Source organism: Nibrella saemangeumensis (assembly GCF_039541915.1).
Taxonomy (GTDB): Bacteria; Bacteroidota; Bacteroidia; order Cytophagales; family Spirosomataceae; genus Nibrella; species Nibrella saemangeumensis.
The window spans coordinates 1-45,582 of the sequence record NZ_BAABHD010000026.1; the positions used below are offsets into that span (position 1 = coordinate 1).

The 45,582-nt window shown below is 52.4% G+C and carries 24 protein-coding genes; 14 read left to right on the forward strand and 10 right to left on the reverse strand.

What is annotated here, in order from left to right; genetic code table 11:
* The 4 genes from ABD949_RS11650 to ABD949_RS11665 form a co-directional block, all read right to left on the reverse strand.
* Positions 1-804: Ig-like domain-containing protein (locus ABD949_RS11650; protein ID WP_425576745.1), on the reverse strand; the 804-nt coding region annotated here is incomplete at its 3' end.
* 26 nt (positions 805-830) lie between these two features.
* Positions 831-16,370 (reverse strand): Ig-like domain-containing protein, encoded by a 15,540-nt coding sequence (locus tag ABD949_RS11655; RefSeq protein ID WP_345243629.1) that lies wholly within the window; start codon positions 16,368-16,370, stop codon positions 831-833.
* A 988-nt stretch (positions 16,371-17,358) separates the two neighbouring features.
* Positions 17,359-18,225 (reverse strand): glycerophosphodiester phosphodiesterase family protein, encoded by an 867-nt coding sequence (locus ABD949_RS11660; RefSeq protein WP_345243631.1) that lies wholly within the window; start codon positions 18,223-18,225, stop codon positions 17,359-17,361.
* 37 nt (positions 18,226-18,262) lie between these two features.
* Positions 18,263-21,115, reverse strand: a complete 2,853-nt coding sequence (locus ABD949_RS11665; protein WP_345243633.1) for a leucine--tRNA ligase — start codon at positions 21,113-21,115, stop codon at positions 18,263-18,265.
* 170 nt (positions 21,116-21,285) lie between these two features.
* On the opposite strand from ABD949_RS11665, the gene ABD949_RS11670 reads away from it, so the two are divergent.
* A complete protein-coding gene (locus ABD949_RS11670) occupies positions 21,286-22,458 on the forward strand; it encodes a S8 family peptidase (RefSeq protein ID WP_345243635.1) in 1,173 nt (390 codons plus the stop codon).
* Positions 22,459-22,538: 80 nt separating this feature from the next.
* Here ABD949_RS11670 and ABD949_RS11675 read toward each other — a convergent pair whose 3' ends face one another.
* Positions 22,539-24,254, reverse strand: coding sequence for a sodium:solute symporter family protein (locus ABD949_RS11675; RefSeq protein ID WP_345243637.1), 1,716 nt, complete (start codon positions 24,252-24,254; stop codon positions 22,539-22,541).
* A 309-nt stretch (positions 24,255-24,563) separates the two neighbouring features.
* On the opposite strand from ABD949_RS11675, the gene ABD949_RS11680 reads away from it, so the two are divergent.
* Positions 24,564-25,352: an SDR family NAD(P)-dependent oxidoreductase gene (locus tag ABD949_RS11680; protein WP_345243639.1), complete on the forward strand. Its 789-nt coding sequence runs from the start codon at positions 24,564-24,566 to the stop codon at positions 25,350-25,352.
* 59 nt (positions 25,353-25,411) lie between these two features.
* On the opposite strand, the gene ABD949_RS11685 is transcribed toward ABD949_RS11680, so the two are convergent.
* Positions 25,412-27,703 (reverse strand): OmpA family protein, encoded by a 2,292-nt coding sequence (locus ABD949_RS11685; RefSeq protein ID WP_345243641.1) that lies wholly within the window; start codon positions 27,701-27,703, stop codon positions 25,412-25,414.
* A 143-nt stretch (positions 27,704-27,846) separates the two neighbouring features.
* Complete coding sequence (gene tilS, locus ABD949_RS11690; protein WP_345243643.1) at positions 27,847-29,217, reverse strand: tRNA lysidine(34) synthetase TilS; 1,371 nt, start codon at positions 29,215-29,217, stop codon at positions 27,847-27,849.
* Between the two features lie 116 nt (positions 29,218-29,333).
* On the opposite strand from tilS, the gene ABD949_RS11695 reads away from it, so the two are divergent.
* The 10 genes from ABD949_RS11695 to ABD949_RS11740 all read left to right on the forward strand — a co-directional run bounded on the left by ABD949_RS11695 (position 29,334) and on the right by ABD949_RS11740 (position 38,782).
* Positions 29,334-31,019, forward strand: a complete 1,686-nt coding sequence (locus ABD949_RS11695) for an OstA-like protein (RefSeq protein ID WP_345243645.1) — start codon at positions 29,334-29,336, stop codon at positions 31,017-31,019.
* Between the two features lie 95 nt (positions 31,020-31,114).
* Positions 31,115-31,783: a T9SS type A sorting domain-containing protein gene (locus tag ABD949_RS11700; protein WP_345243647.1), complete on the forward strand. Its 669-nt coding sequence runs from the start codon at positions 31,115-31,117 to the stop codon at positions 31,781-31,783.
* A gap of 166 nt (positions 31,784-31,949) precedes the next feature.
* Positions 31,950-32,840 (forward strand): outer membrane protein assembly factor BamD, encoded by an 891-nt coding sequence (locus ABD949_RS11705; protein ID WP_345243649.1) that lies wholly within the window; start codon positions 31,950-31,952, stop codon positions 32,838-32,840.
* A gap of 67 nt (positions 32,841-32,907) precedes the next feature.
* Positions 32,908-33,225: a DNA-directed RNA polymerase subunit omega gene (locus tag ABD949_RS11710; protein WP_345243651.1), complete on the forward strand. Its 318-nt coding sequence runs from the start codon at positions 32,908-32,910 to the stop codon at positions 33,223-33,225.
* An 86-nt stretch (positions 33,226-33,311) separates the two neighbouring features.
* On the forward strand, positions 33,312-34,535 hold the full coding sequence (gene coaBC / locus ABD949_RS11715) for a bifunctional phosphopantothenoylcysteine decarboxylase/phosphopantothenate--cysteine ligase CoaBC (protein ID WP_345243653.1): 1,224 nt from the start codon (positions 33,312-33,314) through the stop codon (positions 34,533-34,535).
* Positions 34,532-35,434 (forward strand): type IX secretion system protein PorD, encoded by a 903-nt coding sequence (porD, locus tag ABD949_RS11720; protein ID WP_345243655.1) that lies wholly within the window; start codon positions 34,532-34,534, stop codon positions 35,432-35,434. The genes coaBC and porD overlap by 4 nt, the downstream gene beginning before the upstream one ends.
* A gap of 132 nt (positions 35,435-35,566) precedes the next feature.
* Entirely contained in the window at positions 35,567-37,237 is a 1,671-nt protein-coding gene (gene recN, locus ABD949_RS11725; RefSeq protein ID WP_345243657.1) for a DNA repair protein RecN, read from the forward strand.
* A gap of 24 nt (positions 37,238-37,261) precedes the next feature.
* On the forward strand, positions 37,262-37,732 hold the full coding sequence (locus tag ABD949_RS11730) for a viral A-type inclusion protein (RefSeq protein WP_345243660.1): 471 nt from the start codon (positions 37,262-37,264) through the stop codon (positions 37,730-37,732).
* Between the two features lie 10 nt (positions 37,733-37,742).
* Positions 37,743-38,363, forward strand: a complete 621-nt coding sequence (locus ABD949_RS11735) for an SCO family protein (protein ID WP_345243672.1) — start codon at positions 37,743-37,745, stop codon at positions 38,361-38,363.
* Positions 38,360-38,782: a c-type cytochrome gene (locus tag ABD949_RS11740; RefSeq protein WP_345243661.1), complete on the forward strand. Its 423-nt coding sequence runs from the start codon at positions 38,360-38,362 to the stop codon at positions 38,780-38,782. Before ABD949_RS11735 ends, ABD949_RS11740 begins: the two co-directional genes overlap by 4 nt.
* A 55-nt stretch (positions 38,783-38,837) precedes the next feature.
* Here ABD949_RS11740 and lptC read toward each other — a convergent pair whose 3' ends face one another.
* The 3 genes from lptC to ABD949_RS11755 all read right to left on the reverse strand — a co-directional run bounded on the left by lptC (position 38,838) and on the right by ABD949_RS11755 (position 41,545).
* The gene (lptC, locus tag ABD949_RS11745; protein ID WP_345243663.1) at positions 38,838-39,395 is read right to left on the reverse strand and encodes an LPS export ABC transporter periplasmic protein LptC; all 558 of its coding nucleotides are present in this window, start codon (positions 39,393-39,395) and stop codon (positions 38,838-38,840) included.
* Positions 39,396-39,486: 91 nt separating this feature from the next.
* Positions 39,487-40,788 (reverse strand): BamG family beta-barrel-assembly machinery protein, encoded by a 1,302-nt coding sequence (gene bamG / locus ABD949_RS11750; RefSeq protein ID WP_345243664.1) that lies wholly within the window; start codon positions 40,786-40,788, stop codon positions 39,487-39,489.
* A complete protein-coding gene (locus ABD949_RS11755) occupies positions 40,778-41,545 on the reverse strand; it encodes a type III pantothenate kinase (RefSeq protein WP_345243666.1) in 768 nt (255 codons plus the stop codon). Before ABD949_RS11755 ends, bamG begins: the two co-directional genes overlap by 11 nt.
* 102 nt (positions 41,546-41,647) lie before the next feature.
* Here ABD949_RS11755 and ABD949_RS11760 point away from each other — a divergent pair, with 102 nt between their 5' ends.
* Both ABD949_RS11760 and rho read left to right on the forward strand, forming a co-directional pair.
* Entirely contained in the window at positions 41,648-42,775 is a 1,128-nt protein-coding gene (locus ABD949_RS11760) for a mechanosensitive ion channel family protein (protein WP_345243668.1), read from the forward strand.
* Positions 42,776-43,287: 512 nt separating this feature from the next.
* Positions 43,288-45,438, forward strand: coding sequence for a transcription termination factor Rho (rho, locus tag ABD949_RS11765; RefSeq protein ID WP_345243670.1), 2,151 nt, complete (start codon positions 43,288-43,290; stop codon positions 45,436-45,438).
* The last annotated feature ends 144 nt before the right edge of the window (positions 45,439-45,582 follow it).

The following is a 45,582-nucleotide window of genomic DNA, read 5'->3' on the forward strand; positions in this document are numbered from 1 at the left end:
TGATCCGGCAAAGCCTGCAGCTGGCGTAAACGTCAGCGTCCCATCCGGGTTGATCACCGCCGTGCCGTTGGCAGGCTGCGAGAGGATCTGGGGCAGGGTCACCGTGGCCAGACTAGCCGGTACGGTACCGTTGCGGTCGGCATCATTGGCCAGTACATTGACCGTGGTGGGCTGGTTAAAGGTCACCGCCACTACATCCGGATTGGCCACTGGTGCCGCACTGCCTATGTTCACCACCACCAGGGCCGTGTCACACAAAGCCGGGTTGACCACATCACAGATGCGGTAGATGAAGCTATCCTGCCCGGCAAAGCCACTGTTGGGTGTGTAGGTGATAGAGCCATCCGCGTTGAGGGTCAGGCTGCCACTGTCCGGCTGATCCACTATCACCGGTGCGGTGACATTGGTCAGGCTGGCAGGCTGGTTGCCACGGGCCTCATCGTTGAGCAGCACCGGAATCTGAACGGCTGTGTTGAGCGCCGTCACATAGTTGTCGCGGTTAGCCTCCGGCACTACCGTGCCTACGTTGATGACCACCAGGGCCGAATCGCACAACAGCGTGTTGACCCGGTCGCAGATGCGGTAGATCAGCGTATCGCTACCGGCAAAGCCTGCGTTCGGCGTGTAGGTGATGCTGCCGGTGCTGTTAACCACGGCGGTGCCGTTGTCAGGCTGCTGGGTGATCAGCGGAGCGGTCACATTGGTCAGGCTGGCGGGCAGCCCACCCCGGGCCGCATCGTTAACCAATACGGGGATGGTCACCTCCTGCGCAAAAGCCGTGCTAGCATCGTCACGGTTAGCCACCGGCGGTACTGACGGTACCGTGAAAATCACCTGTNCGCAAAACCAGGTGCCGGCGTGAAAGTAATCGTGCCATCAGCGTTCACTACCGCTGTGCCGTTGTTGGGCTGATCCACAATGGTCGGGGCCGTCACATTGGTCAGCGAAGCAGGCTGGCCGTTGCCGCCTAAGTCGTTAGTCAATACACTGACCGTTACTGGCTGGCCAAATACGCCCGTTACCTGATCCGCCACCGGCTGCGGAGCCGGGGCATTACCCACGTTGATTCGCACCAGCGCCGTATCACACAGAGCCGTGTTGACCACATCACAGATGCTATACACAAACTGATCGTTGCCCGTGAAAGTGTCATTGGCGTTGTAGGTAATGCTGCCGTCGGCGTTCACCGTCACCACGCCCCCTATGGGCTGGCTGATGATGGTGGGAACCGTAACGTTCGTTAAAGAAGCCGGGGCCCCATTGCGATCGGCATCATTGGTCAGCACCGTCAGCGTCTGCGTCTGGTTGAAGCCCAACGTATACTGATCCGCATTGGCCAGCGGTGCCTGGCTGCCCACGTTGATGATCACCCGGGCCGTGTCGCACAGGCTGGTGTTGACCACATCACAAAGCTGGTAGACCAGTGTATCTCTACCGGCAAAGCCGGGTGCCGGGGTGTAGCTGATAGAACCATTAGCCGCTACGACTGCCGTGCCGTTGTTAGGCTGATCCAGGATCTGGGGCAGTGTTACCGTGGCCAGCGTAGCGGGTGCACTATTGCGGTTGAGGTCATTACCTAACACGCCTATACTTACCGTTGTGTTGAAAGTGGCTGTCACCAGATCCGGATTGGCGGTCGGAGCCGCGCTGCCTATGTTGACCACCACCAGGGCCGTGTCACACAGACTGGTGTTGACCACATCACAAATGCGGTAGACGAAGCTGTCCTGCCCGGCAAAACCACTGTTGGGCGTGTAGGTGATGGAGCCATCCGCGTTGAGGGTCAGGCTGCCACTGTCAGGCTGATCCACAATCACCGGCGCGGTGACGTTGGTCAGGCTGGCAGGCTGATTGCTTCTAGCCTCATCATTGAGCAGCACCGGGATCTGCACGGCTGTGTTGAGGGCGGTCACATAGTTATCGCGGTTAGCCTCCGGTACCACCGTGCCTACGTTGATGACCACCAGGGCCGAATCGCACAAGAGCGTGTTGACCTGGTCACAGATGCGGTAGATCAGCGTATCGCTACCGGCAAAGCCTGCGTTCGGCGTATAAGTAATCGAACCGGTTGAGTTGACCACCACCGTACCGTTGCTGGGCTGATCCACAATCAGCGGAGCCGTGACATTGGTCAGGCTGGCGGGCAGTCCACCCCGGGCGGCATCGTTGATCAGCACGGGGATGGTCACCGGCTGGGCAAAGGCCGTGTTGGCATCATCGCGGTTAGCCACCGGCGGTGCGGAAGGCACATTGATGATCACCCGAGCGGTGTCACACACATTCGGACTGATCACCGAGCAGATGCGGTAGACCAGCGTGTCACTGCCGGCAAAGCCTGGTGCCGGCGTAAACGTTAGCGTTCCATCGGGGTTGATCACCGCCGTGCCGTTGTTGGGCGCATCGACAATGGTCGGTGCCGTCACATTAGTCAGCGTAGCGGGCTGGCCGTTACCAGCCAGGTCATTGTTCAGCAGACTCACCGTCACGGGCTGGCCCAGCACACCCGTCACAACATCCTGCTGGGCGCTCGGAGCCGGAGCATTACCCACGTTGATTCGCACCAGCGCGGTATCACAGAGAGCCGTGTTGACCACATCACAGATGCTATACACAAACTGATCAGCTCCCGTGAAAGTGTCATTGGCGTTGTAGGTAATGCTGCCGTCGGCGTTCACCGTCACCACGCCCCCTATGGGCTGACTGATAATGGTGGGCAGTGTCACGCTGCTCAGCGAAGCCGGTGCACCCGTGCGATCGGCATCGTTGGCCAATACCGTCAGGGCCAGTGTCTGGTTGAAGCCCAGCGTGTAACTGTCGGGATTGGCCACTGGACGGGCACTGCCTACGTTGATAACTACCCGGGCGGTGTCGCAGAGAGCGGTGTTAACCACATCACACAGCTGATACACCAGCGTGTCTGATCCGGCAAAGCCCATAGTTGGGGTATAGCTGATAGAGCCATCAGCCGCTACCACCGCCGTGCCGTTGTTGGGCTGATCCAGAATCTGGGGCAGTGTTACCGTAGCCAGACTGGCCGGTGCCCCGTTGCGGTTCAGGTCGTTGGCCAGCACCCCAATGCTCAGCGTGGTATTGAACGATGTGCTCGCCAGATCCGGGTTGGCCACTGGTGCGGCACTGCCTACGTTGACTACCACCAGGGCCGTGTCACACAGGGCCGTGTTGACCACATCACAGATGCGGTAGATGAAGCTGTCCTGACCGGCAAAGCCGCTGCTGGGCGTGTAGGTGATGGAGCCATCCGCGTTGAGGGTCAAACTACCGCTGTCAGGCTGATCCACAATCACCGGCGCGGTGACATTGGTCAGGCTGGCGGGCAGACCTCCTCTGGCTTCATCATTGAGCAGGACCGGGATCTGCACGGCCGTGTTGAGCGCGGTCACGTAGTTATCCCGGTTAGCCTCCGGTACCACCGTACCCACGTTGATCACCAGCAGAGCAGAGTCACACAAGCTGGTGTTAACCAGATCACAGATGCGATAGAACAACGTGTCACTGCCGGCGAAGTTGGCATCCGGTGTATACGTGATAGTACCCGTAGAGTTCACTACGGCCGTGCCGTTATCCGGACCCTCCACAATGATGGGCAGCGTCACCGTACTTAAACTGGCTGGTCTGCCGGCCCGGTCGGTGTCGTTACCTAGTACGATAAGAGTCACCGGCTGCCGGAAGGCAGTAGTGGCATCATCGCGATTCGCCACCGGCGGTGCCGACGGTACATTGATGATTACCCTAGCCGTATCACACACACTTGGACTGATAACCGAGCAGATGCGGTAGACTAAGGTATCAGAGCCCGCAAAACCTACGGCTGGTGTAAACGTCAGAGTACCATCTGGATTGATGACTGCCGTACCATTGTCTGGTCCACTCACCAGCACTGGAGCCGTAACGTTGGTGAGGCTAGCGGGCTGTCCGTTGCCAGCCTGATCATTGCCCAGCAGAGCCACAGTCACTGGTTGACCCAGCACACCCGTGACTACATCCTGCTGCGCCAATGGTGCCGGAGCATTGCCCACATTGATCCGGACCACAGCTGTGTCACACAGGCTGGTGTTGACTACATCACAGATGCGGTAGACGAACTGATCAGTTCCGGTGAAGGTGTTGTTGGCGTTGTAGGTAATCGTGCCGTCTGCATTCACTATTACCGTGCCACCTGTTGGCGGGCTGATGATCGTCGGTAGAGTCACATTAGTCAGATCAGCTGGAGCACCATTACGATCTGCATCATTGGCCAGCACATTCAGCGCCAACGTTTGGTTGAAGCCCAGCGTGAAGCTATCCGCATTAGCCACGGCCGGAGCACTGCCTACGTTGATGATTACCCGAGCGGTGTCACACAAGCTGGTGTTGATGCGATCACAGATCTGGTAAACCAATGTGTCAGAGCCGGCAAAGCCCTGATTGGGTGTAAAGCTGATGGTGCCGTTAGCCGCTACCACCGCTGTACCGTTGGTGGGCTGATCCAGGATCTGAGGAGCCGTTACACTGCTTAGGCTAGCCGGTATGTTGCCCGTCCGGTCGGCATCATTTTGAAGCACATTGATGCTCAGGGTGGTGTTGAAGGCAGTGGTAACCACATCCTGATTAGCCCGTGGTGCCTGCGACCCTACGTTTACTACCACCAGAGCCGTATCACACAAGCTGGTGGTGCCTACATCACAGATGCGGTAGATGAACTGGTCGGCACCCGCAAAACCTGTGTTGGGGGTATATGTAATAGTGCCATTCGCATTAATGGTCAGACTACCGCTATTGGGCTGATCCACAATAACGGGTGCCGTTACATTGGTCAGGCTGGCGGGCAGCCCCCCTCTAGCCTGGTCATTCAACAGCACTGGAATCTGAACAGGTGCATTGAAGGTAGTCGTGTAATTATCCCGGTTGGCTACTGGTGCCACACTGCCTACGTTGAAGACCACCAAGGCCGAGTCACACAAGAGGGTGTTGACTACATCGCAAATGCGGTAGAACAGCGTATCATTGCCGGCAAAACCTGCTTTTGGTGTATAAGTAATTGATCCTGTGCTGTTGACCACGGCTGTACCATTATCTGGTCCCTCTACAATAATGGGTAGGGTTACCGTCGACAGACTTGCTGGTCTTCCGGCGCGGTCGGTGTCGTTGTTCAAAATAGGCACCGTCACCGACTGCTGGAAGGCTGTAGTGGCGTTGTCACGATTAGCCGTTGGTGGTGCCGATGGTACGTTGATGATCACCCTGGCCGTGTCACACACGCTCGGGCTAATAACCGAGCAGATGCGGTAGACTAAGGTGTCAGAGCCCGCAAAACCTACGGCCGGTGTAAACGTAAGGGTACCATCCGGGTTGATGACAGCTGTACCGTTATCTGGTCCACTCACCAGCACTGGAGCTGTCACGTTGGTCAGGCTGGCGGGCTGGCCGTTACCAGCCAGGTCATTATTCAGTACTGCTACTGTGACGGGCTGGCCCAGCACACCCGTCACAACATCCTGCTGGGCGCTCGGGGCCGGGGCATTGCCCACGTTGATTCGCACCAGAGCCGTATCACAAAGAGCCGTATTGACCACATCACAGATGCTATATACAAACTGGTCAGTGCCCGTGAAAGTGTTGTTAGCATTGTAGGTGATGGTGCCGTCAGCGTTCACCGTCAGCACGCCCCCTGTGGGCTGACTAATGATAGTGTGCAGGGTCACACTCGTCAGTGAAGCGGGTGCACCCGTACGATCCGTGTCGTTGGTCAGCACCGTCAGGGCCAGCGTCTGGTTGAAGCCCAGCGTGTAGCTGTCAGGATTGGCTACCGGCGGGGCACTGCCTACGTTGAAGGTCACTCTGGCCGTATCACACAGACTGGTGTTGATGCGGTCACAGATCTGATACACCAGCGTGGTGGTACCGGCAAAACCAGCAGTCGGCGTGAAGGTGATGCTTCCATTAGCATTCACCACGGCTGTGCCGTTGTCAGGCTGATCCAGAATCAGCGGGGCAGTCACGCTGGTCAGTGAGGCCGGTATGTTGCCCGTGCGGTCGGCATCATTGGCTAGCACATTGACCGTGGTGGGCTGGTTGAACACTACCGTTGCAACATCGGCATTGGCCCGGGGAGCCTGTGAGCCTACATTGACTACCACCAGGGCCGTGTCACACAGGGCCGTGTTGGCTACATCACAGATGCGGTAGATAAAGCTGTCAGCACCGGCAAAGCCTGTATTCGGTGTGTAGGTGATGCTGCCATCAGCATTTACTACTACACTACCGTTGGTAGGTTGTGTGCTCATAACCGGGACTGTCACATTAGTTGTGTTAGCCGGTTGACCTGCCCGGTTGACGTCGTTTAGCAGCACCGGGATCTGAACCGCCATGTTGAAGGCGGTCGTATAATTATCACGGTTAGCTGTCGGAGCCACCGAGCCTACATTAAATACAACCAGTGCTGTATCACATAGGCTGGTATTGACCACATCGCAGATGCGGTAAATCAAACTGTCACTACCGGCAAAGCCTGCATTGGGTGTGTAGGTGATACTACCGGTGCTGTTCACTACGGCCGTACCATTGCTGGGCTGACTGCTGATAAATGGAGCTGTCACATTAGTCAGGCTGGCTGGTTGGTTAGCCTTATCCCTATCGTTCGTCAGCACCGGTACGGTTACCGGCTGGTTAAACGCCGTTGTAACATTATCCCGGTTGGCTACGGGCGGTGCCGATTGTACATTAAATACGACAATGGCCGTATCACAGAAAGTCGGATCAGTTACATCACAGATTCGGTAGGTTAACGTATCGCTACCGGCAAAGGTATCGTTCGGATTGTAGGTTACTGACCCATCTGGGTTAATAACGGCAGTTCCGTTTCTTGGCTGGCTGACAATGACCGGTGCAGAAACATTGGTTAGATTAGCTTGCTGTCCTGACCGGTTCAGGTCATTGCTTAGCACCTGTACTGTTACGTTCTGATTAAACGGTGTAGATGCCTGATCGGCAGTTGCTATCGGAGCCGACGAAGTTACCGATATTATTACCCGTGCTGTATCGCAAAGTGCCTGATTGGTTATGTCACAGATTCGGTACAATAATGTATCCAAACCCGCAAATCCTGTCTCTGGTATATATAGGATATTACCACTGCTATTTACCGTTGCGGTACCATTAGCCGGTTGCCGAACAATAACGGGCAACGTAACGGTAGCAAGATTAGCTATCTCTCCCCTACGGTTCACGTCGTTATCCAGTACGGAAATAAATAGCTGTTGGTTGAATGGCGTGGTGGCATTGTCGTCTATGGCAGTTGGCGCAATACTTCCAACCGTTATGGTTACGCGAGCTGTATCGCACAGATTAGTGTTAACCACATCGCAAATCCGATAAATCAGTGTATCACCACCGGCAAAACCAGCGTTTGGTGTGTACGTCAGGATCACCAGATCGTTCTGTACCGTTATTGATGCGGTACCATTTTTCGGCTGTTGGGTAATGGTTGGGAACGTAACGTTGGTGGTATTAGCCCCATTCTGACTACGGTCAACGTCATTACTAAAAATGCCTATCTGAACACTCTGATTAAACGCGGTAGTTGCCTGATCCTCCGTAGCCAGAGGAGCCGAAGAACCGACGTTAATATTGATAAAGGCCGTATCACAAACTGTAGGATTGTTGACGTCACATATGCGGTAGCTGAATACGGTTCCTCCCGCAAAACCCGTCGTTGGCGTAAACGTGATTGTTCCATTCGGATTGAGCACTACGGTACCAGCTCCATCTGACGGCTGACCAATCAGCGATATTAACACGGTAGAGGTTGTGGCTGGTTGACTACCGCAATTATCAATATCATTTGCCAGAATATTTACGGTGGTGGCGGTGTTGAAGTTGGTAGACGACACATCTGCTGACGCAATCAATGAATTAGACAGAACTGTAATCGTAAACGTCTGCTCTGGGCCAGCACATCCTCCACTACCGGTTGCGGTTACCGTAACGGTAGTTGTCAGTGGCAAACTTGTGGCATTCGTAGCTCTGAAGGACGGAATACCTCCAGTTCCAATTTCAGTAAAGCCAATGTTTGTTGAACTAGTATAACTGAATGTTGCTCCGGCAACGGGGCTGGCAAAAGCAATTGGTGCACTATTTTGCCCGTTGCAGATCGTCAGGTTGCTGACCGGATTAACCGTAGGTGTTGGATTAACAGTGATAGTCGATACCTCGACCGGACCAGGACAGCCATTGGCCGTGGCCTGCACGGCTAATGTTATGGTAATTGGTGCGGTTGTGGTATTCGATGCGACAAATGTTGGTATCGCACCGGTTCCAGTTGTGGCAAAACCCACATTCCCAGATGCCGTGTAGCTGAACGTTGCGCCAACGGTAGCACTATTAAATGGAATAGCCGGTACTGTTTGCCCATTACAGACTACAAAATTTTCCAGAGGATTAACTGTCGGTTGCGGATTAACCGTTATCGTAAACGTTTGCGCCGGGCCTTGGCAACCGTTGGTCGTGGCCTGCACAGTTATCGTAGCTGTCAAAGGAGAAGTTCCTTCGTTGCTGGCGATAAAGCCGGGAATATTACCGGTACCACTGGTTCCAAATCCAACATCAACCGAGCTGGTATAATTAATAACCGCGCCGGGCGTCGAGCTGGTGAACGGAATACTCAGCGCGACCGCATTCTCGCAGTACGTCAGGCTGGTAACAGGAGCAATAGTCGGACTGGGATTAATCGTTATTGTAGAGGTTTGCGCTGGACCAGGGCAGCCATTGGCCGTTGCTTCAACCGTAAGCGTTACCGTAATCGGTGCAGAGGTATTATTGACTGCTGTATAAGCACCAATATCACCTGTGCCGCTGGTTCCGAAACCGACGTTACCCGACACTGTATAGCTGAATGTGGCACCGGCCGTCGGGCTGCTGAAGGTAATGGCAGGAGCTGTAGCACCATTACACACCACGAAATTCGGAACCTGTGCAACCTGCGGACTGGGGTTGATAGTGATGACAAACGTCTGCGCCGGTCCATCACATCCACCTGTCGAGGCAACCACAGTTACCGTTGTGGTAACTGGAGCCGATGAATTATTAGTCGCAACAAATGAAGGGATACTACCCGTTCCGACAACGCCAAAGCCAACGTTATTGCTGCTGGTGTACCGGATGGTTGCACCAGCCGTCGGACTGCTAAATGGTATAGCGGGTACTGTAGTCCCGCTACATACCACAATGTCGGCAACATCATTGACCGTTGGGCTCGGCTCTATGGTAAAGGTAAAGGTCTGAGGAGGTCCCTGGCAACCGTTGGCCGTGGCAATGACAGTAACCGTTGTAGTAATCGGTGCCGCCGTGTTGTTGACGGCAACAAACGAAGCCAGATCTCCTGTACCGCTCAGGCCAAAACCCACATTACTGCTGCTGGTAAAAGCAAATGTAGCACCCGGGGTCGGGCTGCTAAAGGCGATCGGCAGCGTAGTAGCGCCGTTGCAGTAGGTGAAGTTATTAACTGCGTTTACAACCGGGCCTGGATTTACGGTAATGCTGAAGGACTGAGCCGATCCCGCACAACCCTGAGACGTGGCGGTTACTGTAATAGTAGCCACCAGCGGGGTAGCACCTGAATTATCAGCGGTGAAGGCTGGAATATTACCAACGCCCGTCGTACCGAAGCCAATGTCAACTGAACTCGTATACTGGTACGTAGCGCCAGCTACCGGGCTGCCAAAAACAATAGTCGATACAGGTGCGCCATTACAAACTATGCTATTGGGTACCGTATTGACCGTCGGGCTGGGTTCCACAGTAATGGTGAACACCTCAGCCGGACCTGGACAACCGTTGGCCGTCGCCGTAACGGTTACCGTCGTTGTTACTGGAGATGTACTGGTATTTACGGCTGTAAAAGATGGGATGCCGGTCGTGCCTGATAAGCCAAATCCTACATTACTGCTGCTTGTGAAGGCAAACGTAGCGCCGGGTGTCAAACTGTTGAAGGCAATAGCCGGGTTCGTCACTCCGTTACACAACGTCAGGCTGTTAATCGGATTAACTACCGGGCTCGGATTAACCGTAATGGTAAACGTCTGCGCCGGTCCCGCACAACCATTGGCAATAGCCACAACGGTTATCGTAGTAGTGACTGGGGTAGTGCCATTATTAACGGCGACAAATGAAGCAATGTCTCCGATGCCTGATGTCCCGAAGCCAACATTGGTAGTGCTGGTGTAGCTAAAGGTAGCACCGGCCGTAGGACTGGTAAAGTTAATACCCGCAGCCGTTGCCCCATTACATACAATCAGGTTACCAACCGGATTCACCGCCGGACTTGGATTCACTGTGATGGTAAACGTTTCGGCCGGTCCCTGGCAGCCATTTACAGTAGCAATCACAGTTACCGTAGTTGTCACCGGTGTTGAACCAGCGTTAAGAGCCGTAAAGGCAGCAATATTACCCGTTCCAGTTGTGCCAAAGCCTACGTTTGTCGAACTGGTATAGCTAAAGGTAGCGCCGGCAACCGGGCTGGTAAAGACGATTGGTGAAGCAGTAGCTCCGGCACAAACCGCTACATCCGTAATTTGATTCACCGTTGCAGTCGGAATAACTGTAACGGTGAACGTTTGTGCGGCCCCCTGGCAGTCGCTGGCCTGAGCCGAGGCCGTAATTGTTGCCGTTATGGGAGCCGTTGTGTTGTTCAGCGCGGTGAAAGCACCTATACTCCCTGTACCGGTCGTGCCAAAGCCTACGTTTGACGAACTGGTATAGTTAATAATTGTACCCGGAGTGGCACTAGTCAGGTTGATACCAGCGACTGGTGCACCATTACAAACGGTAATGTTGCTGACGGGGCTGATGACCGGGCTTGGGTTTACCGTAAGGGTAAAGGTCTGGGCTGGTCCTTGGCAGCCATCAATAGAAGCTATCACCGTAACAGTAGCCGTTATTGGATTAGCTGTATTATTGATAGCTGTAAATGCCCCAATGTTACCAGTACCAGATGTACCAAAGCCGATATTGGCAGTCGACGTATAGTTCAGGGTGGCTCCGGCTGTCGGACTGGTCAGCGGTATAGCCGGTACTGTTTCGCCGTTACATACCGTCTGGCTTACCACGACATTTACGGTCGGTGTCGGATTCACGGTCACGTTGAATGTACGGGTTGGACCAGCACATCCATTGGCTACCGCCTGGACAGTTACTGTTGCCGTTACCGGATCAGTGGTCGTATTCGCTGCGGTATAAGGCGCAATATTGCCGGTGCCGGCCGTGCCGAACCCAACATCAATGGAGCTGGCATAGTTGAAGGTCGTACCACCCGTCGAACTGGTAAAGTTGATAGCGGTAGCCGGTGCTCCATTACAATAGGTATAGCTGCTGATCGGGTTAACCGTTGCATTCTCTACCGCCGGGCTTGGATTCACCGTAATCACAAACGTACGCGCCGGACCAGGGCAACCGTTGGCTGAGCCTGTCACCGTCACTGTTGTGGTGATCGGCGACGATGTGTTATTGGTAGCCGTGAATGCAGGAAGGCCGGTTACGTTGTTGCCGCTGATAGCAAAACCAATGTTATTGCTCGCCGTATAGCTGAACGAAGTTCCGGCGGTTTCGCTGCTGAACGGAATCGCCGATACGGGTGATCCACTACAGACGGTCTGGCTCAGAATCGTATTGACAATTGGTGTAGGGTTTACCGTAATGGTGAACGTCCGTTCCGGACCGAGACAGCCGTTAGCCGATGCTTGTACAGTTACTGTGGCCGTTACCGGATCCGATGTTGTATTGACCGCTGTAAACTGATTGATATTACCAGTACCCGCCGTCCCAAAACCTACGTTGCTGGATACCGTATATATATAGGTAGCGCCGGGTGTCGAACTGCTGAAATTAATCGGTCCAGCCTGGGCTCCGTTACACACGATTACGTTGCTCACGGCATTAACCGTCGGCCCAGGATTTACCGTAATGGTAAAGGTCTGCGCCGGACCCTGACAACCATTGGCAGTGGCTATTACCGTTACTGTCGTTGTAATCGGCGTAGATCCGTTGTTCACCGCCGTGAACGATTCTATACCTCCGATACCCGTCGTGCCAAATCCTACATTATTGGTTGCGGTGTAACTGAAGGTAGTGCCTGCGGTTGGGCTACCAAAGTTGATGGCCGGTACCGTTTGTCCGGCACACACCACTATATTATTAACGGTATTGACAGTTGGGCGGGGATTAACAGTTACCGTGAACGTCAAGGTTGATCCCTGACAACCATTGGCAGTGGCCGCTACAGTAACGGTGGCCGTGATCGGAGCTGATGTATTATTGATCGCCGTAAAGGCACCAATGTTCCCGCTACCCGTTGTGCCAAAGCCTACGTTTGTGCTACTGGTATAACTAAAGGTAGCGCCAGCCGTCGGGCTGCTGAAGTTGATGGCCGCTCCCGTTTCACCAGCGCAGTACACGGCACCACTTACGGCATTAACCGTTGGGCTCGGATTTACTGTGATTACAAACGATTGCGACGGGCCGCTGCATCCGTTGGCGCTGGCGGTTACCGTCACCGTCGTTGTAATAGGTGCCGATGTATTATTGACCGCAATAAACGACCCAATATTACCCACACCAGCGGTGCCAAAACCGATATCGGTGGTGCTGCTGTACGTAAAGGTGGCTCCGGCCGTCGGGCTGCTGAAGTTGATGGCCGATGCTGACTGACCGTTACAAACCGTTATGTTACTGACAGCGTTGACTGTAGGCGAAGGGCTAATCGTTAGTGTAAACGTCTGCGCCGGTCCCTGACAACCATTGGCAGAGGCCCGCACCGTTATGGTTGTGGTAATTGGTGTCGCCGTATTGTTGGTGGCGGTAAAGGCGGGTATACTGCCCGTACCGGTCGTGCCAAAGCCTACATTTATACTGCTGGTATAACTAAAGGTAGCTCCGGTAACCGCGCTGACAAAGTTAATTGCCGGAATGGTGGTCCCATTGCAATAGGTAGCACTCGTAACCGGGTTGATAGTTGGACTAGGGTTTACCGTGATATTGAAGGTCTGCACCGGCCCGGCGCAGCCGTTCGCAATCGCCTGCACCGATACCGTTACTATCAGCGGTGTCGACCCTGTGTTATCGGCGGTAAAAGCGGGAATGTTTCCGGTACCAGCGCTTCCAAAACCAATATCAACCGAACTGGTGTAGCTATAGGTAGCGCCGACAGTCGGGCTGCCGAAGGTGAAGCCCGGAGTTGCCTGTCCGCTACAGTAAGTAACACTGCTGACGGCATTGACTGTGGGAGAAGGATTCACCGTTACCGTAAAGGTAGAGGCTGGCCCCTGACAGCCGTTAGCGGTTGCCCGCACCGTCACCGTGGTGGTTACTGGAGTCGTCCCAGAATTGGTGGCCGTAAAGGCTGGAATACTGGTTACATTGGTGCCGGTAGTGGCAAAGCCGACATTGTTGGTAGCGGTATAGCTGAACACTGCCCCTGGTGTGGCACTGGCAAACGGTATAGCCGGGGCTGATGCACCATTACAATAAGTAACACTGTTGATGTTGCTAACCGTCGGTGTTGGGTTTACCGTAATGGTGAAGGTCTGCACGGGGCCGGGGCAACCGTTGGCCGTAGCCTGCACCGTCACGGTAGATACCAGGGGAGTAGAGCCGGTGTTGGTAGCGGTAAAGGCCGGTATATTGCCCGTACCATTGGTGGTAAAGCCTACATTGACCGAACTAGTATAACTAAAAGTAGCTCCTGCCGTCGGACTCCCGAAGGTGATACCCGTTGCAGATGCTCCATTACAATAGGTAACACTGCTGACCGCATTGACCGTCGGGCTGGGATTGACCGTCAGCACAAAACTGGTAGCCGGCCCCAGACAGCCGTTGGCGGTAGCCCGAACCGTTACCGTAGTACTGACCGGGGTAGTACCCGTATTGGCCGCGGTAAAGGCGGGTATACTAGTTACGCCGGAACCCGTTGTACCAAAGCCGATGTTGGTGGTACTGGTATAACTGAAGGTAGTTCCGGGCGTTGGACTACTAAGGGGAATTCCCGACACGGTCGCACCGGCACAGTAAGTGGTATTGTTTACTGTGCTGACTGTAGGTATAGGGTTGACCGTAACCGTGAAGGTTTGTATGGGTCCCGGACAGCCATTGGCGGTTGCCCGTACAGACACCGTGGCTACGATAGGCGATGAACCGGTGTTGGTTGCCGTAAAGGCAGGAATATTACCCGTACCATTGGTCGCAAATCCCACGTTGACCGAGCTGGTATAACTAAAGGTAGCTCCCGCCGTTGGACTCCCGAAAGTAAATCCGGGTGCTGCGGTGCCGGCACAGTAGGAGACGCTACTTACCGGGTTTACAGTTGGGGCGGGATTTACCGTAATCGTGAAAGTTTGCGCCGGGCCCTGACAACCATTAGCCGTAGCCCGTACCGTCACGGTGGTGGTAATCGGCGCCGTTGTCGAATTAGACGCTACAAATGACGCTATATTGCCTGTACCTGTAGTACCAAAACCAATGTTGGTCGAGCTGGTATAGCTAAAGGTAGCGCCGGCAACCGGACTACTCAAATTTATGGCTCCTACGGTTGCCCCATCACAAACCGTTTGATTATTGATGGAACTGACTGTAGGGCTGGGGAAGACCGTATAGGTAAAGGAGGTAGGCGTCCCGGTACACCCATTAAGTACCGGGGTAACGGTTATGGTCGCCCTCTGAGTAGTCGTTCCGGTATTTAGGGCCGTAAAGGAAGGTATATTCCCCGACCCACTGGCCGCAAGCCCTATTGATGGATTGGAGTTGGTCCAATTATACGTAGTACCAACCTGAGAACCCGTAAAGGTGACAGCTGCCGTAGGTGAACCATTGCACACCGATTGACTGGCAACGGCATTAACCGTTGGTATCGGTATGGAGGTAAGTCTAATTGTATCCGTCGCTAAAACAGTAGCACAACCGGGGTAGATTCGCCCCTGGGTAATATAGGTTCCGGGAGAAGCCACTGTTATCTGGTTACCCTGTGTTCCCGTTATGATCCCACCGTCGGTTGAAAATGTATTATATAGGATGATCTCACTCTCCGCATTTTCTATGGTTTGAGCCGTTAACACGTACGGAAACTGATTGGCGCAAAGAGCCAAAGTTGGCGGGCCAAAGTCTGTACCAACAGCGGGGAAACCGATGAAGTCAGCAGGGCCTACAAAGTCGATGAGTGAGGATGTGAATGAACCGGAAGCCCGGGTCTTTGCAAAAAACTTCCGGAAGGCCGGCGCACAGGGATCAACACCGGCCGCAGTTGAGGTAGCTGGATCAATACCCAAGGCACTCAGGTTGAGAGAAAATTCGAGTAACTGCGTTGGCAGATACTGATCTGTAAATACCGCATTTTGTCCGAAATACCCCCACGGGGCGGCCTCCGTGGCAACCGGGTTTACAGCACCTGAAAAAAAAGCTGTTCCGGAGGTTCTCGGAACAATACTAACATAGCCGAAGGTGGAGTTAACACTTCCACCTTCAACGGGGCCGCTAAAACTAAAGTTAGCGGGTTGAAAACCACTGGCGACAAGCGATCGGGCTACCCAGATCCGAACTTCGAAAGCAAGAATACCTGTGTTATCAAATTCAACAGCGACAATTAAATCACCCGATGAAGCAAGAGTACCGTTTGAGTTAAACGTCCATTGAGTATGCCCCTCCTGAGGGCCTACGTTAGTGAATCTACTTCCAACCCGGGTGATAGCGCTCTGGTACAACTCGAAGTCAAAGTAACGGGAACCTGTCACGTTATCGACAGTAACGCCACCGAGGAGCCACAACGGGGAAGTAACCGTTGACCCATCCCGTCGAGCGTGAACGTACGCATCAATGATGTCATTTTTAGGTGTTACCTGCGAAACCCCAGCCGTCCAGTCGACTGCCGGGTTACTACCATTTTTGTTACTTGTTAAAAAGGCACTGGAGTCTGTTTTGTTATTATCCCGTATATAAAGGCCATCCAGCCAGAGCCGGTTATTAACTACCGTATATATAGGAGTAGACATCCGTTTGGTAAACGTGATGTTCCGGTTGTTGGCTGTGTTCTGATAAAACGCCCGCAAGGCAGCCGTTCCGGTGGTGTCAATAACCCCACGGCCGGTTCCTGGGTAAATGCTCCGATAAAACCAGTCGTCAGTGCCGGCGGCATTAAAGGTACCGTTGATTCGCTGGTTTGCATTTACATCACCCTCCTGACCAAAGTTGGCGATTACGACAGGGTTGTTAACTTGGGCAAAAGCTTTTAAAAGAGATAGAAGTAAAAGTAAGGCGGTAAAAACGCCCCTTCCTACACTCCTATAGGATTTTAGATTAGCCCAAAATTTTTCTGAGACGTATAATTTTTTCATCGGCTCCCGGGATGGTTATACTCCGAGCCTGTTTTCTTGCAAGAAGCATACCAGTGAGGGAGGATATAATCAGTATCTAATTGTGTGGAGCTAAATCTTATTCAATATTTTAGGTCTGTTTTAATACATGCTCAAAGAAAAACCTCTAAGTGGTTGAATTATATAAATTTTACCTCATTTATACACCATTAAGTGACAGGCAGCTATACATGATTAATATCTCATTAAAATGACAGCTTCCAGCCTAAAGGAGCATAGTTTATCTCGTTTACCCGCGCTAAACTCTCTATCATAAAAAATGCCAAACTTCTACTTACCTGCGGAGTTGAGACGGCTTCTATCTGGCGTATAGCTTGTATCGTTAGAGGTAAGAAAAACTGTGATCTCTTTATCAGTCTAATGTTTGTTGTAACCGCGTCTTGCTATCTACCCATTAGAAGGTCAAGCAATTGCTCCTTGTATTAATAATGGCTTAGTATTAGTTTTCCGACACCTTTACTCCTTCTTCCACCTTCACCTTAATGTTAATCTAAATGAAAACACTCCTCCACCGAATAGTCAGTATTACGTTGACTACCCTAGCCGCTTTGTCCTGCACCGCAGAGAAACTCACTCGATGTGCGCAGGGTTGGGTAATCACCGTCAATCCAGTCTCAGGATTTCCCGAAGACCTGACCAATCCATGTCACACCCGATTACTCTTCAGACCTGATGGCACGTATCGACAGGGACCTGCATCCAGCTGTTCTAATCAAAGCTCGGCTTATGAGGGACGTTGGACGTTGGAAGGATGTACTCTCACCGTAACCCGTTCGCTCCTTTCTGTACAAGGTGTAAGTCTAACGTACGAAGTATCCTTTACCGATACAAGTTTAAGTATCTCTCAGGATGTAGGTGCCGGCCGGCGAATCAGTCAAACGTATGGTTGTCTGTAAACTTTTATATCCAAAAGACAAGCCCTGCTCTTGACTTTAGAGCAGGGCTTGTTTTAAAGTTCTACTGCTTTCAGGACTTCCAGCGGCCGGTCGGTTGATAAAATGTCGGCACCGTTCCTGACGAATTCCCTGTATACATAATCGCCTTTCGCCACGGCCTGCTTGTCGAGGTTACCGAGGGTACCCAGAATACAGGCAATGCCTTTGTCATGCAGAAAACGGTATAGTTCAGGATCGGCTTCGCGGGTGCCGATAAAGGCAATCATATTCCGGTCGGAAACACCCAGTTCGCGCAGCCGCTCATAGTCGGCGCGGTTACGAACGTTCACCGAAATCATTAGACTGGGGTCCAGCCGGTAGACTTTGGCTGCATCGATGGCGTTGTAAGTGATCACGGCCGCATAGTCGGCAGCGTTGGTTCGGTGAATCATAGCTACAACCTTATCGAAGGGCACACTCCGCTTTACATCGAGGGTATACAACACCCGGCCTTTCCCCCACCGCAACACCTGTTCCAGTGTTGGTATTTTGTACCGGGTCAGATTACCCTGGTTATCTTCCAGCCGCAGCGTTTTGCAGTAATCCCACGTCACGTCTGAAATTCGGCCGGTGCCGGTAGAGGTACGGTCCAGCTTATCGTCGTGCATCATCATCAGCACACTGTCCCGGGTCAGATTAATATCACACTCGATAATGATCGGTCGTGTCGGCGTACCAATCTTTTCAGCGAGGTAAGCAAAGGACTCGATGCTATTCTCGGGATAGCCCCTATAGTCTCCTCCACCCCGGTGGGCACTGATAAGAGCCTGCCCCGGCTGCGGTTTAAAATAATCCTGAAAGCCGCCATCCGGCACCTTGATTTGCGTCTTTGGTGCACAGGCAGTGGCAGCGAGAAGGAAAAAGAGTAAGAGTTTTTTCATAGGAGAAATAGAACGCGGCCCGGCCGCGTTCCATCAATCATACAACAACATTCACAATCCGCTTCGGCACCACTACCACCTTTTTGGGTGATTTGCCCTCCAGCCACTTCTGCACGGTTTCGTTTGCCAATACCTCCTTCTCAATTTCGGTCGGAGCCCGATCAATGGCAAAGGAGATGGTCGTGCGAACCTTACCGTTAATCTGAATGGGATACTCGAAAGCGTCTTCCACCAGATACTTCTCCTCAAATGTCGGGAAGCTGGTTTGGGTAACCGTACCCGGCTCATTGCCCAGTGCCGCCCACAACTCTTCCGTAATGTGCGGAGCAAACGGCGACAGAAGCACCACCAGATCCTGTAGAATGGCCCGTTTATTACATTTCAGACTCGTCAGTTCATTCACGCAGACCATAAAAGCAGGCACGGTGGTATTGAACGACATAGCTTCAATATCCTCCTGCGTTTTTTTGATGGTCTTGTGCAGACTCTTAAGTTCGGCCGGGGTCGGGGCTTCATCGCTGACAATCCAATTACTTTCGCCGGTACTCGTTTCTTCGTAGAACAGTCGCCAGAACTTCCGAATGAAGCGGTATACACCGTCGATGCCGTTGGTGTTCCAGGGCTTGGCCTGTTCCAGCGGTCCCAGAAACATCTCATACAGGCGCAGCACATCGGCCCCGTAACGCTCCACAATGTCGTCGGGGTTCACCACGTTGTACTTCGACTTCGACATTTTCTCAATCTCCGCTCCGCAGAGGTACTTGCCATCTTCCAGCATAAACTCAGCCGGAATACCATCCGGACTTTCGGTTAAATCAGGTCGTGATTTTCGGAAGGCTTCTATATCCAGAATATCGTTGTTGACGATATTTACGTCGACGTGCAGCGCGGTTACTGCGAGATCAGGCCAGTCGGCGCTCTCCAGCAAACCGGCCGATACAAACACCGGAGCCTTATCCTCGCCCACCGATTCTTTTACCCGGTACACAAAGTTAGACCGTCCCTGAATCATCCCCTGATTCACCAGTTTTTTGAACGGTTCCTCTTCGGGCACATAGCCGCGGTCCTTCAGAAACTTGTTCCAGAACCGACTGTATAGCAGGTGACCCGTTGCGTGTTCGGAGCCGCCAATGTACAAATCCACATCACGCCAGTAATCAACAGCCTCTTTAGAAGCAAATTCATGCTGATTTTGGGGGTCCATGTAGCGGTACCAGTACCAGCTTGAACCGGCCCAGCCGGGCATAGTGCTCAGTTCGTATTCGTACCCGTCTGTATACGTCCAGTTTTCGGCCCGGCCCAGCGGTGGTTCACCGGTTTCGGTCGGCAGGTATTTATCAACCGCCGGTAACTCCAGCGGCAGATCACTTTCGTCGATCAGATAGGGTAACCCTTCTTTGTAATAGACAGGAACTGGCTCACCCCAGTACCGCTGGCGGCTGAAAACGGCATCGCGCAGGCGGTAGTTGGTCTTGGCCTTACCAATTTCTTTTTCTTCCAGAAACTGAATCAGTACCGGAATCGCTTCCTGAAATGTGAGACCGTTAATGATTCCGGAGTTCACATAGCGGCCTTCTTTGGTCGCGTCGGCCTGCGTATCCAAATCTTTCTGCGCATCCAGAATCCGCACGATGGGTAAACCGAAGTACGTGGCAAACGTCCAGTCGCGCTGGTCACCCGACGGGACGGCCATGACGGCCCCGGTACCGTAACCGGCCAGTACGTAATCGGCCAGCCAGATAGGTACCTTCTCGCCGTTAAACGGATTGATAACATAGCTGCCGGTAAAGACACCCGACACCGTTTTTACATCGGCCATCCGGTCCCGCTCCGACCGCAGCTTAGCCGCATTCACGTAGGCTTCCACGGCTTCACGCTGCTCCGGCGTAGTCAGATCCGGTACCAGCTCATGCTCCGGTGCCAGCACCATAAACGTTACGCCGTAAATGGTATCAACGCGGGTGGTGTAGACCTTGATCGTCTCTTTCTTATTTTCAATCTGAAACGTCACCTCCGCTCCTACCGATTTGCCAATCCAGTTGCGCTGCTGCTCTTTCAGCGATTCCGACCAGTCGATCTGGTCCAGCCCCTGCAGCAGCCGGTCGGCATAGGCGGTGATGCGCATCATCCACTGGCGCATTTTCTTCTGCTCTACCGGATAGCCTCCACGCTCCGACACACCATCTTTCACCTCATCGTTGGCCAGGACCGTACCCAGCGCCGGGCACCAGTTCACCACGGCATCGGCCACGTAGGTAAGCCGGTATTTCAGGGTGATCTCGTATTGTTCCCGTTCGCTCATTGCCTTCCACTGCTCAGCGGTAAACATGGGGGTAGCTTCGTCGCAGGGAGCGTTCACCGACTGATTACCGTTCTGCTCAAATTGGGCAATCAGGGTTTCAATAGGTTCGGCTTTCGGTCCGCCGTCACGGTCCGTATCGTTGTTGTACCAGCTCCGGAACAACTCCATAAAGATCCACTGTGTCCACTTGTAGAAGCCGGGGTCCGAGGTGCGAACTTCGCGGCTCCAGTCGTAGCTGAAACCGATGTTCTTCAATTGTTCGATATACCGGGTAATGTTGCGCTCGGTGGTAACAGCCGGATGCTGCCCCGTTTGGATAGCGTACTGCTCGGCCGGCAGGCCAAAGGAATCGAAGCCCATGGGATGCAGCACATTAAAGCCCTTCAGTCGCTTATAGCGCGAGAATATATCGGAGGCAATGTAACCCAGCGGGTGTCCCACGTGCAGCCCCGCGCCCGAAGGGTACGGAAACATATCCAGGACATAATATTTGGGCCGACTGGCGTCAGCCTCCGTTTTGTATGTTTGATTTTTCTCCCAGAAGCGCTGCCAGTCCTGTTCGACTTTGCGGTGGTTGTATTCGGCCATAAGTCTGTTCCTGCGGGCCTTCGGGCACCACAGCAATTTTATAGTTTGTGCAAAAATAGCCGTTCCAAACGACTTTTTGCTGCTTTTCGGTCAACTCCACCTCTTCTCCCGCTCTCCGCACTTTTCCCAGCCACAATTCGTTATTATCCAGCGACTAAAAAGATTAAACATTGCGCTGGAGATCATCATCAGCCACACTCCTGAAGGCAGGACTACTGGCTGGCTTGTTAAGTTGTGAAACTGACCGGGTGGTAGAGCCCGCAAGTGACTGTCTGGTCAAAGCTTCGGACCGGAACGGTCAGGTTATTGCCGGTTCCTATATAGTTACCTACAAACCCGAACAAGCGCTGTCCTCCGCGCCCAATGCCCGCGTTGGCTCCCTGGTAACGCATTTTCTGGCCAAAAACAAGGTAGCGGATACGGAGGCAGACGTGCTTTTTTCGGGCGAACGCACTGCGTTTGTGGCTCACCTGAGCCAGGCCGAAAGTGAACGGCTACGGAACGATCCGTCCGTCGAAATGGTCGAACCCGACCGGGTAGCTTCTATGTGTAGCTGCGTGGATGTGGTAACGCCCACCGCTGTTCCCTGGAACATCCAACTGACCGGATTTGGTCGTGGCGATTACAAGGCACAACTGACCAAAACGGTTTGGGTAATCGACACAGGTATTGATCTGAACCATCCCGACCTGAATGTAGATAAGGAACGCAGCCAGTCGTTTATAACCGGCAAAACCGCCGACGACGAGAATGGTCACGGTACTCACGTAGCCGGCATCATCGGGGCCATCAATAATAACGTTGGCGTCCTGGGTATCGCTTCCGGCGCCAAGCTGGTTTCGCTGCGGGTGCTGGACCAGGTGGGCGAAGGGCGCGTATCGGGCATTATCTCGGCGGTTAGCCATGTCGTGCGCAACGGCAAAGCCGGCGATGTAGTCAATATGAGCTTAGGTGGAGAAGGAACATCGGCTACGCTGGAGCGTCAGATTCAGCAGGCTGCGGATAAAGGTATTTTATTTGCCATTGCCGCCGGTAACGAAGGCGAAGCGATCAAAGCCTCGCCCGCCCGTTTCAACCACCCGAATGTTTTTACCGTGTCGGCAATGGACCGGAATGAGAATTTCGCATCGTTCTCCAACTACGGGCCGGAAGTCGATGTCTGTGCCTTTGGGGTGCGGGTGCAGTCGACCTACAAAGACGGCCGGTACGCCACGCTTTCCGGCACCTCTATGGCAACTCCGCACGTAGCCGGCCTCCTGCTGATTCGCGGCAACAAGATTCCAACGCGGGGTACTGTCAGAAATGACCCCGATGGTCAGCCGGATCCGATAGTCCGGGAGTAAAACCCTCACCGTCTGGTCCTATCTTTTAATCAGCGGAAGCCGATAAAGAATGACTACCTGTGTCCAGACGGTAGCCCGGATCAGGCGGGCTTTTTTGTTGGGATGGACGTTGGTTGGGTTGGCCACACTTTCTGAATCAGCCAGGCAATACCGATCACCAGCACACAGCCGATCAGGTTCAGCCAGAGAAAAGCGGTCAATTCAAGCCAGTAACAATACACCACCAGCACTTCGGACAGAATAGCTGCCCAGAAAGTAGCCCGTGCGCCAATACTTTTGAAGTAAAATGCAACCAGGAATACGCCCAGAATAACGCCGTAGAACAGTGACCCCAAGATATTCACGGCCTCGATCATGCTGCCCAGCCGATTGGCAAACTGCGCCACCAGAATGCAGAAAATACCCCAGATGACCGTTGCAACCCTCGATACCCATAAGTAATGCGCGTCGGCATCTTTCTGGTGAACAATGCGCTTGTAAATATCGACCACCGTGGTTGACGCCAGTGAATTGTAAGCAGCCGCAATGGAGCCCATCGACGCACTGAAGATGACGGCAATGAGGAGCCCAATCAGCCCGTGCGGGAGGTAATCGAGCACAAACCGGAGAAAGACATAGTTCACATCGCTGGTATCGGCCGCTGGGTTATTTTTCTGGATCAGCCCCACTACATCTTTTCTGACGGCACCAATGGCCGCATCGGCTTCCCGCAGCGTTGTCCGGGCCTGCACCAGTTTACCGTCGTTTTCCGTATCCAGGGCGTCTTGAATAGCCACTACGGCTTGCTGGCGCTGGGCGTCCAGATTCCGGTGTTTCATCTCCAGCAGTTGGTATTCACCGGCGTACTGGCTTTGTTTCAGCGCGTCGGTTTCCTGCTTGTTAAAAAATACCGGAGACTCGTGGTACTGATAGAATGAGAAAACCAGGACGCCAACCAGCAGAATAAGGAATTGCATCGGCACCTTTAGCAGGCCGTTCATCAACAGGCCCAACCGGCTCTGGCCGACCGATTGCCCGGTCAGGTAGCGGCCCACCTGCGACTGGTCCGTACCGAAGTATGAAAGTTGTAGAAAAAAGCCACCGATCAGGCCCGACCAGACATTGTACCGACTGTCTGGATCGAACTTCAGATCGATCAGATTGAGCCGACCCGCTTTTCCGGCTACCTGCAGGGCATCGGTAAAGCCTACCTCCTGCGGCATCAGGTGAACCGTCATCCAGCCGGCAATGACCATAGCGATTGTTACAATCATCATCTGCTGAATATGGGTGTAGGAAATAGCCTTGGTCCCACCGGTGACGGTGTAAATCAGCACCAAGCCACCCATGATCAGGTTGGTCCAATAGATATTCCAGCCTAAAATGGTTGACAGGATTATAGCCGGTGCGTAGATGGACAGCCCCGTAGAGAGTCCCCGCTGAATCAGGAACAACAGGGCGGTCAGGATGCGAACGCGGGCATCGAAGCGGGTCTCCAGGTATTCATAGGCGGTGTAGACCTTCAGCCGGTGGAAGATGGGCACAAACGTAATGGAGAGCACAACCATCGCCAGCGGCAGACCGAAATAGAACTGCACAAAGCGCATACCGTCGGTAAAGGCCTGCCCCGGTGCCGACAGAAACGTGATGGCGCTGGCCTGCGTCGCCATCACTGATAATCCCACATGGTACCAGGGCAACGAGTGCCCGGCCAGCAGGTAATCGTCCATGTTACGGGTGCCGCGGCTCCGGTATATACCGTATGCAATAATGCCAAATAGCGTGGCAAAAAGCACCAGCCAATCGATGCCGCTCATGAAAACCAGATCATTAAACCGTAAAATAGAATGATTTCCAGCAGCAGCCCACCAATAACAATAGCGTATAACTGCGACCAGGAGCGGACAAAAGGAGGTAAATCTTGGGTGTCGTGATGCATAAGGGTTAGGTGGATAGGAATCCAGGCCGCTGAGGTTCGCCTGGAATGTCTGTATCTGGCAACGAAAATAGATAAATTTCAGGTATATGCCCGCCTGGGCTGATGAGAGTTCTTAGGCAGATAGTTTGAAATACCTGCCAAAAGCCATAGTTTGCCGACCCAAATGAGTCTGACAAACTAAACCAGCATGGAAACACGACCTACCGATTCACTGGAAAAACAGTTTTTTAATCTGGACGGAAAAGTAGCCATCATTACCGGGGCCAGCAAAGGGATTGGCGAAGACATAGCCAGGGTTTATGCCCAATTCGGGGCTAAGGTCGTGGTTAGCAGCCGCAAGCAGGAACCGCTGGACCAACTGGCCAATGATATCAAGCGGCAGGGCGGAGAAGCAACCGGCATTGCGGCCCATGCCGGAAATATGGATCAACTCCGGCAGTTGGTCGAGAAGACGGCCGACTTGTACGGCGGTATCGATATACTGGTCAATAACGCAGCGACCAATCCGGTCTTTGGCCCCTCCCTCGACTGCGACGAAGGCGCTTTTGACAAGATCATGCAGGTAAACGTAAAGGCTCCGTTTGAACTCAGTAAGATGGTATACCCATACATGAAAGCCCGAGGGGGCGGCAGTGTCATCATGATGAGCAGCATTGCCGGGCACACCCCAGACCCCGGTCTGGGTATCTACAGTGTCAGCAAAATGGCCATGAATATGCTCACCAAAGTGCTGGCGAAAGAATGGGGCGCTGATGGGATACGGGTCAACGCCATTTGTCCGGGCCTGATCAAAACTAAATTCAGCGAAGCCCTGTGGCGGGATGATAAAATTCTGGCTCACTTTACCAGGCGACTGCCCATTGCCCGCATGGGCACCACCGATGAAATCAGCCCGCTTGCTTTATTCCTGGCCTCCGATGCATCCTCTTACTGCACCGGCAGCCTGTTTTACGCCGACGGCGGAGCCGTAATCTGAAAACAGGAAGGCCCTTCCCGAATCCGGAGAGGGCCTTCCTGTAACACTAGCGCTGATGCTTACTGCACCGACACGATCTTAAATTCGGTCCGGCGGTTCTGCTGGTGTTCGGGCTCGCTACACTCCACGCCGTCAGTGCAGCCGTTCACTACTTCGGCCTCACCGTAGCCTTTCGCTAGCAGCCGGCTTGGGTTGACTCCTCTGGCTACCAGATAATCCATAGCCGCCCTGGCCCGGCTCTCCGACAGGCGCAGGTTGTAGGTATCGTTGGAACGGGCATCGGTATGAGCCCGAAGCTCAATTTTCATCTCCGGGTATTCTTTTAAAATAGCCACTACCCGATCCAGTTCCTTAGCCGCATCCGGACGGATAAAGAACTTGTTCAGGTCGTAATAAATGTTTTTCAACTGGAAAACATCACCTTCACCGTATAAGCCCAGCGAGTCGGATACCACTTTCGGACTACGGCCAGGCTTTAGTTTTTCGTACTTAGCCCGCTTGGTTGCGTAGCGGTCTTTTTCGGCGGTAATGGTGTACGGAGCTCCCGGTTTCATGTTGAACTCATAGCCGCCATCGGGACCGGTCACTACAGTCTGCTCCGACTTATCTTTTTCGTTGCGGAAAGTCACCTTTACCCCGGAGGCCGGCGTCTGATCGACCTCAGCTTTTACCACCCCTTTCATCAGCGTGCCTTCAGTGCGCTGGAGGTATATCGACACGGTCATAACCGGTTGTTTGGATTGCGTCAGGGTCGAAAACTTAACACTATTGGTCTGAAAGCCTTCTTTGGCCGCCTTAAATTCATAATCGGCACTGGTTTCCAGACACAGATCGGCCTTACCATCCTGACCCGTTATCTGCAGGACCTGACTAACGTCTCCGCGCATTACCCGGACATCGGCACCTTCGAGCGGAGTGCCGCTTTTGGCATCGTATACCAGAATATTAAGTTGCCGGCATATTTTCCGGAAAGCGAAAATATCATCATCGCTGACTCCCCGCTTCCGGTTGCTGCTCACGTAACCCGACGACCGATTTTTGTCGGTTATGATCCCGAAATCATCTTTTTCTGAGTTAATGGGAGCCCCTGCGTTTTCAACCCCTTTGTAAGCAATCCCATCTTTTAATTCGGCAAAGAACACATCAAGTCCGCCAAGGCCCTCATGGCCGTCAGACGAGAAATACAGGTTTCCGTTTTCATCCACAAACGGAAACATCTCATTGCCTTCTGTATTGATTTCCTTACCCATATTAACGGGGGTAGACCATTGACCATTAGCGTATTCGGCCACGTAGATATCCGTACCGCCGTAGCCGCCCGGCATATCCGAGACAAAATACAATTTTGAATTATCCGGGGAGAACGCCGGGTGTCCTACCGAGTATTCGTTGCTGTTGAAGGGGAGCTCCTGAACATCTGTCCAGGTACCGTTCTTATCGATAGCCGAGTATAACTTCAGCTTCTTTACGCCGTCGGAGCTTTTGCCGGCTTTTCCTTTACTGGTATTATTCCGGGTGAAGAGGACCATCTTCTGGTCTTTAGAGAATGTAACCGGCCCCTCATGGTATTTGGTATTCAGCGTCCGGCTGAACTTCTCAGCTTTGCTTAGATTCTTATCATCAACGGTAGCATCTGATGGCAGATTCACCGCGCTACCGCCCCCGAGTACGGCCGTACTGGTCGGTCGCACCGCCGGGTCATTGTTGATTAATTGCCGGAACTGGGTTGTATCCGGAAAAAAGTAAAGATCCAGAAACGGCGTCTGGTTCCAGCCAAACACCCGCTTGGTTACCCCGGATTCGTCGCGGGCCGATACAAACACCAGACCGTTCTTATAGTACATCGGACTAAAATCGGCCTGACGGGTATTGATGGGTAAAGGCGCCATCTGGTACGAGGATGAATCCTGGTAGAACCGGTTCATATCCATGTATGACATGGTGAACCGGCGGCCCCGCATATCTTCTTTCTGCTTTTCGCCGTACCGGCTGTACATCTTCTGCGAATCCCGGTATTTGCCGTTGGTCGCCAGTGCCTGGGCGTAGTAAAGGTAAACGTCACTGTTCAGGTCGTCATAGTTTTTAACCAGATCGCCGTAAACCCGCTCGGCATTACGGGTATCCTGTAACTTGCGATAACTGTAGGCCAGTTTCAGCATGGCTTCGCGGGTTTCGGCCGGGTTGCTTTTTTTGTCACCCCGGAGAAACTCTTCGTACATGCGTACTGCACTGGCGTAGCTCATGTCGTCAAACTGTTTGTTAGCGGATCGTAACCGCCCACTTTGTGCCAGAAGAATTTGGCTGCTGAACACGAGCGCTAGCAGCAACAGTGCCCGTACAGAGTAATTCATAGCGTTTTATGGAAAGTAAAAGATTAGAAGCTATTGTAATTCAGTGGTAATATGCATAAAGTTGATAATTGCTACAAAAAAGTTACGATCATATTTCAGCTTGTTTATCTTGAGGCCCCTTTATGGAGGACTGTTTTGGCACGTTAAGATAGGACTATTTTTAGAACGCGACGGGTCTCTGCGGTCAGTCTGAATGCATGACCGATACGCCGGCCAACAACCCACATTATACCGTTACCGGCTGCCAGTACAGCCGCTTGCTCCCGCTGAGACAGCGACACTTTCTGGTCATTCAGCAAATCGCTCACCAGTTTACTTCCCTTTAGACCCAACGGCCGGAAACGGTCACCCTGCTGCCAGGGACGAATAATCAGCGGCAGCTTTATCTGGTCGGCATCCAGACAGGCCACCCCTGGATCAGTGGGGATCTGAAAATCGACCGGTTTATCAAAGGTTTCGAAACAGAGACGCCACGACCCAGCAACCACGACGCCCTGAGGCCACTCCTCCAGCTCAACCCTAAAGCCATGCTCCGGTGGCAACGGCATCAGCACCAGGCCCTCCCGCTCGTGAACCAGCCGGTGGGTGGCCGACCAGAACACGCTACCAGGCTCCCGCATAGTTGCTGCCCAGATTTGCCGAACCTGATCCTGAGAAAACCCATAGATTCGCAGCCACTCATACAGGCGAAATTGGGGTTCAGACAGTCTGATCAATGCCTCGATATTGAGGGTAATCCTTCCCTCCTGCTCAACGGCTACCTGTTGCCAGCTCTGGGCCAGTTCTTGGCTCAGCAGTTGTCCGGCCGCTCGTAGTCGCTCAACGGTCTGAGGCAGGGTATCCGTCAGTAATGCAGGGTTAAGTACCTGGAGTATGGGGAGCACCTGATGGCGCAGGCGGTTGCGCACGTATTTGTCAGCTGCATTGGAGCTATCTTCCCGCCAGGACAGATTATGCTCTTGCATATAGGCTACGAGTTGCTCCCGGTTGGTAAACCATAACGGCCGGATTACCCGCCCCTGCCGAACCGGTATGCCCTGCAGCCCCGCCAGACCGGTACCGCGCACCAGGTTGATTAGTATTGTTTCCAGGACATCGTTCTGGTGGTGGGCTGTTGCTACGCTCGCGTACCCATACTGATCGAGAAGCTGTTCAAACCAGGCGTAACGCAATTCACGGGCGGCCATCTGAATAGAAATCCCCCGCTCCTGTGCCACAGTAGCCGTATCAAAACGGGTTTGGTGAAACGGAACCCTGTACCGGTCCGCAATGTTCTGTACAAACAAGGCATCATCGTCGGAATCAGCCCCGCGCAGCCCGTAATTGACATGGGCAATGGCAAACGACTGACCAACCCGGTGAAATGTATGCGCCATGGCCACCGAGTCGATTCCCCCACTGACGGCCAGCAGCACGCGGTCATTAGGCGAAAACAAGGATTCACTACCCGGTCTGGGGGCGTTAACAAACGTTAAAAAGGCCTGTTCTAACGTGGGGTGTCGGTCAGATGCCATAGTTTTGTAGCACAAAAAACGTTAATATAACGACGCTTTCCCTCTGCCCTGGCAGATCGGGCGTCTCACCGGCTCACTTTTCTCCGCAAAAGCAGCCTAACGACATTTTTTCGCCTATGCGTTGCAACCCTTTTCATTTTTATAGGGTCTTTCTGATACTCCTTTTACTGGGCAGCCTGTCGGGCTATGATCGGGCGTGGGGTCAGACCGGCCGGCCCTCATCGGCAGCCTCCGAAAAGGTGGAGTTGCTGCCGCCGGGTGCCGATAGTCTGGTGGTCATTAACCAGCCCAATATGGTAGTCCGTAAGCTGTTCAACAACGTACGCTTCCGGCATAAAGGAGTGCTGATGTACTGTAACCTGGCCATTCAGAACGTGACGACCAACGTGATTGAAGCGTACGGTAATGTCCGGATCATTCAGGGTGACACCATCAGCGTACGCAGTGATACCATGTTTTACTACGGCAACACCCGGATTGCCAACATGCGGGGAAATGTCGTCCTAAAAGACCGAAAAATGACGCTCAGTACTTCACAACTCGACTACGATATGGCAAACGGTCTGGCGGTTTACCCCAACCCAGGCCGTATTGTGGACCGAGAGAACGTACTGACCAGCAAACAGGGGTACTATGATACCCGGACCAAGCAGTTTACATTCCGGCAAAATGTAAAGCTGGTCAATCCGAAATACACCCTGACGGCGGATTCCCTGCTGTATAATTCGCTGACCAAGATTGCCACGTTTCAGGGGCCAACCAAAATCGTGAGCAAAGACGGTACACTACTCGCCAGAGAAGGCCAATACAATACGGTAACGCGGGTCTCTAACTTCCAGCGCCGGGCCACGGTCGAGACGGATAAATATACGTTAACGGGCGACACGCTGGACTTTGATAATGCCACTGAGATTGGGGTTGCCAAGGGGAATGTGGTGATGGTGGCCAAAAGTGATAAAACCATTCTGACGGGCGACCAGGGCCGGTACAACGGCAAAGCGGGGGTTTCGCGATTAACCGGCTATGCGCTGGTCAAAAGTACCATTAACCAGGATACGCTTTTTATGCGGGCCGATACCTTGTTTTCTTTTGATAATAAAGAAAAGAAAACCCGGAAACTGGTTGGCCAAAAGAACGTGATTGTTTACAAATCGGACCTGCAAAGCCGGTGCGATTCACTGGTGTATGACGTAGCTGACTCGACGATCTATTTTTATAAAAAACCAATTGTCTGGAGTGAGAACTACCAGATGGAGGCCGATTCCATTACGGCCAAATTAAAAAATAATCACTTGCATACCATGCTGCTGCGCAGCAAGTCCTTTGTCATTTCGCAGGATACACTACGCAATTTCAACCAGGTAAAAGGCCGGACCATCACCGCCTATTTTCAGCAATTGCCCGACAAAGCCAACCCGAAAGAAAGCAAAACGTCGCTGGACCGCGTCATTGTGGAGGGTAACGGGCAGAGTATCTATTTTGCGATGGATGATAAGAACCGAATGGTGGGTATGAACCACGTGGAGTGCAGCAAAATGAACCTGGAGTTTAAAGAAAGCAAAGTTGACCGGATTCGGTTCTATGGGCGTCCCGATGCGGCTTTTGTTCCACCCCACGAACTAACTGACAGTAAGAAACAACTGGATGGTTTCCGGTGGCGAAAGGACGAAAAACCGACTAAGGCGCAAACGCTTGGGCAGGCTGAAAAACCGGCCGAAGAGCCAAAGCCTAAAAAGCCGGAAAAAATCAATGCTTCCATTAAACCTTCGCCTGCCAAAACGGTTCTAACTGATAAAAAATGAAAATTTTAACAATTTTTTAGACACACGGCCGTTGACTTTGTCTTTTTCATTAAATACGTTTGTGTGGAATACTTGTATCAATTCAATCCTGGAGAATGAAGCAAACTTTACGGATATATGGTTGTTTACTCGGACTGCTGCTGGCAACCGTTTCGCTCCGGGCCCAAACGGATGGCCCGAACCGAAGCCGGCTGGAGCTTGGTCGTAAAACAACTGCCCCTTCGACACCAACCAGTTCGCGGGTTATTCACTCGCGCAACTTTCCATTTCTGAAGCATCCGGCCGCAGCCAGTCTCGACCGCGAGGTAGCCCTGAGCAAGAATTCAGCCATTAACGCATATTACCGTTCGTTGCTGATTGCTCCGACACCACAGAAGTCGGCAGCTAATGCCCGTACGGCACAGGCCGAAAGCACGGCTACAGCGGCTGCACCAACCAGTGAGATCCGGCCGGTTATCAGTGAACAGGCTGCAAAAACCGATGAACTGATGTTTGCCAATGATCACATTACAGTGTCAAACATCTACCCAAATCCGGCCAACGACATTGCAGAAATTGATTACCAGATTTCGTCTGGCGTAAACGAAGCCAAGCTTATCCTGCTAAACGTGCTGGGCGCTCCGGTGGCTGATTACGTACTGGATCGCAATGACCGCAAGATCCGGATCATCACACGTGATATGACTACGGGCGTGTACTTCTACCAACTCTCCGTTGACGGTAAGAAGGTAGCAACCAAAAAGTTACTGGTACGGCATCACTGATACGGAACCGCGCAGGAACCAGGTTAAAATTCCTTAAAATTGCTCCCATTCCAATATCCCTTGCTATTGCAGGGGCACTTTTCCGGCTGTCCGATCGTTTAAGAGGTGTAACTACCTGGGCCATGATCTCCCGTATGGTCCGTTTTTTTATTATCTTTGCGTCCTTATGCAAAATCGTCGATTTATTGGAATTCTGCTGAGCGTATTGGTCGTCCTGTTTTCTTCGTGTAGCGACTTTACCCGTTTGCAGAAAAAAGGAACCGATGACGAGAAGTACAAAGCAGCCGTCAACTACTACAAGAAAGGAGACTGGTACCGATCAGGTATTCTGTTTGAAGAACTGATCCCGGTGCTGAAGGGGAGTACGGAGTCGGAGATGGCGCAATTTTACTACGCCTATACACAGTACCACCAGAAGTTATTCTCGGTAAGTGCGCAGTTGTTCAAGCGCTTTTACGAAACCTTTGCCCGGAGTGACTACGCCCACGAGGCCATGTATATGTACGCCTACTCACTGTACAAAGACACGCCTAACTTCAATCTGGATCAGTCAAATACGGTAATGGCGATGTCGGCATTGCAGGACTTCATCAACGCCTACCCGGAGAGCCCCTTCCGCCAGGAATCGACAGGCATGATTCTGGACCTGCGGAAAAAGCTGGAACGGAAAGCGTATGAGCGGGCAAAATTGTATTACAAAACCAGCGGCTTCAACATCGCTTCTTATAAGTCTTCGGTAGTAGCCATCAATAATTTCCAGAAAGAATTTCCGGATTCGGAGTTCAATGAAGAACTGGCGTACCTGAAGGTAGATGCCCAGTACAGTCTGGCTAAGAACAGTCTGGACACGAAGCAGAAAGAGCGATATCAGGAAGCTGTTCAGGCTTATCAGGCATTGATCGACAAATATCCGAACAGCAAGTTTCTGAAGCCGGCTGAAAAGATGTACGAAACCAGTCTGAAAGAGATTGACCGTATAGCCGCTCAGGAAAAAGAAAAGGAGAAGTTGAAAACCCCTGATCCGAACCGCCCGGCCAAAGTCACATCGATCAACTAAGCAGCGGTCTGCATTATTAGTAGAATAGTTTGACAGTATTGTCCATTATATAGATTACTCAAGCGCAATGGCAACGAATCCATCATTGATTACCCGCGATACCGATAAGATTGCAGCCGCAACCGGCAACCTGTACGAATCTGTATCGGTCATCTCAAAACGCGCGCGTCAGATCTCTTCTAAAATGAAAGAAGAGCTGAGCAATAAATTATCCGAGTTTGTGTCGGCTGTTGATAACCTGGAAGAAGTATTCGAAAACCGCGAGCAGATCGAAATTTCAAAATATTACGAGCGGATGCCGAAACCGACCACCCTCGCTACCGATGAGTTTCTGGAGGGTAAGATTTACTGGCGCAACAACGCCGACGAAGAACAACAGCAATAAGCTTTTTTCTTCCGCCAAAGGCCGCCTGGTTACGGATGCAACTCCGGCCCGGCGGCTTTTTTTGCATTTTCCATCCGCTCTAAGCCATGTCCATGCTTTCAGGCAAGCGCATTTTAGTAGGAGTTACCGGTAGCATCTCGGCGTATAAATCGGCGTTCCTGGTCCGCCTGTTGGTTAAAGCCGGTGCCGAAGTGCAGGTCATGATGACCGAGTCGGCAAAGGATTTTATTACGCCCCTGACCCTGGCTACTCTGTCGAAACGGCCTGCCTTATCGTCGTTCATGGGCGACCCGAACACCGGCACTTGGAACAACCATGTTGAACTCGGTCTCTGGGCCGATTTGCTGGTTATTGCCCCGTCATCGGCGCATACGCTGGCCCGCTGTGCCCACGGCTTCTGCGACGACCTGCTCTCGGCGGTGTACCTGTCGGCCAAGTGCCCAGTGTTTTTCGCACCGGCCATGGACCTAGACATGTACCGCCACCCTACAACGGTTGAGAATCTAAACCGGCTTACCTCCTTTGGCAATCACATCATTCAGGCCGAGCATGGCGAACTGGCCAGCGGTCTGGTTGGCGAAGGCCGGTTGGCCGAGCCGGAGACAATTGTCCAGGTGCTGGAACGGCATGTTGCCGGGCGCCCCGTTCTAAAGGGTAAACATATCCTCATCACCGCCGGCCCAACGCAGGAGCCAATTGACCCGGTGCGGTATATCAGCAACCACTCAACCGGAAAGATGGGCTATGCCATCGCACACGCTTTCAGCCTGGCCGGCGCAAACGTAACGCTGGTAAGTGGTCCTACGGGTCGTTCTCTGCCTGATCGGGCTATCCGGCGCATCGATGTCCGTTCGGCGCAGGAAATGTACGAAGCCACCGCACAGGTTTTTACGGAAGCCGATGTGACAATTCTGAATGCCGCCGTGGCTGATTACACGCCCCTGGCACCCGCCGACCGAAAAATAAAGAAAGCAGAATCGGTATTCTCCCTGGAGCTGACAAAAACTATTGACATTGCCGCTACGCTTGGTACCCGGAAGCAGCCGGGGCAGCTCCTGATGGGCTTTGCCCTTGAAACTGATAATGAACATACCAACGCGGTAAAAAAGTTACACGCTAAGAATCTGGACTGGATTGTTCTAAACTCATTGCGCGACGCTGGTGCCGGCTTTGGACACGATACCAACAAAGTCACCGTTATTGATAAAGATGAGCAGACGGTCGAATTTGCGCTGAAATCAAAGCAGGGCGTAGCCGAAGATTTAGTAACTTTAATTGAGAAAAAATTGCTAGAACGTGGATTAGAATGAAACTAATCAAACTGATACTCTTTTCCCTCCTTATCCTACCTGCCCAGGCACAGGAGCTAAACTGTCAGGTGAACCTGAACTATGACCAGTTATTTGCCCAGCAGAAAACGGATTTCGCGTATTTCAACCAGTTGAAAAGCGTTATTACCGAGTTTATGAATACCCGGCGCTGGACCAACGACCAATATGGTCCTGCAGAACGGATCAACTGTGTGTTGAATATTAACCTGACCAAATCGGTATCACAGGGCGTGTTTGAGGGGAACGCACAGATCGCAGTAACCCGACCTGTGTACGGAACTACCTATGAAACGCCTATTTTCAGCTACGTGGATCGGGCGTTCAACTTTGTCTGGCTACCGACAACACCCGTCTTCTTCCGCGACAATGTTTACTCAGACGAGCTAACGTCGCTGATGGCTTTTTACGCCAATATTATTCTGGCGGCTGATTACGATAGCTTCAGCAAACAGGGAGGAAATGTATTCATTCAGAACGCTTACAATATTGTGAACCTGGCGCAGCAGAGTTCGCCAAACCCCTCCTGGCAGGCCAGTGGTGACCGCCGGAACCGCTATTGGCTCATCGAGAATATGCAGAGCCAGCAGTTGATCCCGTTCCGCGAAGGCTTCTATTCGTATCACCGGCTGGGCCTCGACAACTTCACCAACAATCCAGTTCAGGTGCGCCAGCAGGTACTTGACTTACTGACCGTTATTCGCAACATTACCCAGCAGAAACCCAACGCCGTACTCCTCAACTCCTTTTTCGACGCCAAGTCCGAAGAATTATTTAACATTATGTTTGAAGGGACGCCGGTCGAACGTAAAAAAGCGTTTGATTTGCTGTCGTTTCTGGACCCGGCAAAAACCGAAGCGTACCGGAAGTTGCTTCGCTAAAACTGTTTCAGGTTTCAAGTTCCATGTTCCATGTTAGACTGCCCAAGGAGCAGGCTTAACGTGAAACTTCAAACCTGAAACGTGAAACTTAATCTCTGAACGGCGTTGTTAATGAAGTGAGGAGCCAATCGTATGCTATCGCATCTGATTATAAAGAATTACGCACTGATCGAACAACTCGAGATGGCGCCCGATCACGAGTTGAATATCATAACGGGCGAAACCGGCGCCGGTAAGTCAATTATGCTGGGGGCGATAGGCCTGCTGCTTGGCAACCGGGCCGACACACGAGTACTCTACAACCCCGAGCAGAAATGTGTGATTGAAGGCACGTATGAGGTATCGGGCTACGTCATCGAAACCATTTTTGAGGAAGAGGAACTTGACTACGCATCTACCTGCATCGTCCGGCGGGAAATTAGTCCGAGTGGCAAAACGCGGGCGTTCGTCAATGATACCCCTGTCAATCTGGAAACCCTCCGGCGGGTAACCAGCCAACTCATGGACATTCACTCCCAGCATGACTCCATCCTGCTGGGCTCCAACGAATTTCAGTTGCAGATTGTGGACACCTATGCGCAGGACGACGAATTGCTGCGCCGGTATCGCGTCGACTATCAGGAATACCGGCAGAAGCAATCTGCCTTCGAGCAGCTTCATTCAGAAGCCAATGCCATGCGCCGGGAGTTCGACTACAATAACTTCCTGTATGAAGAACTGGCCAAAGCCCAATTACAGGCCGATGAACAGGAGTCACTGGAGCAGGAGCTGACTATTCTCGAAAATGCGGAGGAGATTAAAGAGCGGTTGCAACTGGCTTACGAATACCTTGATAATGCCGAGCAGTCGGTGGTGTCGTTTCTGAAGAGCACCGTCAGCAATCTCAACCACATCAGTAAGCTGTCTGACCAGTACCAGCAGTTGCAGGAGCGGGCACAGAGTACCCTGATCGAGCTTCGGGATCTGGCCGAGGAAATCAGCACGGAGCAGGATAATGTAGAAATAGACGACAGCCGCGCCGAAACCATCCGCGAGCGCCTGAACCTCATTTACCAACTCCAGACCAAGCACCAGGCCGCCGACATTGCCGAATTGCTAAGCCTACAGGCCGAACTGGAGCAGAAAGTAAGTAAGGTCTTAAACCTCGACGACGAACTGGCCGCGGCTAAGGCCCAGGCCGAAGCCGCCCGGAATAAACTTGACAATAGCGCCGAGAAGCTGTCGAAAGCGCGGCAAAAGGTCCTGAAGCCGATTGAAAAAGAAGTAGGTGCGCTGTTGCACGACCTGGGTATGCCGAATGCCTCGCTTCAAATCCAGTCCGATACCGGCAAACCTACGCCAACCGGTATTGATACGGTAAACTTCCTGTTCAGCGCAAACAAAGGTGTAAAGCCGCAGCAGTTGAAGAACGTAGCCTCGGGTGGTGAATTTTCCCGGCTGATGATGGCAATCAAATATATACTGGCCAGCAAGCGTTCGCTGCCAACCATCGTTTTTGATGAGATTGACACGGGTGTATCGGGCGAGATTGCGATCAAGATGGGGCACATGATGCGGGAAATGGCCAACAGTCACCAGATCATTGCCATCACGCACCTGCACCAGATAGCCGCTCAGGGCTCAGCCCACTATTTTGTGTATAAAGATCACTCGGCGGCTAAGACTGTCAGCCGGGTTAAGAAGCTCAGCCTTGAGGAACGTGTCACCGAAATTGCGCAGATGATTGGCGGTAAAAATCCCTCGCCCAGCGCCATCAACAACGCCCGCGAAATTCTGGCCCAGAACGCGCCGGCAGCCACCTGACAACTGTTTATTACCTGTAAACCTATGCTATCACTCCACCATTTCCTGTCTGTAACACCCATCGGAGCCACCGCTCTTCTTCTGAGCCTTACCGCCTGTTCAAACAATGACGGCGAAAGGGTTCAGGAGACCGAAAAAGAGGTATTAGCCATTCATGATGAAGTTATGCCCCGTCTTGACTCCGTGATGGTCCTCCGCAAACAGATCACCCAGCGGATCGACAGTCTCGACAAAGCCGGTGGCTCTACACAGGCAGCTTCTGCAACACTCCGTACCGATGACGAAAAATCGCAGTTGATGCTGCTGAGCCAGCGCCTGAGAGAGGCCGATAGCCTGATGATGGACTGGATGAGCCGGTACAATGGCGACACGCTTAAGCAACTGGATCAGGCGCAGGCAGTACAGTATCTGGAACAGGAAAAAGAGAAAATCACCAATGTCAAAGATAAAATTAACAGCAGCATTGCTGATGCCCGCCGGTACCTTGACGAGTAGTCTGGTTATAATGGCTGGCCTGCTACTGGCTTTAACTAGCTGTGGCCCATCAACGAATCGCCTGCCGGTTCTGGGCGAAAAACAAGCCGTAAAAAAAACGGTGAACGGCCGGGACGTTGTCGATTCGGTTGACCATACCATCCCAAATTTCCGCTTCGTCAGCCAATATAACGACACGGTAACGGCCAACACACTCGACGATAAGGTTTACGTTGCCGATTTCTTTTTTGTCAACTGCCCCACCATCTGTCCTAAAATGAAAACGCAGATGAAGCGGGTATATGACCGGTTTAAGGATAATCCGGAGGTGATGATGCTCTCCCATACTATCGATCCCGAGCATGACTCGGTAGCAGTATTGAAGGAGTTTGCGGATAATCTGGGTGTTACGGGTCGTCAGTGGCTGTTTGTCACGGGGCTTAAAGAAGATATTTACGAGATCGGTCAGAAAAGCTATATGGTGACGGCGGCCGAAGACAAAACAGCACCGGGCGGTGTGGTCCACAGCGGAGCCTTTATCCTGGTCGATAAGGAAAAACGCGTTCGGGGGGTGTACGATGGCACTACGGAAGAAGGCGTTGACAAACTAATGGGCGATATTGATAAGCTGCTGGCGGAGTATAAGCAATGAGAGAGACAGTTTGGATCAGTTTCGTGTTTGGGTTTGTTCTTCTCTTCATTGGATGCCAGAGTCAGGAAGAAATAAAGCGGCAGAAATACATTACCGAGGGTAAGCAACTGTATAAGACCTATTGCGCCAACTGCCACCAGCCGGATGGCACCGGGTTGGCCAACCTTTACCCGCCCCTCAACGGCTCTGATTACCTGGTGAAAAAAGACAGCGTCATTTGCCTGATCCGGCATGGTCAGCAGGGGCCAATAGTGGTGAATGGTCAGCCTTACAACCGGATTATGCCCGCTAACCCCCAGTTGAGCGAACTGGAAATAGCGGAAATCGTTACGTACATTTACAATAAATGGGGGAACGAAAAAGTTGTCACCGATATAAAAACAGTTCGGAACCAATTGAACAAATGCCCAAAGCCCTAAAACAAAACAGCCCCACTTCAATTGAAGTGGGGCTGTTTTGTTTTAGGGCTTTAAGTTAAAATCCGCCCCCCCCTTCAATATTAAAGATACCTGTCGGTTTGCGGATCGAATACTGGGAGAAATCCTGGTTGGCATCCAGGCCAATACCTTTAAGGGTTTCTCCAGAACTTTTACTGATAACGGTAACGGGTTTTTCGGTATACACCTTTTTCGTGTTTGGATTCCAGTTTAGCTCGTTGGTCATCAATTTCTCCTGTTTCTGCTTGTTAATAACCTCCACATTACCCATTACGGTGTACAGATCCTTAGTCCGGTCGTAACGCCCGGAATCAGACCGCAGGCTAGTAACTTCCGCACCGTTCTCGTCAAAAAAGCTGATATTGACAGTCTCCGGGTATTTTCGGTCGTCGTTCTGATAGCGCAACTGTTTAGCGGTCGTCATCTTTACCTTCAACTTAGCCGCTTCGCTATACAACATCTGCACATTGTTAATTTCCTCAATTGGCCCGGTATACGGTTTTACTTTCTTGTTTGCTTTTTCCTCCTCACAGCTACTAAAGCTCAAGAGGCTGCCAACAGCAAGACCGGCCATTATGAAAGACTTAACACGCATACGAGTTTTTATTGGCTTCTGAAACGATAAGGGTTATACCTCTCAGAGAGAACGTTACCGTACCTTAATAAGTTTGTCTGAACCCGACCGATTAATCAATGACCGGTTTACGGAACCACAGGTCATTCAGGGAGAAGCCCAGGGAAATCCGGATGTAGCGCTCCCGAATCTGCGAACCGATCAGGGCACCACGCTGTCCCCCGACAATAGCCAGGTTAACATGGTTGACCAGATAAGCGCCCACCGGCAGCGAAACACCCAGGCTCCCGTTGATATCATTCAATTGGCGGCCATCAACGGCATAGGGTGTTTTGTTATACTGAAAACCGGCCCGGTAAGAGACCAGATCCCAATAGCGGGTAGAAGTGCTCTTCGGTGTAAACTCCACACCAGCCGCTACGTGCAGGGCATCGCGCAGGTTACCCGGTTGGTCACTAATGGTGCGAAACTGACTCCATGGCTGAAGCCCAACGTCTACCCCAACCATGAATTGGTTATTACGCTCAATACTGACGCCAAACTGCATGTTCCGGGGCAGGGTAGCCGCCCCGGTCTGGTTGATCCGGAGCGTATCGGGAGCCGATAAACTCTGGCCGCTCAGTACCTGCTGGTAAATATCAGTCTCGCGGGCTCTTACCCGCGTTTGTGGGTCAACGGTGGCACCCAGATTAAGGGTCCAGTTTTCGCTCAGCTTAGGACGCCAGGCGGCTCCGAGTCGCCAGACAATATCGCTGTAATTAATCCGATCAATGCGGGTCACCTGCACATCGGTTGCCGAGTTAATCAACACCCGCGAATCGGAATTGTTGGTAAGGTTGCCGAACAGATACGACATTTCGGCTCCCAGGTAAATATTCTTCCAGAGCCGGACGCCATTGGAGAATGATGCCTTATTGATAGCTCCCCGGCCGGAGTAGGTGTACTCTGCTTCATAGATGGTGCCGGGAATACGTCCGTACTGACGGGTTTGATAGTCGACATAGGTGTACGGCCGCAGACTTATTGCCATGTTCCACCGCGAAGAAGCCGGAAAAGCCAAGGCCAGATAACTCAGGTTTGCCCCAAAATCGCGCTGTGATTGCTGCGCATCCAGGACACGCTGGCCCAACTGCTTGGACTGCCCCAGCAGGCCAACTTCAAAGACGGTAAACCGCGACCGGCGGGCCAGCAGGGCCGGATTCTGACTGTTCAGATAGAAAGGACTGGCATAACTGACACCGATACCGCCCATACCCAGGTTAGTGACATTGGCCTGTCCCAGCGGCTCACCAATACCCAGAGCCGAATAAGGAGAGTTTCCAAAACCCTGCGCCATAGCGGCCGGCGCGGCCAGCGACATGGCCAGTAAACTTATCTGCGCAACTCTGCTTACTCGCTTGTAATTATTTGACATTATGTTCTAAAATACGATTCAAACCGATCAGCACCACCTCCGGCACTACAAATATGGGGGGTTTCAGACGACTTTCAAAAAACAGGGCATCCCCCCCGCAAACAACTACCTTTATATTGGGCCGTTCGCTGCGGTGGGCCGCAATAATTCCGTTCAGTTCAAACAACATACCGTTGATAGCTCCGCTCTGCATCGCCTGATGCGTATTCTTTCCAATCAGCGCCGGTAAATCCCGGACTGCCTGTAAATCCGGTTCAATCAGCGGCAAACGTTCGGTGAACACATGCATTCCCCGAAAACGCATTCGCAGGCCGGGCGATATCAGTCCGCCCCGAAATACTCCTCCCTGATCGACCACATCGGCTGTAATGCAGGTCCCCATGTCAATAACCAGGCAGTCTTCTCCCGGAAATAATACCGTAGCGCCAACGCCAGCCGCTACACGGTCGGTACCCAGGGTAAGAGGGGTATCATAATCGATAGACACCGGTACGGATGTTGTATTATCGAAAATCAGCCAGTGCGTTGTTTCTGTAATGGTTTCACCCAGTTCAGCCACCTGAGCGCGAAGTTCCTCACCGGGCCGGCTTGTCGAGGATACGATCACCTGGTCGGGTTGACGGCCGTTCCGGACCTGCTGCCGCAACAAGTCGCGAAAGTTGTCGGGTGACACATGATACCGCGATTCAGTCAATACTGACCCCTCAAACCAACCTAACTTCAGGGATGAATTTCCCCAGTCAACAACCAGATTCATACCAGGCTACCTCTGTTTAAACGTTTAGAAGACGTGCAAAAATTGTAAATAGCAACCGTTTTTAACCAATTTTAACAAGACAAAAATCCACACCCACCTTATATGGACTCCCTTCAGGACTGGATACAGCGGGAATTATCCGGCAATACCCTGACCGGGTTAATCTGGTTTACCGGTATACTGCTCTCCTGTCTGTTTCTGCGCAAGATCCTTGCCCAATTCATCGGGAGGCTGTTCTACCAGCTCTTCCGCCGGGAAATCCATGGCGTTCCCATTACGGAGTTCCTGCGACTCATGCGCCCACCCATTGAGTGGCTAATCCTGCTGATTCTTATTTACATTGCCTTTGCCCAACTGACACTTCCTGCTTCCTGGCGCTTAGAACCGAAAGAATCGTTTGGCTTTCAAATGGCCATTTACCGGGGTTACCAGACCATTATTATGGTTGTTCTCACCTGGATGGGTATTCGGGCCGTTAAAGTAATGGGCCTGTTTTTCCAGAAGCGGGCTGAGCATGCAGAAAACAAACCAATGAGCCAACTGATACCCTTCATACGAGATCTTATCATTCTGCTCGTTTTTATGATAGGGTTATTTACGACGCTCGATCTGGTCTACAACGTCAACGTACTCGCTCTGGTTACCAGCCTCGGTATTGGCGGATTAGCCATTGCGCTGGCGGCCCGCGAAACCCTCGAAAACCTCTTTGCGTCATTTGCCATTCTGCTCGACAGGCCCTTTGTGGCCGGCGAAGCGGTCAGTGTGGGCGGTATTAGCGGCAGCGTCGAGCAAATTGGTTTCCGCAGCACCCGCATCCGCACCGACGACGGCAGTCTGGTTTCTGTTCCTAACCGGCTGATGATTAACCAATCGCTCGATAATCTGACGCAGCGCCGGCTGCGCCGGGGCCGATATTACATCCGGCTGGCCTATGACACCTCCACCGAAACACTACGTAATGTTGTCGCCGGCATTCAGCAGTTAATTGATACGCACGAAATGACCAAAACGGACCGGGGCTATGTCAGGTTTGAGACCTTCGGGGAGAGTTCCCTCGACATTCTGGTCGTCTATTTTGTGGCAACGGCTGATGCGCAACAGTACCACCAGATCCGCGAAGAAATAAATTTTGCCATCATTGACCTTGTTCACCAGAGCGGAGCCCGGTTTGCCTTTCCGACACAAACGCAGTATCTGCGGGATTTATCGAGGGAGACGCTGGACTCATAAGTAGTTTTGAGGTGCGGGATTCAACGAACCGGGGACCGGAACTCTTTCCGGGTGTAGCACGTTTCAGTAATAGATTATCAATATTCTTATTGCCTCTCGAAAAACATTCTGAAATTAAAAGCGTTGTATTGACAATGGCGATGAGTTAATTTATCTTTGCTCACACAGTTCTGTGGGCAGCGACCAATCAACTCACCGCTAGAGCGGACGCTGACCGTCATTCCGGCGGATCTTCCAGTAATTTTCAGGATACATTTAAACTTGAACACCGCACGACGGACCGTCAAACTGGCGGCTCATCGTTTTGAACTACCACCGTTATCAGGCAGTTGGGTTAGTGACCCGGTCAGGCAAGCCACTTCTTTTTACATAATTGATGTTGTTTACGTATAATTAACTAACCCTCAAGAGCCTCCGCCCTGCGTTGACAGGTTTACAGCGATCGGCAACTCGTTACTTTCCATCGATCACTATTTCACATGTAGCAAGATCAACTTGCTAGTCAGTACTGTATGTATAACATTGAAGAATTAAATCTGAAACTCTTGTCGGAGCTACGGGCTATTGCCGACGAGTTTGGTATCAGCGACACCAGTAAATACCAGAAAAAAGAATTGGTTTACAAGATATTGGACCAGCAGGCCCGAATGCCGGTACCGGAAGAGGCTGTTGCTACCGCTCAGCCGGCCGAAGGTGCGCGCCGGGGCCGCCGGGGTCGTTCACCCCTACCCGCGGTTGAGCCGGCAGCTGATACTGCAGGCGATACCCCCTCTGCTGCAACGGAACCTATTGAACCAACTGAGCAGACTGCCGAAAACGGTCACCAGGAAGATGGCGAACGAAATCGGACCCGGCAGCGCATTCGCCGGGATGCCGGCGCAGCCGATACCCCGCCCCCAACTACGGAGGAAGGCTTCATTAGCCGCACGGAAGAAGGTCAGGGCTCTTTGCCGCGTGAGGCCGGGCCACGTGAGGTCAGGTCAAGAGAAGCCGGGCCACGTCAAACTGGTCCCCGGGACGCTGGGCGTCGGGAAGGCGGACCACGGAATGTGGGGCCCCGAGAAGCTGGACCACGGGATCCGAACCGGCGGGATATGCAACCACGGGAGAGCGCGGCACGCGAAGACAAACAAGTGCGGCCGGCGGAAGCTGGCCGGCCCGACGGGACCAGGCCTGACGTGGCCCGGCCCGAAGGTGGACCTAAACGCCGGGAGCGTACGCGTCCGGTTACGGAAGAGGCTGCACTGACAAATAATTCGGCAACAGATGACACTCTGTTTACGGGTAACCGTGAAGAGGCCCCGGAAACAACGTTTATGGACTCACCGGAAGTTGCGCCGGAGATGGACATGACCAATACCAACGAGCAGCAGCCTTCGAATGACATTGCGCCGGCTGCTCCGCAGGAGCCTAATGGCACTCCGGAAAATGAACGGTCACAGTTCTCATCCGGTCAGGCCCAGCCAGTAGTCAATCAGCCATCACGCGAGGCTCAGGAATATACCAACCGGATTCGCCGGCAGTATAACCAGCACATCCGGGAGTTCGACGGCATTATCGAAAATGAAGGTGTTCTGGAGATTATGCAGGATGGCGGCTATGGTTTTTTACGCTCAGCCGATTACAATTACCTGGCCAGCCCGGATGATATTTACGTATCGCCTTCGCAGATCAAATTATTTGGACTAAAGACTGGCGATACCGTACGCGGTCAGATCCGGCCGCCCAAAGAAGGGGAAAAGTACTTTGCTCTGTTGCGGGTATCGACCATAAACGGAAAGACAACCGAAGAAATTCGCGATCGTATCCCATTTGAATACCTGACCCCGCTTTTCCCCGAAGAGCACCTGCGCCTGAGTACCCGGCCGGATCAGTATTCAACCCGTATTCTGGACCTGTTCTCTCCGATCGGTAAAGGGCAGCGGGGTATGATTGTAGCCCAGCCTAAAACTGGTAAGACAGTCCTGCTGAAGGAAATCGCTAACGCCATCACTAAAAACCATCCGGAGGTTTACCTGATCATCCTGCTCATCGACGAGCGGCCGGAAGAGGTGACTGATATGGCGCGTAGCGTAAATGCTGAAGTTATTTCATCAACCTTCGACGAGCAGGCCGAGCGGCACGTAAAAGTGGCGAGCATGGTCCTGGAGAAAGCAAAGCGGATGGTCGAATGCGGACATGATGTAGTCATTCTGCTCGACTCCATTACGCGTCTGGCACGGGCCTACAACACGGTAGTTCCATCGTCTGGCAAGATTCTGTCGGGGGGTGTAGACGCCAACGCCCTGCACAAGCCAAAGCGGTTCTTTGGGGCGGCACGGAATGTAGAAAATGGTGGCTCGCTGACCATTATTGCTACAGCCCTGATCGATACCGGTTCTAAAATGGATGAAGTTATCTTTGAAGAATTCAAAGGTACAGGCAATATGGAACTCCAGCTCGACCGACGTCTGGCCAATAAGCGGGTGTTCCCGGCTATTGACGTGATGGCGTCCGGCACCCGTCGTGAAGACCTGCTGCTCGATAAAGAAACGTTGCAGCGCGTCTGGATTCTGCGAAAGCATATGGCCGATATGAATCCGATGGAAAGCATGGACTTTATGCTTGACCGCCTGAAAGGCACCCGCAACAACGAAGAATTTCTGATTTCAATGAATCGGTAATTGTCATCCCAGATCCACAAAAAAACCCCTTCAAACAAACTACCGTCTGGACACAAGTAGTCATTTTGGTATCTTTGATACTAAAAAGTGCAGACCAGACATCTAACCGGATTAAAAGACAAGCGATTGACACAGCGAGGCAAC

Coding starts and splice junctions, on each gene's coding strand:
- ABD949_RS11760 (WP_345243668.1), top strand. CDS start 41,648: ATGGACTCCCTTCAGGACTGGATACAGCGGGAATTATCCGGCAATACC.
- recN (WP_345243657.1), top strand. CDS start 35,567: ATGCTATCGCATCTGATTATAAAGAATTACGCACTGATCGAACAACTC.
- coaBC (WP_345243653.1), top strand. CDS start 33,312: ATGTCCATGCTTTCAGGCAAGCGCATTTTAGTAGGAGTTACCGGTAGC.
- ABD949_RS11665 (WP_345243633.1), bottom strand. CDS start 21,115: ATGGCCGAATACAACCACCGCAAAGTCGAACAGGACTGGCAGCGCTTC.
- ABD949_RS11705 (WP_345243649.1), top strand. CDS start 31,950: ATGCAAAATCGTCGATTTATTGGAATTCTGCTGAGCGTATTGGTCGTC.
- ABD949_RS11700 (WP_345243647.1), top strand. CDS start 31,115: ATGAAGCAAACTTTACGGATATATGGTTGTTTACTCGGACTGCTGCTG.
- rho (WP_345243670.1), top strand. CDS start 43,288: ATGTATAACATTGAAGAATTAAATCTGAAACTCTTGTCGGAGCTACGG.
- ABD949_RS11660 (WP_345243631.1), bottom strand. CDS start 18,225: ATGAAAAAACTCTTACTCTTTTTCCTTCTCGCTGCCACTGCCTGTGCA.
- tilS (WP_345243643.1), bottom strand. CDS start 29,217: ATGGCATCTGACCGACACCCCACGTTAGAACAGGCCTTTTTAACGTTT.
- ABD949_RS11755 (WP_345243666.1), bottom strand. CDS start 41,545: ATGAATCTGGTTGTTGACTGGGGAAATTCATCCCTGAAGTTAGGTTGG.
- ABD949_RS11730 (WP_345243660.1), top strand. CDS start 37,262: ATGCTATCACTCCACCATTTCCTGTCTGTAACACCCATCGGAGCCACC.
- lptC (WP_345243663.1), bottom strand. CDS start 39,395: ATGCGTGTTAAGTCTTTCATAATGGCCGGTCTTGCTGTTGGCAGCCTC.
- ABD949_RS11740 (WP_345243661.1), top strand. CDS start 38,360: ATGAGAGAGACAGTTTGGATCAGTTTCGTGTTTGGGTTTGTTCTTCTC.
- ABD949_RS11680 (WP_345243639.1), top strand. CDS start 24,564: ATGGAAACACGACCTACCGATTCACTGGAAAAACAGTTTTTTAATCTG.
- porD (WP_345243655.1), top strand. CDS start 34,532: ATGAAACTAATCAAACTGATACTCTTTTCCCTCCTTATCCTACCTGCC.
- ABD949_RS11710 (WP_345243651.1), top strand. CDS start 32,908: ATGGCAACGAATCCATCATTGATTACCCGCGATACCGATAAGATTGCA.
- ABD949_RS11695 (WP_345243645.1), top strand. CDS start 29,334: ATGCGTTGCAACCCTTTTCATTTTTATAGGGTCTTTCTGATACTCCTT.
- bamG (WP_345243664.1), bottom strand. CDS start 40,788: ATGTCAAATAATTACAAGCGAGTAAGCAGAGTTGCGCAGATAAGTTTA.
- ABD949_RS11685 (WP_345243641.1), bottom strand. CDS start 27,703: ATGAATTACTCTGTACGGGCACTGTTGCTGCTAGCGCTCGTGTTCAGC.
- ABD949_RS11735 (WP_345243672.1), top strand. CDS start 37,743: ATGGCTGGCCTGCTACTGGCTTTAACTAGCTGTGGCCCATCAACGAAT.
- ABD949_RS11675 (WP_345243637.1), bottom strand. CDS start 24,254: ATGAGCGGCATCGATTGGCTGGTGCTTTTTGCCACGCTATTTGGCATT.